Here is a 57,671-nt window from a genome sequence, read left to right as displayed (position 1 = left end):
AAAACCCAGAGCGATAACAGCGATTCCAATAGCCATCACGACATAGTTCTTCTTTCCAAAAACATAATCAGGTGTAAAAGGAGTGTTTTTAGTAGCTTGTTTTTTCATGTGTATCGTTATTAATTTCGTTAAATATCACTTCGTTATTAATCATTAACTTAGAAATATGTCCCATGTTGCTATCTCGGGTAAATATAGTCCATCTTTTAATACCAAACAAAGTAACTTTTTTATTTAGAATATTAGAACGCAATTGATCTAAATCAATATTGTATTGTAATCCTCTGTTAATATAATAGTGATGATGATCATTTTTAAGAGTAATAACGATATCAAAACCTGCGCCCTCTTTGAGATCGTCCACAATTCCTTCAATCTTCATAACATCATCAGGTTGAACATCACGTACAGGGCGGAATGTTTGAATCACTACTGCCATAAATCCAATAAATATTATCAAAACAATCGAAAACCATATTTTAGCAATTTTTTTCATTGTTTAGAATATTGGAGGTTTGTTTTTCATTCTGCTCATCACTATTAGAGCGATTCCTATCCCTATAAATGGAATACTTAATAATTGCCCCATATTTAACATCATTTCATCCTCGAATGCAACTTGATTTTCTTTAAAAACTTCTAGTAGCAATCTTGCCGAAAATAAGGTGGCCATTAATAGACCTAGAATAAATCCTTTATGTTGTATTAGATCAGTTTTTTTGTAGCAGTACCACAATATCCCAAAAATAATAAGATAAGAAAAGGCTTCATACAATTGGGTAGGATGTCTTGGGATCATATCGTCTCTCATAAATATAACACCATAGTTACTTTCTGTTGGCTTTCCGTAGATTTCAGAATTCATAAAATTTCCAAACCGTATAAATGCTGCAGTAATAGGAGCGCCAATAGCTACTCTATCCATAACCCAGAGTAAAGATGTTTTACTCTTATAACAATACAATAGAATTGCTAGAATTGCACCAATAGTACCTCCATGACTGGCTAATCCAGTAAAACCAGTAAAATGCCAGTTGTCATCTGTAATTTTAAATGGAAGAAAGATTTCTAGTGGATGCTGAGAGAAATAGGCAAAGTCATAAAATAGACAGTGCCCGAGCCTTGCTCCTACTAATACACCAATAAAAAGAAAGGTAGATAGTTTTTCAAGATTTTCTGTAGGGACACCCTCAGATTTATATATTCTTTTCACAAGACCATAGCCTAGTAATAAACCAGTGACGAATAAAAGACCATAATAACGTAAAGGAAAAACACCAAACAACGTTACAATTTCAGGATCAACATTCCATTCTATTGGGCTCATTAGTATCTGGTATTAATAATATAATTCGTCAGTTCTTAGGTTTAAAAATCGTTGTGTAGCAAAGAAAGTACTGATCCATGTGATAAGTATTCCAATTCCAAAAACACCAGCAAACAAAATAACAAGTAGAATTTCATCATCCAGTAGTGCTAATTCGGGAAAGGTTTTGTTAAGATAATATAGAACAACACTAACTCCAACTAAGGCAACAAAAGCTCCTATCATGCCTAACCGAACACTTTTCCAGACAAAGGGTTTGCGAATGAATTTTTTTGTTGCTCCAACCATTTGCATAGTTTTAATGATGAATCTTTTGGAGTATACCGACAGACGAATAGAACTATTAATAAGTAGAACCGCAATAAATGTAAAAATACCGCTAATGAGTAATACCCAGAAACTGATTCGTTTTATGTTGTCATTAAGTAGCGAAATCAAGGGTTTGTCATAAATTACTTCATCTACAAAATCTTTCTTGACAATAGATGCGTTGATTTCCTCAATTTTGGCCTGATCCACAAAATCAGCTTTTAGATATACGTCAATTGAATTCTGAAGTGGATTATATCCAAGAAAATCCATAAAATTTTCTCCAATATCCTTGCTATGCTCTTCTGCAGCTTCGTCTTTAGAAATAAACGTGGTGGATTTGGTATATTCTGCTAATGCTAGAGTCTTTTCAAGTTGTTTTATCTCAACATCTTTGGCAGTATCCTTTAGGTAAATTGTAAGTGCGATTTTCTCTTTAAAGTGATCAGCAACTTTTTTTGTATTTAAAACCAATAGTCCTAATAAGCCCAATAAAAATAATACTAACGATATACTAATAACTACAGAAAAATAAGAAGAAATTAGTCGTCGTTTTTGGTATTTTTCAAAAGATGAACTCATAGATAATCTAATTTTCTGGTAAAAATAATAAAGTTAATGAGACTTCGTATTCTAAAATGCAGTACATTTTTAGAATACCTTAATCGAATTAATCCTGTTCCAGCACGGGATCTATAATTTTTTATTATAAAATGAGGCACATTTTAAAATAAATTAATCGAATTAATCCTGTTGTAGAATGGGAGTCTTTATTCTGTTTTGTATTTTAATTAACTTTGGTTTATATAAGAATAACGTATACTTGAATACAATCTTATTTATATAATTGATTTTAAATATGCATATAGTAGTTATAGGAGTTGGCGGTGTTGGTGGATATTTTGGAGGTAAAATAGCCAATTCAGGTCAAAAAGTAACATTAATAGCCAGAGGGAAGCATCTTGATGCTATTCGCAAAAATGGTTTACAAGTAAAGAGTATCGATGGTAATTTTGTAACTCATCCGTTCCTGGTAACCGATAATATTGATACTTTGGAAAAAGCAGATTTGGTATTGATTTGTACCAAGTCCTGGCAAGTAGCCGAAGCAGCAAAATTGATAATGCCTATTCTAAAAGAGAATACGGTGGTGATACCATTACAAAATGGAGCTGATAATGCAGAAAAAGTATGTGCTGTATTGGATAAAAAATATGTTCTGGGAGGATTGTGCAGGATTTACAGTAAAATAGAAGCTCCAGGTGTTATTTCTCATTTTGGTCATTCTCCAGAAGTTGTTTTTGGAGAATTAGATAAAAGCAAAACAGATCGTCTTCAAAACATAAAAGAAATACTTGATAAAGCTGGTTTTAAGAATACAATATCAGAAGATATTGAAGTAGATATATGGAGCAAATTTATGTTTATTGCTACGGTTAGCGGACTGGGAGCGTTAACTAGGGCTACAATTGGAGAAATGTATGAAAACCCAGATGTCAAAGAGCTTTTAGAGCAAACGGCAACCGAAATTTATAAAATTGGTACCGGCAAAAACGTAAACTTACCAAAAGACCTTGTAGACCGAATAATGGTTTTTATTAGCAAGCAACCTTATGATTCTACAGCCTCTACACAACGAGATATTATAGAAGGTAGACCATCAGAATTAGATAATTTTAATGGTTTTATAGTAAAAGAAGGGATAAAATTAGATATATCCACACCTATAAATGGATTTACCTACAGATGTTTACAGCCTATGGAGGTAAAGGCGAGAAGTGCTAAAAACTAAAACAAAAAAGAGTAGTAAACTCACATAAAATTGTAAATTTGCGGTCTTAATTTTAGAGGAATGAGCTACGATTTTAATACTATTGAAGCCAATTGGCAGAAATATTGGGCAGAGAAAGGAACGTTTAACGCAGAAAATAACAGCGAAAAGCCCAAATATTATGTTTTGGACATGTTTCCTTACCCATCAGGAGCAGGATTGCATGTTGGTCATCCACTAGGATATATAGCAAGTGATATCTATGCGAGATATAAGCGTCATAAAGGATTTAATGTATTGCATCCGCAAGGATATGATTCTTTTGGGTTGCCAGCAGAACAATATGCCATTCAAACGGGTCAGCATCCGGCGATTACAACCAGAGAAAATATAGCACGTTATCGTGAGCAATTAGATAAAATTGGGTTTTCTTTTGATTGGAGTAGAGAAGTTAAAACCAGTGACCCAAAGTTTTATAAATGGACCCAGTGGATCTTTATAGAACTTTTCAATTCCTGGTATGATAAGGATGCGGATAAAGCGAGAGTAATTACTGATCTCGAAGCTATTTTTACTAAAGAAGGGAATGCAAACGTAAATGCAGTTTGTGATGAAGATGTAGAACCATTTACAGCAGAAGGTTGGAATGGTTTTTCATCAAGAGAAAAACAAGAGGTATTGTTAAAATATAGGTTGACCTATTTAGCAGAAACCGAAGTAAATTGGTGTCCGCAATTAGGAACTGTTTTGGCAAATGATGAAATTGTAAACGGAGTTTCAGAACGTGGTGGGTATCCTGTGGTTCGTAAAAAAATGACGCAATGGAGTATGCGAATCTCTGCGTATGCACAACGATTGTTAGATGGATTAGATACGATTGATTGGCCACAACCGCTAAAGGATTCTCAGACGAATTGGATAGGACGATCTCAAGGTGCAAGTGTAACTTTTAATGTAAAGGATCATGAGGCTACTATCGAAGTATTTACAACACGGCCAGATACTATTTTTGGAGTTAGTTTTATGACTTTGGCTCCAGAGCATGAATTGGTTCAAAAGATAACTACTTCTGAGCAGAAAGAAGAAGTACAAGCTTATGTAGAAGCCACGGCAAAACGTAGCGAACGTGAACGTATGGCTGATGTAAAAACCATTAGTGGAGTGTTTACCGGTGCATATGCCGAACATCCTTTTACCAAAGAGCCTGTGCCGATTTGGATAGGAGACTATGTATTGGCGGGGTATGGTACAGGAGCTGTAATGGCTGTGCCATGTGGGGATCAGCGTGATTATGATTTTGCGAAATATTTTGAAATCGATATCCCTAATATTTTTGAAGGAGTTGATATTTCTGAAGAAGCTTTTGTCGATAAAGAAAATACCATCATTGCTAATTCTGATTTCTTAAATGGTTTAAGCTATAAGAAAGCAACAAAAACTGCTATTTATGAGTTAGAAAAGATTGGTCAAGGAGAAGGAAAAATTAATTACCGACTACGTGATGCAGTATTTAGTCGTCAACGGTATTGGGGAGAGCCATTCCCGGTATATTATGTAGATGGCATGCCACAAATGATTGATGCAGCGCATTTGCCGATCGCATTACCCGAAGTAGAAAAATATTTACCTACCGAAACTGGTGAACCTCCATTAGGTCGCGCTACAGTTTGGGCTTGGGACGCTAAGAATAATAAAGTTGTGTCTAACGATTTAATCGATGATACTAATGTATTTCCTTTAGAATTAAATACAATGCCGGGTTGGGCAGGAAGTTCATACTATTTTAATAGATATATGGATCCTCATAATGTAGATGAGGTATTTTCTAAGGAAGCAATTAACTACTGGAAAGAGGTAGATTTATATATTGGCGGAAGCGAACATGCAACGGGTCATTTGTTATATGCTCGTTTCTGGCAAAAATTCTTGTTTGATAGAGGTGTTGTGCCAGTTGATGAATTTGCCAAAAAACTGATCAATCAGGGGATGATTTTAGGGACTAGTGCTATAGTATATAGGATTAGTGGTTCGAATACATATGTCTCTAAGGGAATAAAAGATGAGTATGAAACCGAAGAACTTCGGGTTGATGTTAATATGATTAATGCTTCAGATGAACTGATTCCAGAAGAATTAATGAGCTGGCAACCTCAATTTAAAGATGCAGAATTTATTCTGGAAGATGGTAAATTTATTGTTGGCCGTGAAGTTGAAAAAATGTCTAAACGATGGTATAATGTAGTCAATCCAGACGGTATTTGCGAGCAATATGGTGCGGATAGTTTACGATTATACGAGATGTTTTTAGGACCGCTAGAACAGGCTAAGCCCTGGAATACTGCAGGGATTACTGGAGTGCATTCTTTTTTAAAAAAATTGTGGAAATTATATCATAATGGAGATGTTTTTGATGTAACTGATGAAGCACCTACCAAAGACAGTCTTAAGACCTTACATAAAACCATTAAAAAAGTCGAAGAAGATATTGAGAATTTTAGTTTTAATACTTCGGTAAGTACCTTTATGATTGCAGTGAATGAATTAACTGCTCAGAAATGTAATTCGAGAGTGATATTAGAACCATTGACAATACTGGTTTCTCCTTATGCACCACATATTGCCGAGGAGTTATGGCAAAAACTAGGGCATAGTGAATCTATTGCTACTGCAGCGTTTCCAATATTCGAAGAAAAGCACTTAGTAGAAAGTACAAAGCAATATCCAATTTCATTTAATGGTAAGACACGTTTTACATTAGAATTGTCTTTAGATTTAAGTAAAGATGAGATCGAGGCCGAGGTGATGGGACATGAAAAAACGAAACAACAACTAGATGGACGAACACCTAAAAAGGTAATTGTTGTTCCTGGTAAGATTGTTAATGTGGTTGGATAAGTAACTTTAATAATAATTGACAAGAGTTTTAATCTACCTTTATTGTCGAATTCTAAGGCTCTTGAAGGGTGAGTATTGTTATGAGAATTTGTAGAATCGTACACTGAGCCTGTCGAAGTGTACTCTTTTTTTTAGATTATGATAAATCCAATAGAAATCTTAGGATTAGTGGCAGCAATATTAACCACAACTGCTTTTTTACCACAGGTTTACAAAACTTGGAAAACAAAATCTACCGATAGTTTATCATTGTCAATGTTGTATATTTTTGTCACTGGAGTGCTTTGTTGGCTTATTTATGGTTTTTTAATCAATAGTGTACCCATCATTTTAGCGAATTTCATAACCGCGATATCAGGATTTCTATTACTTTATTTTAAGTATCGATATAAAAACTAATAGAAATTTTCAATTTTTCTTGTTTTTTAACAAATAAAGTGATAACCTAGTAAAATTATTGATAAAATATTTTTAGGGTATCTTTTATTGTTTTATTTCATAAAAACAGCTATTTTCGACCAAAAAATAAGAATATGATAATTGGTGTTCCTAAGGAAATCAAAAATAACGAGAACAGAGTAGGTCTTACACCTGCCGGGACTATGGAGCTTGTTAAACATGGTCATACCGTTTTCATTCAGCAAAATGCTGGTCTTCAAAGTGGTTTTGAGGACGAAGAATATACCAAAGCTGGAGGTAAAATATTGGCTACCATTGAAGAGGTGTATCAAACTGCTGAGATGATTATTAAAGTAAAGGAACCTATTGAGCAGGAATATATATTGATTAAAAAAGATCAATTAGTATTTACATATTTTCACTTTGCATCTAGTGAACCTCTTACTAAAGCTATGATTGATAGTGGATCGGTTTGTGTTTCTTATGAAACTGTTGAAGATCCTGATCGTAGTTTGCCGTTATTAACTCCGATGAGTGAAGTAGCTGGTCGTATGTCTATTCAGCAAGGAGCAAAATATCTTGAAAAACCGTTAAAAGGTATAGGGATTCTTTTAGGAGGAGTTCCAGGGGTGGCACCAGCAAAGGTGTTGGTACTTGGAGGCGGAGTTGTTGGGACACAGGCAGCAAAAATGGCAGCGGGAATGGGTGCAGATGTAACAATTTTGGATATTAGTATAAAGAGATTACGTTATCTTGATGATGTAATGTCTGCTAATGTGAATACAGAATTTTCTAACGAACATAATATTCGTAAACATATAAAAACTTCAGATTTAATTATTGGAGGAGTATTAATACCAGGAGCTAAGGCACCTAAATTAATTACCCGAGATATGCTGAAGGAGATGCGTCCGGGAACTGTATTAGTTGATGTGGCGGTTGATCAAGGAGGTTGTTTTGAAACAACAAAACCTACAACTCACCAGGATCCTGTGTATATTATTGACGATGTAGTGCATTATTCTGTGGCAAATATGCCAGGAGCTGTGCCATATACTTCAACTTTGGCATTAACTAATGTCACTTTGCCATATGCAATACAATTGGCAAATAAGGGTTGGAAAAAGGCTTGTGCAGAGAATGAACCACTTAAAAAAGGACTAAATGTTATTAACGGTGACGTAGTGTATCCTGCGATATCAGAAGCTTTTAACCTTCCTCTAGAGGATGTGAATGGATATTTAAAGTAGACTCGATTTATTGGCTAACTCAAGTTTATTTAAACAAAGACCTCGCTATTTTGGCGAGGTTTTTGTATTTTATGTACCCGTATTAATAAGTATAAAAAGTATTGAATTATGATGGGATATTATATCATTGCAGGGATTATATTTCTTGTGAGTTCATATGTAAGCAATAAACTTAAAAGTAAATTCAAGAAATATTCTAATGTTCATTTGCAAAATGGAATGAGCGGAGCAGAAATTGCGACAAAGATGTTACACGATAATGGGATACGAGATGTGAAAGTAATTTCGACACCAGGAATGTTAACGGATCATTATAATCCGTTGAATAAAACAGTGAATTTAAGTGAAGGAGTATACAATCAACGTAATGCCGCTGCTGCCGCTGTTGCTGCTCATGAATGTGGGCATGCTGTACAGCATGCTACTGCCTATAGTTGGTTAACCATGCGATCTAAAATAGTACCAGCAGTAGGGATTTCTAGTAAGCTCTCTAACTTGGTCATTATGGCAGGATTAGTTTTATCTGCTTCAGGGATGGTATTTGGAAATACTATTTTCTTAGTCGGTATTTTGCTCTTTGGAGTGACTACTTTATTTACATTTATAACATTACCTGTAGAGTATGATGCAAGTAATAGAGCGCTGGCTTGGTTAGAAAAGACAAATATGGTAACTAGAGAAGAGCATGCTGCTTCTAAAGATGCCTTAAAATGGGCAGCTAGAACATATTTGGTTGCTGCTTTAGGTTCGTTAGCCACATTACTCTATTTTATTTCCATTTTTTTAGGTAGAAGAGATTAAGTAATTTATGGATCAGATCTTATCTGTTTTCTGACAGGTAAGGTCTGATTATATTTTAATCTGCCGATCAATTTGCTGATCCAGTGATATGAAAGTTTCTGTTCTGGATACTCCTTCTATTGCCTGGATATCTTTGTTTAAAACAATCATTAAGTGCTCATTATCTTTGCATAAGATTTTAATAAAAATAGACCAATTTCCTGTGGTATAATGGCATTCAATTACTTCAGGAATTTCTTGCAGTTGTTTTACAGCTTTAGGATTGCTTACGGCTTTGTCCAGGTATACTCCAACGAAAGCCATGGTTTTGTATCCAAGTACTTTGGGGTCTATAACAAACTTTGACCCTGCGATAAGCCCTGAGGCTTCTAATTTGCGCAGTCTTTGATGAATAGCTGCTCCAGAAATACCAACTTTTCTTGCGATTTCAAGAATAGGCCTTCGTGCGTCTTCCATAAGATTACGTAGGATTTCTTTATCAATTCCATCAATTTTCAAAGTTGAATTTTGATTTTTCATAATATACAAAGTTACAGATATTAATTAAAAACGCAATTAATGCTTTTTAATTGAAATGCAAAAGCATGTATTTTTGTAAAATTGATGGATGTGTAAAGTTGAAATATATTTTATTGTAATATTTTGTTATGTAGATTTCCTTTCTATACTACTAATGTGATTTATCCTTTTACTCCATCAGGATTATAACCAAGATAGTCACGTTCTTTTTCTTTAAATATAATACCGTACTCTTCAAGCTCTTTAAGTATGGGAGCATATACTTCTTCATGGATAGGTATCTGAACCCCTGTAAGAGAAATTTGTTTGTTTAGTATGCGCAGGGTGGCCATTGCAACAGGGAGTCCCACAGTTCGAGCCATAGCAGTATATGTTTGATCTTCACCAGTGCTTACCATAGTTGCATCTATTTGTTTTTGTTGACCATTAAACTCATAACCAAATTTATGATACATGACAATCATATCCTTATCACCGTCATCCAGTGTCCATTTGTCCATCAAAATCTTTTGAAGTCCTTGTGCTGGTGTTGCATTTGGAATTCCAATTTTTTTATTAGGATTGAAAAGATCAAGCTCTAGAAGTTTATCCCACATGATGTCATCCTGATCTATTTTGAGGTAATGACGAAGTTTTAATTCTACCGAATCAGAAGGAGAGTAGGCTAAAAAAGAGTTCGTAAAATCTCGATAACTCATATGCTCAGAGTTCATAATAGTATAATCATCAGCAGTCATGCCTAATTGCACAAAGGTATTCCAGGCTCTGGAGAACCCTACTCTTCTTATGGTCCCTCGATAAAGGGTTAAGATATCTTCTAATCCATAGATGCTCTGGTATTTTAATGAATTTCGGTTTGCATATGCCTCAAAACGACCATAACCTTCAACCTCTAAAAATTCTGTTCTTCTAAATAATTTATGATATGGTATATATTTATATGTGCCTTCCTGAAGAAATTCTGCTGCTCCACCTTGCCCAGCTACTACTACATTACGGGGATTCCAGGTGAATTTATAATTCCAAAGATTAGTATCACTTTCGGGAGCTACTAACCCGCCTGTAAAGGATTCAAATAGAATTATTTTTCCTCCTTGGTTACGTATGCGATCTATAACTTGCATAGCACTCATATGGTCAATACCAGGATCTACCCCAATTTCATTCATGAAAATCAATCCCTTTTCTCGAACTTCAGTATCGAGTTCTTGCATCTCTTTACTTACATAGGAGGCAGTAACCATACATTTGTTAAACGTCAAACAATCTTTTGCAACTTCGATATGAAAACGTGCAGGAAGCATAGAAACTACAATGTCAGCATCTTGAATAGCGTTTTGACGAGAAGTTTGATCAAAAACATCCAAAAGAATTGCTTTGGTGTTTGGGTGATCATTTGCCAAGTTTTTGGCATTTTCAACAGAAATATCACCTATCGTTATAAATAAATTCTCAGTAATAGATTTATCCTGAAAATATTTAATTAATACCGCTGTAGATTTACCTGCACCAATAACTAAGATCTTTCGCATACCTGATGATATTTTAATAACTTTGATACGAATGTAGTAAATACCGTAAAAAGTAGGTTCTCAATTTTGACGGATTAATTATGTTTTTGATAAAAATGTGTCTAAATTTTAAAATTTAATAGCTAGTATAGTCAATTATGAATAAAATATCTACGAATAAAACAATTTTGATTACGGGGGGTGTGATGGGATTGCTTGCGGTGTTATTGGGAGCTTTTGGAGCTCATGGATTGGAGAAATTAGTGAACGCAGAAAGTATTGATTCTTTTACTACCGGAGTCAGATACCAAATGTATCATGCGATTGTGTGTTTGATTTTAGGAAATATGACTATTTTGAGTTCTACTTCCAAAAAGAGAATTTTTTATTTATTTCTGGGGGGAATAACCCTTTTTTCGGGGTCAATATACCTTTTGGTAATAGATGAAGTATTAGGAGTTTCTCTGTCAAGTATTGGTTTTATTACACCTTTAGGAGGTTTTTTGTTAATTCTTGGATGGATTTTCTTTATAATTTCGTTAGTTAAGATTAAATGATTTTTTATCGGTTGGTGTGATTATTATTTATAATTTTGCACGTACATAACAAAACACAACATATTTTTATGGAACCACTGTATCCAATTACGAAAACGTTTTCGTTAAAGCATTACGGTATTGAAAATGCTACAATGCGCTACCAATTATCACCTCAAGATCTTGAGGATGAAGTAGTGCAAAAAGGTCAGGGAAAGATTACGTCATCAGGCGCACTGGCAATTAACACCGGTGAATTTACTGGTCGTTCTCCTATGGATCGTTTTATTGTTAAAGATCAGATCACACAAGACAAAGTGTGGTGGGGAGATATCAACATTCCTTTTGATCCAGATGCATTTGATGCACTGTACGATAAGGTAACAAACTACCTTTCTGGAAAAGAGGTTTTTGTACGTGATAGCTATGCTTGTGCGGATCCCGAGTATAAATTAAATATACGTGTGATTAACGAGTATCCTTGGTCAAATATGTTTGCGTATAATATGTTTTTGAGGCCAACAGATGAGGAGTTAAAAGATTTTGATCCAGAATGGTTAATTGTTAATGCACCAGGTTTTATGGCAGATGCTGCTGTAGATGGTACGCGCCAACACAATTTTGCGATATTAAATTTTGAAAAAAAGATTGCATTAATAGGAGGTACAGGATATACTGGAGAAATTAAAAAAGGTATTTTTTCTGCGTTGAATTTTATTTTACCTGTGTATAAGGAATCGCTTCCTATGCATTGTTCTGCTAACGTAGGAGAAGATGGAGATACTGCTATATTTTTTGGTCTTTCTGGTACTGGTAAAACTACATTATCTACAGACCCTAACCGTAAATTGATAGGAGATGATGAACATGGGTGGACTAAAGAAAATACCATATTCAATTTTGAAGGAGGGTGTTATGCAAAAGTTATTGACCTTGCCGAAGAGAAAGAGCCTGAAATATATAGAGCAATTAAAAAAGGAGCAATTCTTGAGAATGTAATCATTGGCGATAACGGTGTTGTAGATTTTGCTGATACGTCAATTACTCAAAATACCAGAGTTAGCTATCCAATTCATCATATTGAAAATATACAGAAACCTTCTATTGGTAAAAACCCAAAGAATATATTCTTTTTGACTGCTGATGCTTTTGGAGTAATTCCTCCGATTTCTAAGCTAACACCTAGTCAGGCAGCATATCATTTTATGTCTGGATATACTGCAAAAGTAGCAGGTACAGAAGCAGGGATTGTAGAGCCTACACCTTCGTTTTCTGCATGTTTTGGAGCACCATTTATGCCGTTGCATCCTGCTAAATATGCAGAGATGTTAATTAAGAAAATGAATGATACTGGTGTAAATGTATGGCTTGTAAATACAGGTTGGACTGGAGGGTCTTATGGTGTAGGAACCCGAATGAAACTGAAGTATACTCGAGCTATGATAAACGCAGTGTTAAACGGAGATTTAGGAACATATTCATACGACAAATATCACATTCACTCGGTATTTGGAGTAGCGCAACCAAGAGAGTGTCCTGGTGTTCCTACAAGTGTGTTGAGTCCGAGAACTACTTGGAATGATGATGAAGCGTATTACACAACTGCATTTAAGTTAACAAATGCTTTTAGAGAGAATTTCAAAAAATTCGAAGCTTATGCTAACGAAGAAATTAGACGAGGAGGTCCACAGCGTTACTCTTTTTAAAGGAAAAGAATGCTAATATTAAAATAAAAAGGTCTGAAAATTAATTTTCAGACCTTTTTATTTATATGAATAACTTTATCTTAACCTAGAGATATGTGCCTTTAAGATTAAAACTCTAGTTATTTTTTATTTGCTTCTTTGATATATTTCTGAAGCGCCATTGTCATTGACGGAGTCTCTGGTGTAGGAGCTTGAATATTAACAATCAAATTATGCTCTTCTGCAGCTTTTACCGTCGAGTTACCAAAAACAGCAATTCGAGTATCGTTTTGTTTAAAATCTGGAAAATTCTCAAATAATGACTGTATTCCAGAAGGACTAAAGAAAACCAAAATGTCATAAAATACATCTCTTAGATCAGAAAGATCGCTTACCACAGTTTTGTAAAAAATCCCCTGTTTCCAGTCTACTTTTAGATTATTTAAAGTATCTGGAATTAAGGGCTTTAACTTATCAGAAGAAGGTAATAAGAACTTTTCGTTTTTATACTTCTTGATTAGTGGGGATAATTCCTGAAAAGTACGTTTTCCCACGTAAATCTTTCTTTTGCGGTATACCACATATTTCTGAAGATAATAGGCTACAGCCTCACTTTGACAGAAATACTTAAGTGTATCAGGAACCTTAAAGCGCATTTCTTCAGCTATTCTAAAGAAATGATCAACAGAGTTACGGCTAGTAAGAATAATAGCAGTGTATTGTGATAAATCTACTTTTTGCAATCTTACTTCCTTTGCATCAACTCCCTCTACATGAATGAAGGGGATAAAGTCAATTTTTACCTTTTCCTTTTCTTCTAAATCAAAATAAGGTGAATTTTCCACTTTAGGCTCCGGCTGTGAGACCAAAATTGTTTTCACTTTCATATATATTCTTTCTTTTTGTAAAGGTCCTACTAATTACTAATAAGCTTATATAGTATAAAATAGGGTGCGATTTCAAGTGCGCAAAGATACAAAATAAAATAAAACAAGTAGTTTAAAATAACATTTTCGTTTTTCTTATAAAAGGAAACGAGCACAATTATGTTTAGAATAGACAGTGAAATCAATAGTATTATAAAAGCAATTTTAGAAGGATGTACAGCATATATAAATATGATATTGACAGGTAATAGGATGACACCCATAAAATTGCGATAGGATACTTTGTAAAATAAATATTCATCAATTATAGAATCAATAGAAAAAATAGCGGCAATAATTTTTTCTATTAATAACTTACAAACAACGATAACCGTATATAAGATTGCAATTTTAAAATATAATGTAATTTCATTGGGAGCTACATTCCATTTAAAGACATCAAAACATAAATATATAAACAATGATACCGAAACTACCTGAAATAAAAGCAAGATTGCGTTAAATAAGGATGAAAGTTTATTTTGTTTTTGATTAGATATAATATATTTATTATTGCCTAGTAACATGATAAAATCAGAAAACCGTAGGGTATTCACACCCTTGGCTGTCACTAGGAGCATTAGGCACGCCATAATTAAAATGGTAAGCCAGTTGGTAGGTGTTATTTCGCGTAAAATATATTCCATATTGTATTCAGGGGTAAAATTACGATCAATTAACTTATAAAAACAAGAAAATATCTAGTAATTATTTAGTTATATTTGCCTGAAAAATAGCCTAGATGGTGGACGCATTAGTCATAATCCCTACCTATAATGAAATTGAGAATGTGGAGCGAATCATTAGAAATGTATTTTCGCTTCAGCGTGATTTTCACATTTTGATCGTAGATGATAATTCTCCAGATGGAACTGCTGCCAAGATAAAAGAACTACAATTAGAATATCCAGAATCTCTTTTTTTACTAGAACGAGAAGTAAAATCTGGACTGGGAACTGCATATATAGCAGGTTTTGAGTGGGCATTAGAACGATCTTATGTTTATGTTTTTGAAATGGATGCCGATTTTTCTCATAATCCTAATGACCTCATACGGTTATATAATGCTTGTGCAAAAGGATCTTCTGATATTGCCATAGGATCTAGGTATGTTACTGGAGTCAATGTAGTAAATTGGCCAATGAGTAGAGTTTTATTGTCTTGGGGAGCCTCAAAATACGTTCGATTTATAACAGGAATGGATATTCATGACACAACTGCCGGATTTATCTGTTATAAAAGAGAGGTATTGGAGAAAATAAATCTTAAAAAAATTCGATTTGTGGGATATGCTTTTCAGATAGAAATGAAATTTAAAGCACACTTATTAAAATTTAAAATAAAAGAAGTTCCTGTAATTTTTACAGATAGAACACGTGGGGCTTCAAAAATGAGTAAAGGAATTATTTCTGAAGCAGTTTTTGGAGTTATAAAAATGAAATTTAACAGCTTATTTAATCGTTACGAAATATGATCATGGAGAATGTACTTATTAAAAATGCCAACATTGTTAATGAAGGAAATGTTTTTAATGGAGATGTATATATAGAAAATGGTGTCTTTAAGGAAATTGCACCACAGATAAGTGCAAAATCACCTGATGTGCATATTTTTGATGCCGAAGGAAAATATCTATTACCAGGGGTAATAGATGATCAGGTGCATTTTAGAGAACCTGGATTGACACATAAGGCAAATATAGAAACAGAATCCAGAGCAGCTATTGCCGGAGGGATTACTTCTTTTATAGAAATGCCTAATACCAATCCTCAGACCACTACCATAGAAAAACTCGAAGAAAAATTTGAAATCGCTGCAAAAACAAGTTACGCAAATTATTCTTTTATGTTTGGAGGGACTAATGATAACTTAGAAGAAATTCTAAAGGTCGATCCTAAAAAAGTAGCAGCACTTAAATTGTTCTTGGGGTCTTCTACAGGAAATATGTTAGTAGATAATCCAGAAGTATTAGAAAAAATATTTTCATCTACAGATTTATTGATCGCAGTGCATTGTGAAGACGAAGAAACAATTAGAAAAAATACGGCAGAATATAAAGAAAAATACGGGGATGATATTCCTATTGAACTTCATCCAACTATCAGAAGTGAAGAAGCATGTTACTTGTCATCATCTCAAGCTATAGCATTAGCAAAAAAAACTGGAGCAAGATTACATGTTTTTCATCTTTCTACAGCAAAAGAATTAGCGTTATTTACCAATAAAATTCCGCTAAAGGAAAAGAAAATTACTGCCGAGGTTTGTATTCATCATTTATGGTTTTCTGATGCTGATTATAAAGAAAAGGGGACATTAATTAAATGGAATCCAGCTGTAAAGACATCAAAAGATAGAGATGCTTTATTAAAAGCACTATTGAAAGATAAAATTGATGTCATTGCTACAGATCACGCTCCACATACTATAGAAGAGAAAGATAATGTGTATACCAAAGCCCCTTCAGGAGGTCCTTTGGTGCAGCACGCACTTCCAGCAATGTTAGAATTTTATCATCAAGGTAAAATAACTTTAGAAAAAATTGTGGAGAAAATGTGTCACAATCCCGCAATATTATTCCAGATTGAGAAACGTGGATATATTAAAGAAGGATATTATGCAGATGCAGTCTTAGTAGATCTAAACGCTCCCTGGACTGTAAACAAGGATAATATTGCTTATAAATGTGGATGGTCTCCTTTTGAAGGAACTACGTTTAAATCAAGAATCACGCATACTTTTGTAAACGGAAGTCTAGTATACAAAAATTTTAAATTTTATGAGGTGCGACATGCACAACGATTAACTTTTGATAGATGATTAGAAACCTAATATATGCTATAGTTTTTCTAACATGTTGTATTGCATGTCAGAGTTTGGATAAAGCTGAAAAGCCAAAAATAATAATAGATGAAGATCGTATGGTTGACATCCTATCGGATATCGCTTTTATAAAAGCAGCAAAATCATCAAATAGAAAAACATTTGTAGAGGACAGTATTAATCCCGAAGCTTTTATTCTTAGGAAATATGATATTGATAGTATTGTTTTTGCAGAAAACAACACTTGGTATACCAGTGATATGGAAAGATATAAAGCTCTTTTTGAAAGAGTGAAAACAAAACTTGAAAAAGAAAGAACTAAGTTTGAAGCATTAAAAAAGGAGGAAGACTCTATTAAAAAAATAGAAGATTCTATACAGAAGAGTTTAGATACGTTGAAAATCGAAGATGAATTGATCAATACTAAAGATCTTCTTATCGAAGATGAAATCGAAATGGCTAAGAAAAAGCGAGTTACTCCTACTCCTGATTTAGAAAATAAGTAGCTGTTTTTTGTATGCTTTTTTCCATCGTGATAAAATCATAGTCTAATGTTGTCCTAATCTTATCATTGTTATAGTAGCTATTAGAGAATGCACTGCGTATTGACGATAGAAATACAGATCGTTTTGTTCTAAAGAAAAAATGACTGATACGCTGTGCGTGATATGCTATTTTCATTAAGAAAGGAGTAGCTTTTTTGCTAGGGATAGGCTTCTGTAATCCTTTAGCAATCATAGAAAAGGCACTTTTGTAGCTTATGTTTTCGCTAACAAGAATATAACGTTGATTTGTAAATGTACTATTCATAAGTCGAGTCATGATATTGATCACATCTTCAATATCTACATATCCTGTTATTCCTGTGGTATAATATTTCATCCCGGCATGGATTCTTTTGAATAGAAATCCGCTACCACTATTAAAAAAACCTGGTCCGATAATAATTCCTGGATTTACGACCACAGCATCCAGTCCTTCCTGTACGCCTCTCCAGACTTCCATTTCTGCACCGTATTTGGTAATTGCATATACCGAATTAGGAACTTCGGGGTTCCATTCTGCATTTTCATTAATAGCAGCACCTGATATATTTTCTCCCAGGGTTGCGATCGAACTCACATAGCATAATTTCTTTACGTTTTGTATTAGGCAAAGATTTACAATATTAGCAGTACCTTCAATATTGGCTTTTCGTAATTTTTTATAGTGAGAAGGATTAAAACTAATTTTGGCAGCACAATGATACACATGAGTGACATCTTCAAAAGCCTCGGTAAGTGTTGGGATATCACTTATATCAGTTTGTACCCATTGGATGGTTTCGAATAAGTGTTCTTCTTCCTCAGAGAAATATGAGGAAAACACTTTTTTAGCATGCTCTTTTTTGGCTTCGGTTCTGTATAGTGCACGTACAGACTGTTTGTCCTTTATTAATCTAACCAATAGATGAGTTCCTACTAAACCTGTGGCACCTGTAACTAATATCATAGCATATATTCTGCGGGTACTAAAATAAGTAATTAATGACTGTTTTTTGTACTCTTTCTTATAGAAGAAAATATTTTGTCGGGGAAATATGTTTCTGCATGATGCAATAGTTTTTTTAAATATAGATTTTGTTCCTACTTGAAGTAGAAAGTATTTCTTGTCATCCCAGACTTGATCTGGGATCTACTTAGGAATATTTAATAATAGATTCCAGCCTTTAGTTTATCCTGAGCTAGGTCGAAGGACTGGAATGACAGGGTTAAGGGTAAATGCATTCAACAATGGGTTTACATGTCATTCCGGACTTGATCCGGAATCTGATTTTGTATAATGGACCTGACAGGTCTGAAAATACTAGTTAAACTTTATTCCTCCTTCTATACCAAAACCCTACAAGAATTATTATTCCTAAAACACCTAATCCCATAGCCCAATATACAAGTGTGTTGTTTTCAAAATGCATAGGAGCAGCATCTCCAACTAAATAAAACGCTCCCCAATAAAAAGGAGCTGTTCGATTAATATCTGCCTTGGCTAGGTATTCTAGTTTGGCTTGTTGTAGGGCTTTACCTTTATTCATGCCAGCTTTTAGGTTGATGTAGAAATATTTCATCACATCAGGTGTGGTTTTATCAGACACCTCCCAATTCGTCAATAACAAACTCTTGGTTCCTGCATATTGAAAAGCATTACCCAAACTCATAATTCCTTCTCCTTTGGCAATTTTACCTGCACCCGTATTGCACGCACTTAATACTGTGAGTTCTGCAGGGATGTCCAAAGCAAATAATTCATGGCTATACAATAGGTTATCTTCTATGGTGTCTTTACTTTTGGTAAAATAGAGTTTTGAGTTCTCTGGTCTTTCGTTGTCTACCTCTCCATGTAATGCCAGATGTAGTATGTTATATCGACTTGCATTGCTTTTAAAATTAGCTTCTACCGCCTGCGAACCATAATAATATTGTCCATCGATAATATCAGCAATTGCTCTGATTTCTTCACGAGTTCCTGGTAAATCACCTCCGGCATCTCTTAGCGTCGCTAATCGCACTGTATTGGTTGCTGTGGTTTGTGTGCTATCTGAAAAGGAAAATGCAAGACACTCCTGTAGGGTTTCTGAGTGCTGACTGTTTTTAAAAGGGGCAAATAATAGATTTGCAGAATTAGCATAAGTGATGGCGTAATCATTTAGGAGATAAGATAAGAGTGCGGGATTATTAGAATCATCTTTTTGAGTTAATAGTAAATCAAAATTAAGATGCCATAAAGGACCATCGGGAACGATTATCAGTTCATCACCTATCAATTCATCTACTATTGGAGCGATAAGTTTTTGGTATAATATATTTGCTTGTTTTTTATAAGATCGAACATCCTGATCTATGATGCTTTTACGGAATGCTTCGACCTGTTCTGTGAGTTTTGGAGTAGAAAGCTCTTTTACCTTGATATCATGTTTAGAAATAGTAAATGCATAAGAGATACTATCTCCTGTAAAAAATTCTAATACTGTAGTTTTATCATCTAATTGCTGTTGGATATCGGTAACAGAAACGATATCATTTTGGTACTTAAGTTGATGATATTTAGGATAGTTTTTTTCTAAGACTTGGGTTAGTGAGTCTTGTTTTCTGTTGATGTCGAATAGTTTGTTTTCATAGGTAGTCATTCTTGATAACCTTTCGACAGAGTCCGAACTCACTTTATTGAAGGATTCTGTAGCTTTGGATTGATAAAACGCTTTATCAATTCGTAATTCTTTTTCTAAGGTTAACACATCGTTTGGTAAGCCTGTAAAATTCTTTGCATTTGCTTCGCTAAGTAACTCTTTAAGGGTATTAGCTTTGCTTTTCTCCGCATAGTAAAAAGCACGCTCCAAAGTACTTTGCTCTTTTTGTATCGCATATAATAACAATTGTGTTTGTATCGCGCCTTGATAGACATCTTTTGCTTTTTGGGCAAAGGCTACTTTGTCTTGATAGGTCGTAAACGTTTGTCTGATATCATTGATTAACGTATCTTCTTTTTTATAGGTAGCTATAGCTTGATTAAGGTCGTCACTATTATTACTTTCTTTATACAAACCAATATAGGTTTTGGCTTTGCCTGATAAAGTGGTCAATAGAACATTTGAATCTAAGTATTGATTCCCCTTTATATTAGCATTAATTGCTTTTTTGTAGTATAACAGACTATTTTTATAATCTTTTTGTAGTGTATATACATTTGCGATATCGTTATTGGATACTGCAACTTTGGGGTGATGTACTCCAAATACTTTTTGTCGTATTCTTAGTGCTTTTTGATCGTTTTCTAAAGCAAGTTTATATTGTTTTTTATTCTTATAAATATTTCCAAGACTTACATAAGAATCCGCTATCTCAGGATGGTATTCTCCAAATACTTTTTGTCGTATCTCTAATGCTTTTTTTGTATTAAACAAAGCTTTATTATACTTCTTTTTTATAGTATATAACTCTCCAATATCATGATAAGAATATGCTATATCAGAGTTATTTTCATCAAATGTCTTAGTTCGTATACTTAATGCTTTTTTATAGTAATCCAGAGCTTCGTCATAATCTTCTTTTAATCTGTATATTTTTCCAATATTGTTATAATTAAGAGCAATATGTTTATTATTACTCCCTCTTTTTAAATTGGTATGAAGTGCCTTTATATAATATTTCAAGGCTTTTTCATATTGTCCTTTATATTTATAAATAACTCCAACATTATTATAAACTGAAAAATGATAATTCTTTTTATTCTGTTCAGACTGATTATTTTCAATATCAATTGCCTGATTATAATAAGTCAATGCCTTGTTATAATCTCCTTTCTGTTTGTGACAAATCCCTATAGTATTAAAAGCATCAATAAGAGTATGATGTTTTTTTCCATAAATATGAATTAAAATAGACAAGTTCTTTTCTAAATAAGGAATCGCTTTATCATAAGTTCCTTTTTTTTGATATAGCCATCCAATAACTCGATTACATAAAGCGACATCTTTATGATTTTCTCCTAACTTTTTTATTCTTATTGCTAATACATGATTAAAATAGAGTAATGCTTTATTATATTCTTCTTTTCTATCATAGGTCAAACCAAGATTAAAATAGGACATTCCGGTATCTATATGATCAGGCCCTAATTTATCTTCCCTAATAACTATAGCCTTTTTATAATATTCTAATGCTTTATTATATTTTCGTTGCAGAAGAAGGGTATTTCCAATACTTTGATAAGAGTCAGCAACATATAAATGATTTTTAGAAAAAATAGTTAATTTAATTTTTAAAGCTTTTTGATAATATGCCAAAGCTTTATCTAAATCTAATTTCTTTCTTCGGTAATAATCTCCAATATTATCAAATCCATATGCCTTCTCTCTATTGTTTTCTTGTAAATATTGATCGCTAACCGCTAAGGCTTGTTTTGCACTAGATAATGATTCTTCATATTTCTCATTTCTCCATTGACTCTCAGAAATTTTGTTATAACATCGTGCAACACGTTCCCAGGTTTTAGCTTTGGTATAAATAGGTAATCCTTTTTTAAAATAGACTACTGCACTGTCTAATTTTCTATACGTTAATAAGGTATCCGCAGTTGCAAAATATTGAGAAGCCAATAGTGTGTCTTTTTCTACTTGTGCATGTATAGTATGGCATGTGATTATGAAAAAGCTAATGAATACAAAAGGAACCAAGGAAATAGGAGGAGATGTTTTCATACGTGATAAAGTGCGTTGTTCTCTATAGTTAATAGCAAAGAAACTAAAAATGTTACCTTGATATTGAGGCATGTGAGTTAAAATTTGATATGTAATTGTCATCCCGACCTTTGAGAATGCTTGCACTGAGCGTAGTCGAAGTGCTTAGGATAAACTAAAGGCTAGGATCTGTAATTATGGATTCCAAAATGGATCCCAGCCTACGCTGGGATGACAAGGCTAATAATAAAAACAATATCATGCTGATTTCTTACATATTCATAGCTGGATATTGTCCATATTTTTATCTTTGTCGCTTCGAATCGAATTATCATAAAAATGGCTAAGAATTTTATAGAAGAATTACGTTGGAGAGGGATGTTACATGATGCAATGCCCAACACCGAAGAATACCTAATGGAACAAATGAGATCGGCTTATGTGGGGTTTGACCCTACCGCAGATTCGTTGCATATTGGTAATCTGGTTCCGATTATGTTATTAGCACATTACCAGAGAGCGGGTCATAGGCCATTTGCCTTGGTAGGAGGTGCTACAGGTATGATTGGTGATCCTTCTGGGAAATCAGCAGAGCGTAATCTACTTGATGAAAAAACATTACGTCATAATCAAGAAGCTATAAAATCTCAATTAAGCAGATTCCTGGATTTTGAAAGTGAAACGCCTAACGCTGCAGTATTAGTGAATAACTATGATTGGATGAAGGATTTTTCATTTCTTGAGTTTATTAGAGATGTCGGTAAGCACATCACCGTAAACTATATGATGGCCAAGGACTCTGTGAAGAACCGTATTTCATCAGAATCTTCAGAAGGAATGTCATTTACAGAATTCACTTACCAATTAGTACAAGGATATGATTTTTTACACTTGTATAGATCACATGAATGTACGTTGCAAATGGGGGGTAGTGACCAGTGGGGTAATATCACTACAGGAACTGAGTTGATCAGAAGAATTGCTGGCGGTAAAGGATATGCTTTGACCTGCCCATTGATTACCAAATCAGATGGGTCTAAATTCGGAAAATCTGAAGGAGGAAATGTATGGTTAGATGCTAAACGAACATCTCCTTATAAGTTTTACCAGTACTGGTTAAATACCAGTGATGAAGACGCTGAAAAATATATTAAGATTTTTACCTTTTTGACAGAAGAAGAGATAAATACTTTGGTTGATGAACATAAAGAAGCTCCACATCTTCGTGTATTACAAAAGAGATTGGCAGATGAGGTTACAGTGATTGTGCACTCTAAAGAAGATCTCGATAATGCAATTAAAGCTTCTGCTATTTTGTTTGGAAAATCTACATCAGCAGATCTTAAAGATTTGGATGAAGCTACTTTTTTAGATGTTTTTGATGGTGTTCCTCAGGCAGAAGTAGGAAAAGAAGAGATAAGCAATGGTTTGGATATTATCGGAGCGTTAGCAGAAAAAACAGGTTTCCTAAAATCAAACGGAGAAGCAAGGAGAGCATTGAAAGAAAATTCTATTTCGGTAAATAAAGAAAAAGTTGCCGAAGGATATTCGATATCAGAAAATGATTTGATTAATGATCAGTTTGTATTGTTACAACGTGGTAAAAAGAATTATTTTGTGATTAGAGTAGTTTAAAAAGATAATATAGACCTCACTGGTTTTCAAAATCTATGAGGTCTGATTTATTATAAAAACTTCATAAAAAAACAACGCCTGCATGAATCTACTCTAGCAGGCGTTGTCAACTAACCAATCAATTATTGAAAAAACTTAGCATTACATACAGCTTCAATAAGGCTGCATTACTTTTTTGTCTTTATGTTTTGCCAATTCGTATCAGCTTTTGCTTGTAACGTATTAGCATCTTCATTTTTCCATTTTTCTAGCGTATTTATTCCCCAGGAATTATAAAATAAGTATAATTTGTTATCTCTTATTTCAAATGTCTTTGGGTTTATATCCACTTTTTCACTATTTACTGCGACTGCATAGGCGCAATATCCTCCGTACTGTGGTATATACTTATCAGGATTCTTTTTGAACTTTTCTAAGTTCTGCTGACTTGCGAATTTATATTTTACAGTATCGTGAGTGAATACAAATTTGTTGTCTCCTTTTACCGCTTTATTGTTAAAATATTCTGTAACATCATAGCCTTCTGCGATATAATTTTTATCGGTATTATAATCTATCTTTTGGGCGCTTATGACCGTCACAAAAGCAATAAAAAATAAGGTGACATATAGTTTCATAATTCTCTGTACTTATCGTCTCGTTAATTCAGTCGTAAAAAAATCCAATCATTACATTTTTAACATAATTATAAGTGTTTTTTAGTACTTAAATTTAATTCATGTTTGATGAAGTAGTGTTTTGTATAATTTTGGTAATCATTGGGTTAAGGGTTTAATAATAAAGCCTGCATAGATATTGCTCTAGCAGACTTTATGAACTAACCAATCAATTAAAACTTAACACTCTTTATGATCATTGATCACATTGATTTTTTTACTCTATAGAATTATCACAATGTGGGAGTTTAAATAATTCTTTATTTTGAGTACATGTATTAGGTCGTAAAAAAAACCAATCATTACAGATTGAATATGATAATACTCAAATTGTTGATCAACTTCCCGGTTTTAGTAGGAATGAAAGCGATATAATTTTGAAGTTTGAGACTCTAGAGTAAGAAATTACTAGTTTCGGGATATGGGATCAGTGCACTAATGAGTAAGCTAATACTATCTTTTGCAATTAAAGTAATAGATAATAGAGTTGCGGTAACCACTATTGCAGTCGAGATATTATTTTGCTGAATATCTTTAAATTCATTTACACCTTTGGTTAACACCGAAAAAAGTAAGAATACAGAGGTATTGATTATGACCGCAAATGCAAATCCTATGAATAAGTATAATCCCGAATATTGAGCGATCTTGCCAAAAGAGATCTCATCCCCATTAGACATAGATAGTCGTATTATATTAGTAATAGAAGGAATAATTTCTGCTAGTATGACACCAATTGATAAGATAATACCTGCAGTAAAAATCGAAAACGCAATATTGTCTTCTCTAAGAGAAATGTTTTTAAAAAATACTCTTTGTAATATTTTAAAAGAAATGAATAATATAAGTACAGAAACCACAATAGCAAGAGCTATTTCTATGAAAGCGAGAGTTAATAATTTGGTTTGCATGATTTTTTAAGTGTTAGTAAGTACAATGTACCATTGATTTATATTGTCAAAATTTTTGGGAAGTGTTCCGATGGTAAAATATTTATTGGTGGTTTCCCAAACATAATATCGTTTCCCGTTCTTGATTTTAAATTTTCCTTTTGCAGGAATATGTAATCCAAGGATAGAGTGTTTGTAATAATCACTATTAAGTATGGCGACATCATATCCAAAATGGCTAAGAATAGCATAAATAATAACGGTTCTGGTGTCGCAATCTCCTTTTAGATTTCCCATAAAACCCACAGGGTTTTGTATTCCGAAAGGAATGTGGCCAATACAACAATCCTTGCACTTTTCTAATAGTACACGAATTGAATCTTCGTATTTGTCTGGAGATTCACATGCCGTATCAAAAACAAAAGCATATGGGATATCCTGTATGAAGGTAACTACCATTTCTGCAAATTCGAATTGATTGAGTTTGTTTGTGGTTTTAATTTTCTCGAGTTCCTTCAGAATTAAATCAAGTTTTGGAGTATCAGAAGTCGCTAAATGTTGATATAGTTTTCCCCAGGTCTGTTGTCTGTATTTTTGTGAGTTATTTGCGTATTCTGTTTTAGATGTAATATATTCTTTTTCCCGAACTGAAAATTCTCCTTTAAATGAATTTCCATAATTATCCGTCCATACTCTTTTTTGACGCAATAGTATAATAGAGTCTCCTTTCTCTAAAACCTTTTCGCGATAAATATCTTCTGAAATTACAGGTTGCTCAGTTTCTTGAATTATTGGAATGGTGCTAATAGCATATCTAATTCCTAAAACAAATACGATAACGAGTCCGCTATATATCATATAACGCCAGTGTGACTTTTTTTGATCAGCATCTTGTATTTTTCCAAGTATCCATGAAAAAACAAGTAAAACTATTACAAAAGAAGTGAATGAGGAAATGGGTAAAAAAGTCTGTACAAAACTACTTCCAATTATTGCTAATATAATAATCGCAGGAAAGGAAAAACAGCCTAATTTGTTTTGTGCCATAGTTTATAATGCCATTAGATTACAGCCTCTAATATCGCTATGATCAAATCTACCTAAAATTTCTAAACTTCCATCATTATAAATTTTACCAAGATCCTGAGTTGCTATAAATGAACAAGAATTAATGTTGGCAAGATCGATGATATTTATCCCTCCGGTTTTGTTAATGTCTAGTATGGTTAAGGGGTCTTCGGGATCTCTTATAGAGACTTTCATCCAGGGAGGACAATAAAAAATACCATGACCCTTAGAATAAGCCTGAGATAATAACTCGGTCATTCCGTATTCACTATGGATTTGAGAAATGCCAAATCCGTCTTTAAGAGTTTGATGTAATTCTTGTCGTATCATTTCTTTTCTACGACCTTTCATACCTCCTGTTTCCATTACGACAACAGAATCATTTAGCTTGATATGAAAATTTTCAACAAGATCTAATAATGCAAAAGAAACCCCAAGAAGTAAAACTTTTTTTCCTTTTGCTACGAGTTCTTGAAGGGTTTTTACTAGTTTTTGAGTTTCATGCAAATAAAATCCACTTTCGGTTTGATTGCTGTCTTCAATCAATTTTTCTGCCATATAGATAAGAGAAGAACCTTCTCTTTCTAGATATGAAGGTAATAATGCTAATACTATAAATTCGGTAATATCTCCATAGAAATGCTGAAATCCTCTTCTAAAACTTTTTTCATAAATATTGAGATCACTGACATAATGTTTACTCGTTACACTGCCAGTAGTGCCACTACTAGTAAAGATTTTGGATATTGAGGACTGAGTACTTACTATTTTTTCCTGTTTAAAAAATTGAATAGGTAAAAAAGGAATGTCATCAATTTGTTTTACAGAAGATTTTGTAACTCCAAGAAGATTACAGAATCTTTGATAAGTTAGAGTATTATTGTATTGGTGATTAAAAACGCGTAATGCTGACCGCTCAAAATCTGTATTATTTTGAATAGAAAAAATGGTATCAGTCAACATAAAATTTGTTCAGGAATTTTGTAGAACAAATGTATAAAAAAGACTGTCCTTTTTATAAATGTTTGTTTATTAAGATAAAAAAATGATGTATTAATGTTTAAAAATAAATGTAAGAATCCTGTAAATTTTTTTTAAGTTTTTACAAATTTTACAGTAGATGTTCTGTCTTCCTCTTTAATTCGTATGATATAGATAGCAGGAGGTAAAGATGAGATGTCTAATTCTTTACCAATTAAAACTTTAAACATTACTTTTTGACTTAAGGCCGTAAAAATAGTGACGGTTTTAGTAAGGTTTTTTTCTGAAGTAATATAAAGTGTGTTTCCACTGGCAGGATTAGGGGAAATTCGTAATCCTTTGATCTTTGTGTCATTGGATTGTTGTCTGTCAAAATTGCCAGACTGTGCTTGTATTCCTGGAGCAAAGGAAAAGCATATAAGACCAATAAATATGAATAGCAAGTAGATTTTTTTCATACAAAAAATTATTTTGGGGCAATAAATATACAACATTAAAATTAAAAATATAATAAAAAAGCGGCTTACTTCCCTTTAATTATGGATTAGACGGTTGTCCTCTACATGAATTACGGTTTTTAACTCAATTTTAATTTTTTATTCAAAAATAATGCCGCATATTTGTATCATCATGAAGTTATAAAAGAATTATGTACATAATTGTGCACATAGAGACCCCGCGATTTAGAAGCTAAGATTTTCTTCTTAGTCTTTTCTTACTCTAATTTTATTTATTTCTAATATTTCATAATTATAACTCATCATGACTGAAAATAAACTCACGTTTACTCGTCTATTTACATATTTTAAAATCGCATTAACCGGTAAGGAACAAGAATTCACTTCGGGAAGCATTCGCAAAGCTGTTTTTATGTTATCTGTACCTATGATTCTAGAGATGATGATGGAGTCTATCTTTGCTTTGGTAGATGCCTATTTTGTTTCTAGTCTTGGTGCAAATGCTATAGCCACAGTTGGTTTAACCGAATCTGTACTCACCTTAATTTATGCGGTAGCCATAGGATTAAGCATGGGGGCAACTGCAATTGTGGCACGACGAGTGGGCGAAAAAGATATTAATGGCGCCTCGCAAGCGGCAGTACAATCGATACTTTTAGGTACTATAATAGCGGTGATAATTAGCATATTCGGGATTCTTTTTCCTAAAGAAATTCTTGGGCTAATGGGTGCAGAACCTGACCTTATAGCAAGTGGTTATGGATATACTCAGGTGCTACTAGGAGGAAACATCACCATTATGTTATTGTTTCTGATTAATGCTGTATTTAGGGGAGCAGGGGATGCTTCAGTAGCGATGCGGGTGTTGATATTTTCGAATCTACTCAATATTATTCTGGATCCTATTTTTATTTTTGGATTTGGCCCTATCCCTTCATTCGGAGTTCAGGGAGCAGCAATTGCTACTACAATAGGTAGAGGTAGTGCTGTCATATTCCAATTATTGATCCTTTTCTATGGATGGAGTAAAATTAAAATTGCTTTTAAAGACATTGTTTTTAGAGCAGAGATTATGTTAAATCTGGTAAAAGTATCTCTTGGAGGGATTGGACAATTTATCATAGGGACTTCTAGTTGGGTATTCCTGATGCGAATTATGGCTGAATTTGGGAGTGAAGTATTGGCAGGATATACTATTGCAATTAGGGTATTAATGTTTACCCTTATGCCGTCATGGGGAATGAGTAATGCTGCAGCAACATTGGTAGGTCAAAATCTAGGGGCAGCAAAACCAGAACGCGCAGAACAATCAGTTTGGAAAACTGGAAAATACAATGCTTATTTTATGCTTGTTGTATCTGTAGTCTATCTCATCTTTGCCGAAGTCATTATAAAAATATTTAGTACTGAAGCATTAGTTGTAGAATATGGAGCATTAAGCTTACGGGTGATTGCCGCAGGATATGTATTCTATGCCTATGGAATGGTCATTATACAATCGTTTAACGGAGCAGGAGATACAAAAACACCTACTATTATTAATTTCTTTTGTTTTTGGGTGTTTCAATTACCATTTGCATACTTCGCTGCTTTAGTATTGAATTGGGGAGCTATGGGCGTATTTCTGGCTATTACTTTTGCTGAAGTGCTTATTGCTGTAATTGGTATTATTTGGTTTAGAAAAGGAAAATGGAAAGAGGTTCGAGTATAAACTATTAGATAACAAAAAAACGGAAACGAGTTGCAATACTTCGTTTCCGTTACTATGATAAAATAGATTTATTTTAGTTTTTCAAAATTTACTCCTTAACCACTTTATAAGTGTCAGTGCCGTTTTTGATAATATAGAATCCTTTAGGTAATTGATTTGTGATTTCTTTTTCTTCTACTTTATTATTTACAGTATAACTTGCTTGAATAAGACCGGTAATAGTATAAACACTAATCTTATATGGGCTATTGGTATTAACTTTTAATGAAGAGGCAGATCTAGAACATGCAATACATCTTACATATGTGGGTATATTTACAAAGTTATTACTTCTGTTTGTATCTTTACTGCCTGGTTCCACATCGATTACGATATAGTAAGGGCCTTGAGCAGCTCTAAAATCATCATAATCAACATTTGCCTGCACAACATAAGTATAATTTGCAGGAATACTAGGAATAGTCACTGTTTTGTCATTTGCTTTTACCCCTTGTATGCTATTATAATCTTGAGACAAATAAAAGTTTACATCTACAGGTTCTGATGGACCATCTCCTATATTTTCTATGGTAAAAATCATATTTACAGAACTTCCAGCACCTGCTGGAGTGAAATCTATGAAATGTTTTCTTACAGGAAAGGTTCCTCCAGCAAATTGTGGGTTTAATAGATTTAATTGAGAGGGACAACTACCACAAGTACTATTTACCGTAACCTTAGATTCTCTAAGTTGTAAATCATATTTAGCGTTATTGTCGATAGGATCACAAACATCGCCAATACCATCACTATCTGTATCTGACTGACTTGGGTTAGATTTATCAGGACAATTATCATTACTATTAGAAATACCATCTCCATCTCGATCATTATCGCATACATCCCCTATACCATCTCCATCAAGATCTGCCTGGTTATTATTACTGTTGTCAGGGCAATTATCACATACATTTCCTTTACTATCACCATCATTATTAGCTTGATCAGGGTTATATGTAGATGGGCAGTTGTCCAATTCGTCTGCAATACCATCCTTATCTTCATCGCAAAAAATATTAATCGAATTGGTGCTTAAGGAATTTCTAGAATATATATCTCTATCCGAAAAGGGGTTAGAAGATCCATTTATTATATAAACATAATCAATACCTCCGTCTTCTAAAGTTCTTTTGTATATTTTTTTAGTATTCAGAAAATTAAAATTTGATTCATAATCAATATTAAATTTAAACACAGGTAGGTTTTCTAATGTACAAATTTTTTCATTTGCTTCAGCAAGTGTTCTTCCTAAGCGTTTATATGTGTATCCTTGATCATATTGACCAATACATATAGTGATTCGCTCATCACTGAAATTTGAACGATTATAAACATCTCGATCACTTACTTCTTCGTTTTTTGTTCCAGTAATAAGTAAGTAAGAAGTTTGTCCGTCATAATTTCTTGTGTAAACTGTATTTAGGGGTAATGTGCCAGCCATATTAATGTTCGTTGACTGAATAGGTAGATTTTGATAATTGTTAGAATTACAGAGATTCTGAAATGCTTGATCAAATGTGCTTCCTAAATTCTTAAATTGATGCTCTTTCACGTATGGGTTATCACATATATTATCAATTAGGGTAAAGCTACCTTCAATATCATCTCTATCTGTAATAGGAGGTGTTATTTCGTCAACATAGTAATAGCTAATTCTACCATCATTATTTCTTTTGTATACTTTTTGTGTTTGTAAAATGGAAGAAGAAAAAATGTTAACATGCGATGTGGATAAATTAGCTATGTTGTTATTGTCAGGACAAACTTTATTTGTAGCTGCTAAAAGAGTGGATCCCAAATATTTTAGCTTGTAACCTTTTGCAATTCCAACATCAGCATGTGTAATAAATGCAGATAATGCAAACATAATTGATAAAAAGCACTTTAAGTTTTTCATAATAAATAGGTTTTAAAAGTTATATTAAAACTACTACAAAATTGAGTTGATTGTGCTTTGGTTTCCAGTACTTGGTTGTTAATTTACTATTGTTTAACAGTGATAAGATTTTAGTAACATTGTGAGATATGTAGTATTGATTTTATAAGAGTATTGTAAGTAATGATTGTGTTTAATATATAGATGAGCAATTGTTAGAAATAATACCTTTAGAAAAATTAGTTTAAAAAGAAAAAGCTGCTCAATCGAGCAGCTTTTTAGATATATTGGCTAAAACTTTTATATCGTGTTAAAAGAGTATTAATTAGTTGCCCAAGCAAAGTCAGATGCTTCAGTTGTTGAAGTATTATAAGTTGTAGCTTCATTTGCGTCAGCACTATCCGCTTGTACGTTAGAAGCAGGAGCACTATCTCTAAAATCAAATTGAGTATCAAACCCAGTTAAAGTAAGTCCATTAATGGTGCAACCAGAATCATTTTTAATTTGAATTCCAGTTCCTCCCATAGTTGATACTGCTGTAAAATTAACAAGAGTAGGATTGTTATTTACACCATCAGCTTCAATAGCTGTAGAGAAATTATTTATAGTAAGATTTACATAGGCGTTAGTAAGAGTTCCATTCCATCCTTCAGTCCAATCTACAGAATCATCTTCAAGGTTTTCAGCATAAAAATTAGTTAGATTTACAGTACCTCCAAAGAATTCAACACCATCGTCAGAACCTCCAATAACTGCTACATTGGTGATAGTTGTTCCATTACCCACAGCATAAAGAGTCAGACCATTAAATTGCGAATCTGCATTGATTTGTGCTCCGGTATTTTTTAGGATAAGATAGTTAATAGTACCAGAATTATCAGTATTATTATTTCCTCCATATACAAGACCACCTACTTCTGCGATAGCATCAACACCTTCGGTCGTTGTAGCATCACCACAAATAAGTAATCCACCCCAAGCTTGACCATCATTTGACTCCATTACCACTGGATCTGCCATAGTTCCCTGAATATCAATAGAAGCTCCTTTTAATACAGCTAGGTAATTTGCAGTTCCAGATTCAGATACAATTTTTGTACCTGCAGGTATTGTTAATTTAGCATCGTTACTAACTAAAACAGGTCCGTTAATTGAATATTCTATAGAAGCATCAAGAGTAAGATCACTAGAAATAGTTGCCGGGAGTACTGAATCAGAACCAGAACCTGCATTTGTTACCCAGGCGAAAAGACTAGCATTTGTCGAAGATGTGCTAAATACGGCATCAGTAGCAGTATCTGCATCAGCACTATCAATTTGTAGATTAGATGCAGGAGCACTATCTCTGAAGTCAAAAGAAGTAGTGAAACCAGTTAATGTTAAACCATTAATTGTAGCTCCCGAGTCATTTTTAATTTGGATAGCAGTACCTCCTGTTGAAGAGATTGCTGTAAAATTAACAAGAGTTGGATTGTTGTTAACACCATCAGCTTCTATAGCTGTAGAGAAATTTGCAATTGTATTTGTTACATAAGCATTTGTAAGTGTCCCATTCCAACCTTCTGTCCAATCAACAGCATCGTCCTCGTTATTTTCAAGATACATATTTGTTGCAGATACAGTTCCACCAAAGAACTCAACACCGTCATCAGTACCATTAATTATAGCTACGTTCTCGATAGTAGTTCCAGAACCAACCGCATATAGCGTAAGACCATTAAATTGTGAATCTGCATTAATTTGTGCACCAGCATCCCTGATAATTAGGTAATCAATACTACCTGAGTTATCTGTATCATTGGTTCCTCCATATATAAGGCCACCAACTTCTGCTGTTGCGTCTACTCCTTCTGTAGTGGTTGCATCTCCACAGATTACTAAACCACCCCAAGCACCTGCTTGTCCGTTAGCTCTCATAATTACAGGATTAGAAGCTGTTCCTTGTATGTTAATATCTGCGCCTTTCAAAATAGCAAGATAGTTTTCTGTTCCTGCATCTGATACGATCTCAGTACCTGCAGGTATAGTAAGTGTAACTCCTTCGGCAACAGTTACGGTTCCCTTAATTTTATATTCAACTGAAGCATCTAAAGTAAGATTCTCACTGATAATTCCAGAAAGTTCACTTGGATCAGACCCTGGGCCTGGTGCTGGGCTGTCGTCATCATCACTACAGGATACAACACATAGTCCTGTAATTAATAAAAGGCTTAATAATTTACTTAACGTTTTCATCATTGTTTTAATTTAAAATTTAAAATTTATAGTTAAGGCTTAAAGACACCTCTACTCCTGTGGAATAAGATAATATGGTACTGTCAAAAGAATTCCCCGATACAACTTCTTGTACAAATTGCGTTCTCTCTATAGTTGGGTTCAACAAGTTTTTAGCGGTTAATCCTAAGGTCCAATGTTCATTAATTTCTTTATTTGCAATAAAGTCTAAGGTTACAAAACCTTTCTCTACAATTTCACCATTAAAGAAGACATCTGGTTGTTGCTGATTTCGAGGAGCTCCTAATGCGAAAATCTTGTCAGAAGCATAATTACCGGTAAGCGTAAATTCATATGGAGATTCATCACCAGAGTTAAATGTTAGTGATACGTTGGTAATCCAGTCAGATGCTCCTTCTAATCCAATTTCGGTTTTATCACCATATTTAAAAGTTTGTTCGAGAGTTCCATCGGCTCTAAAAACATCTTTTAAGTCTTGTTCATGGTCTAGATAAGCAATATTACCGCTAACACGTAAGTTAGGATATGACTCTCTCTTTTTTATAATGTATACTCTTCCTTCAAGTTCAAGACCTATAACACGCGCTCGATCACCTGTGTTGAAATATGAAAAGATATCTTCTCCTCCTCTTTGTAAACCTCTGTTGATAGGATCGTTAATTCTTTTGTAGAATGTGCTAAGAGATAATAACTCATCACTCTGTGGAAAAAACTCTACCTTGAAATCTATGTTGTAGTTTTCAGATCTTTCCACATCAGGATTTCCCTGAAATACTTGTCCAACTTGAGAAACATATTGGAATGGAGCAATTTCTTTGAATTCTGGTAATGTTTGACCTAAACTTCCGGAAAGACGTAAGGCTAACTTGTCATTTATTGCATACTTTAAATTTAAATATGGATAAAGATTGTCATAGTTTTTGTTAGAAGTTCCGATTCTTGCTTGACCAGTTTCACGGTTAACAAAATTTCCTACATCAAAGTTAACATCAATCTCATCTTTTTGATAGCGAATACCAACTTGAGCGGTAAATTTATTAAACTTCCCTGTAAAGTTAGCAAACCCTGCATAAGAAAGAAGTTCGGCATCATACATGTCTACAGGTTGTGTATTAAGTTGTAACAAGCCATTATCAAAATTTTGCTGTGTAAAAATATCCCCTATTGCATCAATTGAAGTAGGATTAATACCTGCGCCACTTTCTTCTACACCGAAGAATTGAGATGAAAAATCTCTAGTTTTATTTCTAAAATTTCCTCCGACGTTTACAATAAAAATATCTTCTTCGTTTTCGTTACGTTTAAGAATCCACTTGTCAGATATACGTCCATTAAATTCTTCGTCTGTAATTTCTTGTACCGATTTTCTTTGTTGAAAACCACCTGTAAAACCAAGTTCGATAACTCCTTCTTCGTTTTCAGTGGTGTTTGGATTATCATTAAGAATGTTTACCTCATTTCTAATTCTGTTAGGCTCGTTAGCAACTAGATAGTTAAATCCTGCAGCCCATTCTAATGTGTTTTTATCGGATATATTATGTTCTCCAAGAAGTTGAGTTGCCGATAAAAGCGTGTTTTTAATATTTTGATCTCTAATAAACTGAGACCCTTCTTCGATGTTGTCTAATTCTTCGAATATTTCTGTGGTACCTTGCCTACCAGCTTCTAAAGTTTCTTGAAAAACTTTGTTAATGATAAAACTATTAAAAGACAAATTGTTATTGTCATTAACTTTATACTGACTATGTAACATAGCAGTAGTATTAATAGTTCTTAACCAACGTCTTAAGTCATCTGCTGGTACAAAATCTCGTAGATTTCCTTGGTCATATTCTCTAAACAGCCCTTCTCTATATTCATTATCTACAGATTGACCACCACTAAAATAGAGCTTAAGTTTTCTTTCTTCTCCTAATATTCCTCCTATGTTGAAACCAAATCCATAGTTTATAGGTGTAGAAATCTCTGAAGGAGTCCATGATTGTTCTGTTAAGGCATTAACTAGATTTCCTGACTCATAAGCACGACTATACACTCCTAATGAAACATCTCTGTTATTTGCAGTAGTCTTAAAACTGCTAAAGATATCGCTATCGCTTACATTAGAATTTACACCGCTGGATACACTAAAAGCTATATCTTTCCTTTTAGAAACTTCTTTAGAGACAATATCTATATTTCCTGAAGCCAAGTCAGCCGAATTAACAGGAGAAAACGTTTTGCTTATCGAAACGTTTTGTATAAACCTTGACGGAAATAACTCTAAATCGATATTTTTCTTATCAATGTTGTCAGATGGTATTGGTAGTCCATTAAGCGTTGTGCTTAAGTAACGATCGCCTAAACCACGCACATATATTTGACCAGAACCTTCGGCCTTAGAAACACCTGATATTTTAGTGGTTGCAGCAGCAGCATTTGAAACACCAAGTCGAGCTAATTGTTCTGCACCAATACTTTCTTTTATTTGTATAGCTTCCTTCTGTTCTAATAATAAAGCTTCTTCACGCTCTCTATTGGTTACTACTTTGATTACAACCTCTTCTAATGCTGCTGCGGTAGCACCCATAGTGGCATCTACGACAGCTACTTTATCTGCTTCTACTACTACATTAGGTATCTCTACAGTTTGGTATCCAGTAAAACTAAATTCAATAGTATACGTACCAGCAGGAATATCTGTGATCTCGAATAATCCATCAAAATCTGTAGAAGATCCCTTTGAAGTACCTTGGACAACTACATTAGCAAAAGGAAGTGGTTGATTGTTTGACTCTTTGTCTAATAGTTTACCGGCAATTGTCCCGGTTTCTTGTGCAAAAACAGCACCTAAACAAAGTAGAGCTGCTATCGTAAATAATTTTCTCATTTTGTGTTTTAAATCTGTTACAAATAAATACGGTTTTACAGTAATAGATTTTATCCCACTATTATGGTTAGTTTAAGGGATTGTGATGTAGGAAAAATGAAGAAAAGGTGAGATTTGTAGGATTTTTTAGTGTGATTTTTAGTTAGGATTTGAAATCAATAGATTAGTGCTAACCTTTTGTATAACAGGATTTTTGAGGAAATGAAAAAGTGTAATAGACGATAAAGATTTAGTTGCCTTTTATGGTGCTGTTAAGTGAAATTCTATTTGCTGTAATGTATTAGAAAATTGTTATGTAAGTGTTAATCCTAATAAAATTGTAGAAATGGACTTAACAATGTGGTAAAACAGAATCGACAAAATAAGAATTTTTTTGGCAAGTTTTTTTATGTGATTCTTTCCTTTGTGTTGATTGTTAGGGATTTGTGGTTTTGTGTACTGAAGAACGTAAAAAATAAGCCTGGCATTTGCCAGGCTTATTAAAGAGTAAAAATAGTTACTATATGTTTTATAAACGAGTCCAATCTGATGTCCAGGTATCTCCTTCTTGTAATGCTCCTACATAGTTAGCGGCATCAAAAAATGTTCCTAGAGTTGAAGGATCAAAATTATCTACACCATCTACAGCAACGGTAAACTGATATGTGCCTCTAAAACCACTGATTACAAATTCATCATTATCAGGATCAACATCAGGAATAGAAGTTCCAGCAGTATTGAAAGGAGCTCCAGAACCATCTGTAGAATAGTTGTTAAACGTTGCGAAATCTGCGAGATCTACTGTTGCGCCACCATGATCTAAGTCAAATGAATTCTCATTATCAATGATTGAATTTCTAACAATAACTTCATTATTGTTTAGATTAATCAGTGTTTGATCATCATCTACTTCAATACCTTTGTCAGAAAATGCTTTGATGATGGTATTGTATATAGTTACTTTAGTTCCCGCTCTGAATTCGATACCTTTATTTTCACCATCTCCATCTTCTGCACCAATTAAAGTGATGTTAGATAATGTAGGGTTTGAAAATGGAGCAGCGTTAGGAGTACTTTCTAAATTGTCTGCTTCAATACCTTTATCTCCAGCGGCAGAAGTTTGTTGCGCAATCCAAAATTGTCCGTTTCCTACCCAACCATCAGTCCAGTCAAAAGAATCATCACCTGCACCAGTTACAATAGCATATTTCAGATTTACCGTTCCTCCAAAAAATTCGATACCATCATCATTACCATTAAAAGCCTGAATGTATTCTAAAGTAGTTCCGTTACCTACACCATATAATGACAATCCATTATACTCTGCTTTCTCATTAATTTTTCCTCCCGTATATTCTAAACGTACATAACGTAAAACCCCTGAGTTATCTGCAGGATCGGTTCCTCCATAAGTAAGATTTGCAACTTCTGTAGTAGCGGTAGTTCCTCTGTTGATGGGGGCTTTACCAGCTAATAATAAACCTCCCCAATCACCAGGGTTAGGAGTTGATTTGTTAGAAGTAAATACGATTGGTTGACTGGCAGTACCTTCTGCGATGATTTTTGCTCCTTGCTCTATCGCTAAGTATGCAAATACACCACCAGTATTTCCAGCGATAATTCTTGTACCTGCTTCTATAGTTAATGTTACTCCGTCGACAACAGAAACTCCACCTCTTAATTCGTATACTTCACTAGAAGTTAATGTGCGGTTTTCGGTAATTTGACCTTCTAATATTACTGCTCCAGATGTAGTACCAGTTCCTCCTCCTTCATTGATGGTGATATCACCAATATTATCTTCCTGAATTGTACATGCACCAAATACAAGTGTAATGCCCAATATGATTCCTGTAAATAGATTTCTTGTTTTCATCTTTATAAATGCTTAATTGTGTTGTTGTTAAATTTTCTTATAATTTAAATGTTACGCCAAGGCTTATATTGATTCCGTTATCAAACTTATAAGTAGTAAATTCCTGACCGATATCTTCTTGATCTTGGTATCTTTCTATAGATGGGTTTAACAAATTCCTTGCCTTGAAACTTAATACGATATGATCGCCAATTTCATCTTTAAAATTAAAGTTTAGTAAGCCAAATCCTTTTTCAAAAATGTCTCCTACGCCATTACCACCTGCAGAATATACTCGGTCTCCAAAAATGTTGAAATCTAATCCTGAAGTTATTTTATGAGTATTAAAAGTTTTAGAATACGATAGATCCGTATTGATTAAGTAAGGTGATGCACCTTGCAATTGTCTGTCTAGATTTGTAGGAGCGATATTAGAACCATTAAATGTAGTTACTGAAGGATCGATTTCTACCTTGGTGTACATTAAAGTGGCATTGATTCCAAAACTTAGGTTGTTCCAAACTGTTTCTTCTACTTTAAATAAATTTCCAAGATTCTTTTTGTATTCTAATTCTGCTCCAAAGATGATAGCATTATCAGAATTGATAAATGTATTAACATTTGAAGCCGAGGCTACAAATACTTTTTCAATAGGATTGTCGATATATTTACCAAATAATGTAGCGGCAACTAATTCTCCGGACTGTTCAGGAAAATGTTCCCATTTAAGATCAACATTATAGTTATCAGAATTTTCAAGAATAGGATTTCCTAATGTTGCTTCTGTAACATCTTCATCTAAAAAAGGAGCAACTTCTGTAAATTTAGGTAATGTTACTGTTTTACTAGCTGCAAAACGTAGATTAGATTGCTCATTGATTTCATATTTGAAACTAATACTAGGTAAAATAAAAGTTTCGTCAATTGTTTGCTTTCTAAAAGGAGAAGTTTCCAAATCCTGTTGTTCTCTATAAAACACATTTTGCTCAAATAGCTCTGTTCTTATTCCTCCATTAAAAGTCAATTTAGAAGATAGTGCATATTGCAGATTAGCAAAACCAGCCAAAGTCAATAGGTCAGCTTCATAAATTCGGGTTGTATTTAAGTTTTCCTGAACTACATATGTTCCATTTAAGAAATTCGTTTCATTTAATAATGCATCGGGATTATTGAAATCCACACTTGTAGTTCTAAAGTTATTGAGGTTGTAATTTAATTGATTGGCTTCAAAGTCTCTATCTTTTGATCTGGCCGCTAATCCAACAGTCAATTTGTTTTTAAAGTTATCATCCTCATCTTTTCCGAAGTTAATGTCGAAATCCAGTTTTCCAGAATAGTCGTTTTCGTCTAATTCCTGATAAAAACGTTGGTTGTTAGCCAAATCAGGACTTGTTCTATCGCCAAGAACAAGAAGGCCACCGTCAAGTTCGGTAAATACTAATTGACGTCTATCTGGTATTAATCCTTGTGCTTTATTGTAGGCACCTCCCCAAGCTAATTTATACTTATCTTCAGCAAACTTGTGCTCACCAGTTAATTGTTGTGTAAACAAAGTATTTTGTTCATATGTTCCTCTTCTTGCAAATATTCTAACCTCTGTTGTTTCACTACCAAAACCTATGAACTCTCTTAACTCATCTTGAGTGTCATTTACAAATAAAGTAGTTGCTAATATTTTGTTATTAGAATTCCAACGATATCCTAAGCTTCCTAATACGGTAGTATTGGTACTGTATTGATATCGATCTGTGTTTTCAAAACTTGTGATAATACCTCCCAAAGAATTAAAAGAAGATTCAATACCATTTAATGCAGTTTTATGATCTTGACTAAACGATGCGGTAACTAATACATCAAGTTTTTGCTCATCATTAATAGTAAAGCTTTTTCCTCCAGTAATGTTAGCACCACCATCAGGAGCATTAAATCTTTTTCTAGGATTAAAAGAAGTGTCAAATGGGAAATAATCGATTTGAGTACTTACATAGTTGTAATTAGGAATATCCAAAAATATAGGAACTCTTCTTGATCCATCATCTAATCCCCACTCATCGTATTGTCCGCCATCAAGTAAGAAAAAATCATTACCAACTGCATTAGTGTTAACTCCCGAAGTAAATCCGACTTCTAAAAAGCCTTTGCCAGGACGATCTTTGGTGTCTATGTTTACACTGGCTCCTGCAAAATCTCCGTAGATGTTAGGAGAATAGGTTTTATAGATTCCTAGATTTTCTACAATACCTGTTGGGAATATTCCTAGATCAATAAGTTTTAATTTTGGATTTAATGAAGGAATTGGTAATCCATTTAAATATGCATTATTGTATCGATCACCTAAACCACGTACATATAATTTGTCACTTTGTCTGGAGATACCAGTAGCCTTTGTTAATCCAGTAGCGACATCGCTTACTCCTTTTTTAGAAAGTTCTTGTGCACCTATCTTTTGCTGAATCGTAACTGCATTTTTTTGTTCTAATAAGATAGCAGCTTCAGATTCTTTTTTAGTAGTTGTTTTAATAATTACTTCATCAAGTGCAGCAGCACTCGCCCCAATAGAGGCATTTACTGTTGTTGCTTCATTAGCTTTTACTACAACCTCCTTAATGTCTAATGTTTCGTATCCAACAAAACTAAATTCTACGGTATATGTACCAGGTTCTAGATTGTCAATAGTGTATAGACCATCAAAATCTGTAGTCGTTCCTTTTGTCGTTCCTTTTATCAATACATTAGCAAAAGGTAAAGGTTGGTTGTTAGATTCTTTGTCTAACAATGTACCAGTTATAGAACCGGTTTCTTGCGCGAAGAGTATTCCTACAAAAAATAGCGCAAGGAGCGTAACAATTTTTTTCATTTAACTTGTTCTGAAATTCCCGGCAAAGAACGATAGGAAGTGTTAAATGTGTGTTATTCAAAAATTAATTGTGTATCATTTTAATGTTAGATAATTGTTATGCAAATGCACATGAGACGTGTTTTCTTAACATTAAGAATGTGTTAGTGGTATTTTAAATTGCTTGAAAATAAATACCTGAAATGATGCTTAGCGCAGTGCCTAGTATTGTTAAGGAAATGTTTTTGCGATTTGTAATGTGAAAAAAATATTAAAAACCCTTTTTGTAGAAAAGTCAAGTAAAGGAAAAATGAGAGTCATTTTTTTTCATTTTATGTCATAAAAAAACGCCTCACTTAATGAGGCGTTTTTTTACATTTTTTAGACAATTTTTAATTGTTATAATTAACAACTACATTATCTTTATTAGACCAAGTAGTTACATCTGCAATTTGATTATCACTATAATTTACTTCTGATAATTTATCAGCACTCCAGAAAAACCATTTTCCGGTTTTCACTCCTTGACTATATTGCCCCATGGCAATTTTCTTTCCTGTAGCATCATATGATTTCCATTCTCCATGAAGCTTACCTTCTTTATTATAAAAACCTTGTTGTCTTACTGAACCATCCTGATAAAAGAATGTACCTTTAATAAGATCTCCCTGCTTTTCAAATGTAGGTTTTACTTCCTGAGCAAAAATAGTTGCGGAAAACATCAATGCAATTGCTATTACTAAATTTCTCATATATTAACTTTTTGTTTGGGGGTTCTTAATATTTATATTACAAACATAACATTAATTTTACTTTTAAACAACTTTTACATAACATTAAATTAACAATAAGCTTGTAACTAGCTAATAATGAGTATTTTGTATAATTTATTTTTTAGTAACATTGAGTTTTAAATTTTTGGATTTTGTACTTAATGATAGCTTAGCTTAGAAGTTAAGAGCAGGTTATAACTATTGCATTGTATATTTTTAGCCCTTTAGTAATAGTGTTAAGTATTTGTTTATAAGTGTTTTACTGATTGATTTGGAGTCCTTTTTAGTTTTAGGTACTCTATTTTTATATAGGTGTAAATAACAGTAATTAATCGATATTAATTTATACATTTGAAAGTTGTAATACCACATAAATAGAGGTGAAAAGGCTTTGAAAAGATAACATTTCAATAACATATGACTTGAATTTTAATAACATTTTTGTGGTCAATAAGTACATGCAAAGTATATGAGTGATATTTACATATTGATGATTGTTGCATTAGCGGCTTTAGCTGTAGCCGACCTTATAGTTGGTGTAAGTAATGATGCTGTTAATTTTTTAAATTCTGCAATAGGTTCTAAAGCAATTTCTTTTAGAACAATTATGATTGTAGCAAGTATAGGTATAGCTGCAGGAGCTATTTTTTCTAGTGGACTAATGGAAGTAGCTCGTAAAGGTATTTTTGTCCCTGGAGAGTTTTATTTTGATGAGATCATGATCATCTTTATGGCGGTTATGATTACTGATATATTGCTCCTTGACTTTTTTAATACCTTAGGAATGCCTACATCGACCACGGTATCTATCGTTTTTGAATTATTAGGAGCGGCAGTGTGTGTAGCGTTACTTAAAATTTCTGCCGATTCATCACTTTCTATTGCAGATTTGGGTAACTATATTAATACAAAGAAAGCAGGCGAAATTATAACCGGGATTTTATTATCTGTTGTGGTTGCGTTTTCTGTTGGAGCGATTGTTCAATATATATCTCGTTTGTTATTGTCTTTTAATTTCGAAAAGAAGGCGAAATGGGTTGGAGCATTATTTGGAGGAATTGCCCTTACAGCAATACTCTATTTTATATTTATAAAAGGTATTAAGGGAACAAATTATGCTAAGTCTATTGTTGACATTATATATAATGGAGGAGCAGAAGGATTGCTGGATTGGGCAAATGCATATTTTAATAGTTCATATGAGACCGTTAAAGAATTAGTAGCGGCCAAAAAAGATTTATTTAAAATTGATACTGAAGCAGGAACCATAGCATTAACATTGAGAGGTTTCTTAGAAACTAATGTTCCGCTAATTGTGTCAGCGGGTTTTGTATTGCTATCCATAATTTCATATTTAATAATAGTATTATTTAAAACTAATATCTATAAGTTGATTATTGTGGTAGGAACTTTTGCATTAGCATTGGCTTTTGCTGGAAATGACCTTGTAAACTTTATAGGTGTCCCTATCGCTGCTTTGAAAGCTTATGAAGCATGGAGCGCATCCGGACAGTTACCAGGTGAATTCTCGATGGCAGTTTTGGGAGGGAAAGCAGAAACTCCTACCTTATTGTTATTGGCTGCAGGTATTATAATGGTCTTAACTTTATGGTTTTCTTCTAAGGCAAGGAATGTTGTTAAGACTTCTATTGATTTATCAAGACAAGGCGAAGGAGATGAGAAGTTTCGTCCAAATTTTTTATCCAGAGGCATTGTTAGAGGAACGGTGTTTATTTCTGATGTAATTACTTCTATTACTCCAAAATCATTTAAAGGAGTTACAGAAAGACAATTCGATCAAGAATCTATTGATTCTACAAATACCTTAACAGCCAAAAAGGAGGACCTTCCTGCTTTTGATATGGTAAGAGCAGCAGTAAACCTTATGGTAGCTGGGGTGTTAATTTCTATTGCAACTTCTATGAAATTACCTCTTTCTACAACATATGTAACTTTTATGGTTGCAATGGGTACTTCATTAGCAGATAGAGCTTGGGGAACAGAGAGTGCTGTGTATCGTGTAGCTGGAGTATTAAATGTGATCGGTGGATGGTTTTTTACGGCAATAAGTGCATTTATTGCTGCGGCTACAATTGCTTTTTTATTGAATATTCATCTACCTGCAATGTTAGCTGTATTGCTTTCTTTGGCAGTATTTCTTTTGGTTAGAAATACGATTAAATATCGTAATAAAACCAGAGCAGAAAGAGCTGAAGATAGACTTAAAAAATCTGAAAGTAGTTCTATACAAGGAGTTATAGAAGAGAGTGCAGATAATATTAAGTCTTTTGTAAATAGAGGAAATAAGATCTATGGACAGACTATTGATAGTTTGGCAAAATATGATTTAGCTGCATTAAAGAAAAGTAGAAAAGGAATTGCAAAATTAGAAACTGAGGTCGAAGAATTAAGAGATAGTATCTTTTATTTTATCAAAAACCTTGATGAATCCAGTGTAGGAGCCAGTAATTTTTATATTTCAATTTTGGGATATCTAGAGGATATTACTCAATCTCTGGAGTATGTGGCCAAGGTAAGTCATAAACATGTAAATAATAATCATAAGAAACTTAGGTTTAACCAAATTAAAGACCTAAAAGAAATAGAAGATCATCTTAATGACTTCTTCAGTAATATCAAAACTGTTTTTGATAGCAGAGAGTTTAATACACTTAATGGTATTATAAATGAAAAACAAGAGTTGTTTACAATTGTTAATGATAAAATCAATAAACAAGTTGCGAGAACAAGAACCGAAGAAAGCAGTCCTAAAAATACTACATTGTACTTTGGTTTGTTAATGGAGACAAAAGACTTGATTACAGCCACGATGAATCTATTAACCACTTATAGAGATCATCAGGATTAATTATTTTAGGATAATTGTGACGTTAAGTAAATGTTATCCTTATGAAATTTTTACGTTAGTTTATTGTTTCCTAGTGTAATAGTTGTGAAAACTTTCATTGTAACATAGTATATTTACCTCAATCAAGTGATATAATTCTATAAAAAATGAATAAAAAAGATATTACAATTCTGTTAGTAGATGATGAGCCGGATATTTTAGAAATTGTTGGGTATAATCTTACTGCGGAAGGATATAGTGTTGTTACTGCAGAAAACGGAGTTGAAGCTGTAAAAGTTGCTAAAAAGAAAAAACCACAATTAATTATTTTGGATGTGATGATGCCAGAAATGGATGGCATTGAAGCTTGTGAACATATTCGCAAACTACCAGATTTACAAAATACAATCATCACTTTTCTTACTGCAAGGGGAGAAGATTATTCTCAGGTAGCAGGATTTGATGCAGGAGCAGATGATTATATTACTAAACCGATTCGTCCAAAAGTTTTAGTGAGTAAAGTAAAAGCCTTATTACGTAGACTTAAAGAAGACGAATCTTCTGATAATGTGGTTAAGATAGGTAATCTCGTTATTAATAGAGATGAGTATAAGATTGTAAAAGATAAAAAAGAGATTGTTTTACCTAGAAAAGAATTTGAATTATTATCTTTATTAGCCTCTAAGCCTGGAAAGGTATTTAAACGAGAAGATATTCTTGATAAGGTATGGGGTAATGAGGTGATCGTAGGAGGTCGTACTATAGATGTTCACATCAGAAAATTAAGAGAAAAGATCGGCGATGATAGTTTTAAAACGATTAAAGGAGTAGGATATAAGTTCGTAGTTTAAATGGCAGAGAATTTTAAGAAGTCGTATAGGTTTGCATACCTTTCGTCTTTATACATTACTATATTATTAACGCTCGTAATGAGCGTTTTTTTGTATGCGCAATCCCAGTTTAACCTATTATTTATATTAGGTTTTGTAATGGTATGCTATGCGATTTGCTTTCTAATCATTCAATATCGTGTTGAGAAGTTTATTTATAGAAGAGTTCGTAAAATATATGATGATATCGAAATGTTGGAAGTAGATGATGTTATTAGTGATACTCCTGTTACAACAGATATGAGAACTCTTATTAAAGAAGTTGAAAAATTTGCACAACAGCGTAAAACAGAGATTGAAAAGTTAAAAATCAGAGAAGCGTATCGTAAAGAATTTATGGGGAATGTTTCGCATGAGTTAAAAACACCATTATTTACTGTTCAGGGGTATATATTAACCCTTTTGGATGGAGCGATGGATGATCCTGCAATTCTTGATAAATACTTAAATCGTGCTAGTAAGGGAGTAGAGCGTTTAATTTATATCGTGAACGATCTGGATATGATCACCAAATTAGAAGCAGGTGATCTTAATCTTAGCTATACTAATTTTGATATTGTAGAATTGGTACAAAGTGTATTTGATCTGTATGAAATGAAAGCTGCAAAAAAGAATATTGCACTTACATTTGATATGAATTATAGTAACCCTATTCTGGTTCATGCCGATAAAGAACGTATACAACAAGTTCTTTCTAATCTTATTGTAAACTCAATAAAGTATGGAAAAGAAGATGGTACGACCGAGGTAAGTATCGAAGATTTGATCCGTAATAAAACTATTGTTAGAGTTACAGATAATGGAGAAGGGATCGCACAAGCCCATATCCCAAGATTATTTGAACGCTTTTATCGAGTAAATAAAAGTGGCTCGCGTAAAGAAGGAGGCTCTGGTCTTGGGTTAGCTATCGTAAAACATATTATCGAAGCGCACCACGAACGAATTTATGTAGAAAGCGATTATCGAGTAGGAAGTGAATTTTCATTTACTTTGGAAAAAGTGAAAAAGTTCCCCGTAGTCGATGTCAGTACTAAAACTACTTAATCCTCGATACGCATTCAAATCTCTTAACTTAGTTAATGTAAAATCATTCTGAGTACAACTAGGAACTAATTTATTAATTGTTAAACGCTCTGCTAAGTATTCTTGTTCAAACTGACCTGGCGTAGGGATAAAAAATGCTTTTTTCTTCAATTTGGCAAGATCCATTACTGTAGTGTACCCTGATCTCGAAATGATCAAATTACTGCTGTTTATAGTGTCTTCCAGATCTTTCCCGGTAAGGTAATTATGTATTGTGATATTATTCTTTATATACGTCTGTTGTATATCTTCAATAAGTCCACGTACAAATACAATTCTTTTATCACTTTGTTCAAATTCCTGAAATAACTTTTGTTCTAATAAAGTGCGTTGAGGTTCTGGGCCAGAAAGTAATACCATAATATCATATTTCTTGGGTACAACCTGATATTCAAACCTACTTAAAGGACCAAGATACGTAACAGGAATAGTATTCTTTTTTGGGTGACCTAATTCACCACTAAGATTTGGATCATCAGCCATATCAGGAACCCAGCACACATCGAATTTTTTAATGTACTTATTGTGAAGTTTTGTGCTTATTGATGTTGTTTTTCCGCTTAGTACGGTAAGTTGATGAGTTATAAAAACTGAAGGAATACTTTTGTGTCGTACTCCCATTCTGTTGTCAGAAATAATACCGCAAAAATCCTCTTCCTGCATAAGCTTTTTAATGACTTTTTTTTCGGCACTTATTGCATGAGCAATTTTAGGACTGTTAAGTAACATTTTCAACTTAAAATTATTTCCCTTTTTAGAATATTCTATATTGTAGGAAGGAAGGAGTTTTGTTTGTAACTTAGGAAATTCCTTTTTTAATAATGATAAAGCAATACCATCAGAGGCAATAACAGGCTCCAGACCTTCTTCTATTAACGCATTGATAATAGGGATACAACGTGTTGCATGACCTAGTCCCCAATTTAGAGGAGCTACAAGTACTTTTTTTTTCAAATGTTCTAGTTTTTAATTGGTTATAACGACTGACCATTTAATTCTTAATAATAAAAGTAATCCTATTTCCTTATGCGTATATTTCCTTAATTTTACCAAAAAATTATCTTTAGTGAAACTCAACATCATGAAAATTATATTGAACATATTGATTTTTCCTTTTTAAGAAGAGATTCAAATCATATTTTGTTGATAGAAATATTTGAATTGGTGTATTTTTTGATATGTTACTATATATCGAACTCTTTTTACTAAAGAGATTAGTGTTTCTTAATACCAAAAATCATAGGTTTAATGTAACACAAAAAGGATTCGAGAGTCGAATAAGAAAAGAAATTAGAGAATTAGTGGGAAGTAAGAATAAATTAAAACGATTTAACGAGAACAAAACCTTTCATAATGTAGTAGAACCTACACGAGATGAAGTGCTTAATAATACACTTGGATATAAAGGGAAATGGAATGAGAAATTCTTTAAAAATCAAAACCCTATTGTTCTTGAGTTAGGATGTGGTAAAGGAGAATATACGGTAGGACTTGCAGAACAATATCCAGATAAAAATTTTATTGGTATTGATATTAAAGGAGCCCGTTTTTGGCGTGGTGCTAAAACTGCGATAGAAGATGAAATGAATAATGTGGGCTTTATTAGAACACAAATTGAACTAATCGATCATATTTTTGCCGAAGGAGAGGTTGATGAGATTTGGATTACTTTTCCAGATCCACAAATCAAATATAAACGCACAAAGCATCGATTAACAAATCATGATTTTTTACAACGGTATAAGAAAATATTAAAACCAACAGGGCTCATGCATCTGAAAACAGATAGTGAATTTATGCATGGATACACCTTAGGATTGTTGCATGGAGAAGGGCATGAAGTGCTGTACGCAAATCATAATGTTTACCATAATGAAGGTGCACCAAAGATTGTAACTTCAATTCAAACTTTTTATGAAAAACAATATTTAGAACAAAATAAACCTATAACTTACATCCAGTTTAGGATCACGTAATTGGCATAATAATTTTGGAAACTACTAGACTATTTTTAGTTACATTTTTTGCATCACTGGTTGGAGTTATTCCTCCTGGATTGGTAAATATGACCGTTGCACGCACATGCCTTGAAAGAGGAAAGAACAATGGTATTTTAGTGGCAATTGGAGCTTCTGTAGTGGTCTTGTTTCAGGCCTTGATTGCTATTCTTTTGGCCAAATATATTTTTTTCAACCCTTTTGTTAGAAATATTTTACTGCGTACAGGAGCAGTAATCTTTTTTTTGATGGCGATTTACTTTTTCGCAAAAGCAAAACAAAGAAGAACAAAAATCAGAGTATATCGCAAAAATGAAAAGAGAAGTTTTTTCAAAGGTGTTATGATGTCAGCGATTAATGTATTACCGATACCTTATTTCTGTGCTATTGCTGCTGGAATGAGCGTTAGTGGAAAAATGGAATACGATACTTTACGTATTATAGCATTTACTGTCGCGGCAGGAACAGGAACTTTTGTAACTCTTTATTTTTATGTATTGTCTTTTTTAAAGATTGAAAAGAAAACAGCGTCTATCACTAAATATTCTAATTATTTTATGGGAATATTGATGTTGATTTTAGTAATTATAACCTTAGCAAGAATTGTATACACGTGGGAGTAAAAGAAAACGATAATTTTTTTGAAAGAGTATATGAAGTGGCCAAACTAATACCTTATGGAAGAATAACTTCTTATGGAGCAATTGCCAAATGTCTTGGTGCGGCAAGAAGTGCACGAATGGTTGGTTGGGCAATGAATGCATGTGGTGGAAGAGATGATGTGCCTGCGCATCGTGTGGTAAACAGAAAGGGTATACTCACCGGGAAACACCATTTTGATGGAACAAACTTAATGCAACAATTATTAGAAAGTGAAGGAGTAGAAGTAATCGATAATCAGATTATAGATTTTGAAAAACTATTCTGGGATCCTATGACCGAGTTATAATTTTAAAATCACTTAAAAAGAAACCCCGACTCCGGCAGAAAAGGTGGAAAAATCTACGCTACCCAATTTAAGATGCTCATACCCTCCAGAAAATGTATAACGTTTATAGTGATAGTTGAGTAACGTATTAAATTTGTTTACGGTAGTATCATTGATAAAAGCTTGATTAAAATTAGCCTCCAAACTTAACGGTTTTGCAAAGAAAAGCTCAGCCCCAAGACCATAAGTAAATCCTAATTCATCTACTTCACCATCAACATAGGTGGCACCTAATCCCCAATACATGTCAAATCTTTCAGTACGAATTCGATGATACTTTGCGAGAAAAGTATATACGGCTAATGAATTATCTCCAAAAAAAGTATTGTCTTCCCATAATTGTAGATAATCTGCTTCAAAACCAATTCTTTTAAAAAATCTAAAATCGGCATTGAGATGATTTCCATACAATTTTGCATTTTCGACAACGGTTCGGGTAGAAAGTGTAGTCCTAAATAAAGCGGCATCTTCTCCCCAATCATAAGAATAGTTTCCTTTTTTTGAATGAAGATATGGGTATTTGGTAATAGAAGCAGTACTAGCAGCATATTCAGCTTCTCCGGGGGCTTCAAAGATAATTCCGTAGGTTATAATAGCTCCTATTTCTATAAGTAAGTCACCAAAAAGATAAGTGTCGTCATAATTATTTGAAGCTCTTGATCTTGACCTAGAATTATTATAACTTCTATTGCTCTCTTCTTTTTTACTTAAACTTTTTTCGGCTTTCTCTAATTTACCTTGACTAAATCCATGATTAGATACCATAAAGTACGCTAGTAGAAGAAGAGTAATTGGTTTCATAATGGTTATTTTGTATTTTTTTAATTCGCTATTCACATTAATCATACCACTTTATAAAAATCATCTTATTGTGAAATACGATACCACTATAAATCATTTCAATTTGGAGGCTTTATAATCTTAACTTTTCAACCTATCTTTGCACTTAGAATCAATCTAGATAGATGAATTAGTCAGCAAAAGAAAAATACTCATGAAGTTAGAGAAATCAGATATATTAAAGGCATTAGAGACTATAACTGTTGCAGGAGAAGGTCAGAATATGGTAGAGAGCGGTTCGGTTAAAAATGTAATTACTTTTGGCGACGAAGTAGTTGTAGATTTGGTATTGACTACCCCTGCACTACATATTCGTAAACGTGCTGAGGTAGATGTCATGAAAGTAATTCATGAGAAAGTTTATGAAAAGGCAAAAATAACGGTAAATATAAAAGTCGAAGCGCCTGCCGCTAATACGCAGTCTCAAACTAATGAGATCAAAGGAAAATCTATTCCTGGAATTACCAATATTATTGCAGTGGCTTCTGGTAAAGGTGGTGTAGGTAAATCTACGGTAACTTCAAATCTGGCAGTGACTTTGGCAAAAATGGGTTTTAAAGTAGGATTGTTAGATGCAGACATTTATGGCCCTTCTGCACCTATTATGTTTGATGTAGAAAGAGAACGACCCCTCTCTGTAAAAGAAGGTGGTAAATCTAAGATGAAACCCATAGAGAATTATGGAGTAAAGATTTTATCTATAGGGTTTTTTACACAACCTAATCAAGCAGTAGTTTGGAGAGGTCCAATGGCTGCAAAAGCACTAAATCAGATGATTTTTGATGCAGCTTGGGGAGAACTGGATTTCATGTTGATCGATTTGCCACCAGGAACAGGAGATATTCATTTGTCTATTATGCAATCTCTTCCTATAACCGGAGCCGTGGTAGTGAGCACTCCGCAGAATGTTGCTTTGGCAGATGCTCGTAAAGGTGTAGCTATGTTCCAGCAAGAGAGTATCAATGTGCCAGTCTTGGGAATCATAGAGAATATGGCATATTTTACACCAGAAGAGCTTCCTAACAATAAATATTATATCTTTGGAAAAGAAGGGGCAAAACACCTGGCAGAGGATATGGATATTCCTTTCTTAGGAGAAATTCCGTTAGTACAAAGTATTCGTGAAGCAGGAGATGTAGGGAGACCCGCAGCATTACAGACAGCTACACCAATAGAAAAAGCATTTGAGGAATTAACCAAAAGTGTAGTGCAAGAGGTAGTAGATAGAAACGATAACTTACCTCCAACAGAGGCAATTAAAATAACAACCATGGCAGGATGTTCTGCCGTAAAAAAATAAAAAATGACTTCTGAAGAATTAAGAATTAATGTAGAAAAGGCGCTGGATGAAATTAGACCATTTTTGGAGAGTGATGGAGGAAATATTTCTTTAGTTGCTATCGAAGATGATAAAACAGTAAAGGTTCAGTTAGAAGGTGCTTGTGTAGGATGTAGTGTGAATCAGATGACACTTAAATCTGGAGTGGAGATGACTATTAAAAAGTATGCTCCGCAGATAGAAGAAGTACTCAATATAGAATAATAATATCAAAATTATAGAGAAGCAGGTTAACCTGCTTCTCTATAAGACTTTTTAAGTCCAAATAATGGATGTAAAATAGGGATTCTGATGATGATCAAATGATAGATCATCCAACTTCCCAGAAAAGTACCAATAATCATTAAGATAAGTTTAGGTACAAGTCCCCAATCCAAATTCATAATATAATATCCGATTGCTATAGTGATCGTTTGGTGTAAAATATAAAAGGGATAGACAGCTCTATTACAATAGGCAAGCAGATTGCTTTTTCTATTTAGAAACTTTGCTCCATATCCAAATAATACCAATATCCAAGACCATAAGTTGACGACTTTGATTAAGGCTTCAGAGAAGTGTACATAGATGCTATCTTCTAACTGAAGCCAGATGATCAGTAACGTACAAAACGTAACACTTCCTATAATCAATGCTCGAGATTTTATTCGATCCACACTATTCCAAAATTCTTTACCTGATGCAATAAGAATAAAACCGAAGAAAAATAACACTAAACAGTTTATGAAATTGAACCAATCATCAATTAGTGCATGAGTGATAGGAAAAAATGGCTCTAAAAAAGCTTCTGTTAGATACAGTGGAAATATAAAAAGATATAAACCATATGTTTTTTGAATCTTTTTCCTGATCCAGGATATAAGTTTTGAAGGCTTCTTTTTTAAACGGACAAAGATGGGTGAAAGAAATATAGAAAAAAGCAATAAATAAGGTAAAAACCAAAGGTGATGCCAACTAATATTTCCTTCTGGATATACTCCAATAAAGGCCTTTGTTGTAAAGAATTCAATATAAGATCCAAAATATTCATTGTTAGTTAAACGTTCATAATATACCTGAGGAGGAACAATAAAAAGCATACCAAAAAGTAATGGAATAGCTAATCTTTTACAACGTTCGATATTAAATTGCCAAAGATTTCTTGATGAAAGCGCATAATATGTTCCCATACCTGATATGACAAATAGAATAGGTAATCTCCATTGATTTAAAAATAACATAGGCCATCTTATCCAATCATAAATGATGTTGTTTTTAATATGAAAACCCCAGGGAACAAAGAACATTCCTACATGATAAAAAATGAGTAACCCAAATACAATGACACGTAACCAGTCGAGATCATAACGGCGAATTTTTTGTTGCATAATACTAAAAATTTATTTTTCCAAAAATGACGTATTTTGCTTGTAATCAGGTTTTAAAAAATAAGTATTGCGTCTAGAATTATAATTTTAGACGTTTTAATTTTTAAGTATTTGATTTTTGAAGTGTTATAAATGCCTTTGGAGAAAGCTGTACATGTTTTTTAAAAGCGTTATAGAAAGTGGCTTTTGATTTGAAGCCGACAGAATTTCCTATGGCCTCTATAGTGAGATGATCATAAGAGTCATCTAAAAGTCTTTTTTTTGATTCTTCAATTCTGTATTGATTTATAAAATCATTAAAATTTAAATTAGTACTTACATTAATGATTTGAGAAATGTAATTAGGATTAGATCCAAGAGCTTTTGCCAGATCCTTTAAAGATGCAGATTTTGATAAATAATACTCCTCATTTCTGATATATTGCTCTATTTTTTGAATAGAAAAAGAGTCACTATTAATTTTTGAGGTTTCGTATTTATCTGCCAACCATGAATTTTCGAAAAATCGAGACTCTGATAGTAATACAAAACCAGTGATACATACTGTTATAGTATGAAATATAAATATATAATGATCTCCACCATCATCATCAAAATTCAAATACACCAAAAAAATAAGAATAAAAAAAGCTAATAAAGCAAGAATGGTATTTCGAGAGAAATCATATTTATTAACTTTAATATTGCTTGCGTTTTTTGTGTTACCATTGTAGAAATTCTTTAACACCAGTCGTATCGATAGTACAATATACACTATTAAGCTAAAGAGGATAAGCCATCGAAATTCATCTTTGATGATCTGGTAACTATAATCTGTATTCTCAAGAACGATTGCTCTTTCCATATTTGGGAAATATGCACCCAAATATGCATTGATTTTGATCGATGTAGGTTGAAAGTAATATTTAATCTGAGATATAAGATATAATACAGATGGTAAGAGATGTATCCAATGTTTTTTTAAAGTAATTGATTTTCGTTCTAGAAGAGCATATATAAATATGTAAATTGAAGGTGCCAGAAGTAAGACTAATGGTTCTGTACTATCATTTAAATGTGGAGTATATTTCATAAGCCCTGTATAGCATAGAAAAGTATCTGCTGCTATAATTGATTGTATAAGTAAGGACCAGCCGTATATCCTAAAAGCAATATTTTTTTTGGAAGCTCTAAAAAGAATTACAGCACTTAGTAGTAATCCAAAAAAGATTCCAATAGATATAAAATAAGACACTAGATTATGTCTAATAGGGATACTGTCAATTATGTATTGGGTGTTTTGCATCTAAAGGTATACGATCGGTAACAAAATCAGTTAATTTTTGAGGGCCTTCCAGAGGGATTCTAATAATTTTCAAGATACCATCTTCAGTAGTAGAAATTTGCCATTTAATTAAGGTAATAGCTCCATTTTCAATTTCCATTCCAGTAATTGATCTTGGATGAACACAACTACCATCATTAAAAAGTGGTAATTCTCCAGCTTCAGGAAATCGCGGACGATGAGTATGACCAATAATGGTAAATAAATTTTTGTTGTTAGCAATCCATTTTTTAATTCTGCGCTCTATTCTAATAGTTTCTTTATAATTTTTAGCAGGGCTGGTAGGATCAGAAATTCCTATTACCTGTAAAGGTTTCCATAATACACGAACCAAAAATCTATTGATTTTCCATCCTGTATAATTCATAAAATCTGCTTGATGACCATGAAGCATAAAAATTTCCTGCTTCGTATTTTTATGTTTGAGTACAATCGCTTCTTCATATTTTATATTGGGAAAAAGAGCAATTTCCCTATCAGTTTTACGATCAAAATAATAAGATAAATGTTTTTTTACATATTTAGGATTCCTATATACCATATCATGGTTACCCCAAATCATTTCTAATCGATTTTCACTATAAAGAAGAGAAAGTAATTCATATACATTTTTATGAGCTCTAAATATCATGTCAAAATTTCGATTTTCCCATAACTCATCTCCATCACCTAATTCGCAATATGTGAACCCTTTATTGTAGTAATATTTAAGAGCATGAAAATAAATATTCCTATTATTAGCAAACTCATCTGCAAAACTATTATCTCCTCGGTGGCAGTCGCTAAACAATATAAATTTAGAAGTATCATCAAAAGGAATGACTTTGGCATTTTTGTATGCACGGTTTAATCGGGATTCTGATGACATAGGAATCAAATTTATAAGTAAATATAAGTAATGCTTTTGTTTTTAGAATATGTTTTTTTATTACTGAAGTAATGGTATTTGTGAATACAATGTAGTATAGAGGTGTTTTTTAAAACGGGATAATGAAACCTTGTTCTTCCGCTTATATGCGGAAACAATAAAGAGGAGTAAACCTAAAAGCCTTTAAAAAACTTAGCGCTCTTAAAACATTTTATAATAAAAGGAATATAGAAATTCTGTGAGGATATAAAAATTCACTGAAAACGGGGTACTCTATACAATGTTAAATATTCATTTTTGACTAACTATTTTTAACGATGTAAAATTCGTTTTAAAAATAAATTGATAGTTGTTTTCTTGTGCTACTTTTTTTAAGTGTGTATTTAATTAAGGAATAAAATTAAATACAAATAAAAGATGAAGTATCTCGAATATCAATTAAAAGAAATCGTATATATATTTGGTTTTAATTTGTTTAAGTGTACAGATTACTTTTGTTGTATATGCGGGATTAAAAAAACAGAGTGTTGTTAAAAACATCGAATATTTTCTGTGAAATAGCTTTTTGTCGTTAAAAAACGTTTTTTATCGATGAATAAATGTTAACAAAAATTAAGTTAATTAACATTTTTTATTTAATTTCGCTGTTTTTGCGCCTAGAAATGAGGTACATATTAGCATTTAGTAAGGGATAAATGCTATTAAAATCTAACTATCAATTTTAACTAATTTAACCTATGAAAAAAGTAATACTATATTTATTAGTAGCTGTAAGTACGTTTGGGGTCTATGGTCAGGAAAAACCAACTGACGTCGTTTACAGGAGAAGTTCGTTATTTACACTTATGGTAACGGATAAAGAAAGAGAATACGCAGATGTCATTGAAGAGGCATTTACATCAGCCGAGATTCCTGAAAAATTTAATAATCATAACATTGAGCTAAGAACAATAGCCAAAGTTTATGATGAATCATTATCGAAAGAAGAGATAAAAGAAGCGCAGAAAGTAGCTATTCAAGAATACTTTTCTACTAACAAAATTGCAAAAGCAGTAGTTGCAAAATGGTTTAATAGAAGTGAACAAGGAGGCTTTAATATGGATCTTATCTCAGAGAGAGGGTCATATAACGCTACAGAGTTAGATGTGAAAATTGCTAAAAATAGCGAAAGAGGACTTGCTTTGCTAGCAGATGCTGGAGAAGAACTTATCAAGAACACATTTATTGTTGTTAATGATTTTAAGTATATCAGTAAAGAAGAAGTTGCCGAAAAAGCCAAAGCAGGATTAGGGTTTGCTGCAAGTCTTGCAGGAAACGGTGGTGGACTTGGATCCAAGTTAGCAGGTAAGGCTCTTGATGTTGCAGGAAAAGGATATGTGATTAAAACAACTTCAAACCTTTATAAATTGGTATGGAATGAAGAAACTGCTGCTATCTTCTATAATGATTATTGGACAGATGATGCTAATCTTGATGAAGCCAAGAAGAAGGCTTTTGATGAGTCTGATATTTTTAAAGTAGAATTAATAGGTACAGAAGTTGCATGGGCCGATCTGCAAAGTAGCTCATTTACTAGAAAAAGTGAAGAACAACTAGTATCCATTGCTACTGTAAAAGCAGTTGATGCTGTAATTGCAAAATTGCAAAGAAAATACGAAGTATTTAGAACAAAAACTCCTTTAATAAGTGGAGATCCATTATCTGCAAAAATTGGATTGAAAGAAGGATTAGAAGGAGGAGATAAATATGAAGTATTAGAGCAAACCATTGATAAAAATGGGAAAACAGTTTATAAAAGACAAGGTGTTATCAAAGTAAACAAAAAACAAATATGGGATAACCGTTTTATGGCTGGAGAAGAGCACGAATCTACAGAAGAGATTAAAGAATATACACTATTTAAAGGGGGTAAAAACTTTTACTCCGGGATGTTAATCAGACAAATTAATTAAGAAAGAAAACTTTATATTATGAATAAGTTTATCACAAAGATTGGCTTGGTAGTATTACTATTGTTATGTTTTAGTTTTAATGCTAATGCCCAACGAAAAAAGAAATTGGCTAATAAGGATACCCAAGAATGGAGGTATGATGTAGAATGTGAAGGTATTGCTAAACAAGGTTCTAAACTTGTAAAAGTATGGTCATATTCCAAAAACCCAAAGTTTGCAGTTGCTCAGGCAATGAAAAATGCCGTACATGGTATGGTGTTTAAAGGATATGCAGGAGGAGGAAATGGTTGTACACCATTTAAACCTTTGGTAAGTAATCCAAGTGCTGAGGAGGATCATGCAGAATTCTTTAA

The 57,671-nt window shown here is 33.2% G+C and carries 48 protein-coding genes (2 of these 48 cut by a window edge); 22 read left to right on the top strand and 26 right to left on the bottom strand.

Annotated elements, in window-relative coordinates; genetic code table 11:
• The 4 genes in view from DK442_RS03235 to DK442_RS03220 are tightly spaced (at most 12 nt apart) and all read right to left on the bottom strand, a layout consistent with a single transcriptional unit that may run on beyond the window.
• Positions 1 to 108 carry the 5' portion of a DUF3098 domain-containing protein gene (locus tag DK442_RS03235; protein WP_109434389.1) on the bottom strand. It extends 156 nt beyond the left edge of the window, so only the first 108 of its 264 coding nucleotides appear in the window; the start codon lies at positions 106 to 108; its stop codon lies off the left edge, out of view.
• Complete coding sequence (locus DK442_RS03230) at positions 89 to 496, bottom strand: hypothetical protein (protein ID WP_109434388.1); 408 nt, start codon at positions 494 to 496, stop codon at positions 89 to 91. The genes DK442_RS03235 and DK442_RS03230 overlap by 20 nt, the downstream gene beginning before the upstream one ends.
• Before the next feature lie 3 nt (positions 497 to 499).
• Positions 500 to 1,327, bottom strand: a complete 828-nt coding sequence (gene lgt / locus DK442_RS03225; RefSeq protein ID WP_109434387.1) for a prolipoprotein diacylglyceryl transferase — start codon at positions 1,325 to 1,327, stop codon at positions 500 to 502.
• A gap of 12 nt (positions 1,328 to 1,339) precedes the next feature.
• Positions 1,340 to 2,218 carry an ABC transporter permease gene (locus tag DK442_RS03220; protein WP_109434386.1) on the bottom strand — a complete coding sequence of 293 codons (879 nt, stop codon included), beginning with the start codon at positions 2,216 to 2,218 and terminating at the stop codon, positions 1,340 to 1,342.
• A gap of 277 nt (positions 2,219 to 2,495) precedes the next feature.
• On the opposite strand from DK442_RS03220, the gene DK442_RS03215 reads away from it, so the two are divergent.
• From DK442_RS03215 to DK442_RS03195, 5 genes are all read left to right on the top strand, one after another.
• Positions 2,496 to 3,428 (top strand): ketopantoate reductase family protein, encoded by a 933-nt coding sequence (locus tag DK442_RS03215; protein WP_109434385.1) that lies wholly within the window; start codon positions 2,496 to 2,498, stop codon positions 3,426 to 3,428.
• 60 nt (positions 3,429 to 3,488) lie between these two features.
• Positions 3,489 to 6,302 carry a leucine--tRNA ligase gene (gene leuS, locus DK442_RS03210; RefSeq protein WP_109434384.1) on the top strand — a complete coding sequence of 938 codons (2,814 nt, stop codon included), beginning with the start codon at positions 3,489 to 3,491 and terminating at the stop codon, positions 6,300 to 6,302.
• Between the two features lie 138 nt (positions 6,303 to 6,440).
• The gene (locus DK442_RS03205) at positions 6,441 to 6,701 is read left to right on the top strand and encodes a SemiSWEET transporter (protein WP_200825074.1); all 261 of its coding nucleotides are present in this window, start codon (positions 6,441 to 6,443) and stop codon (positions 6,699 to 6,701) included.
• A gap of 134 nt (positions 6,702 to 6,835) precedes the next feature.
• Entirely contained in the window at positions 6,836 to 7,951 is a 1,116-nt protein-coding gene (ald, locus tag DK442_RS03200; protein WP_109434383.1) for an alanine dehydrogenase, read from the top strand.
• A 108-nt stretch (positions 7,952 to 8,059) separates the two neighbouring features.
• Positions 8,060 to 8,752, top strand: coding sequence for a zinc metallopeptidase (locus tag DK442_RS03195; protein ID WP_109434382.1), 693 nt, complete (start codon positions 8,060 to 8,062; stop codon positions 8,750 to 8,752).
• 48 nt (positions 8,753 to 8,800) lie between these two features.
• Here DK442_RS03195 and DK442_RS03190 read toward each other — a convergent pair whose 3' ends face one another.
• Positions 8,801 to 9,271, bottom strand: a complete 471-nt coding sequence (locus DK442_RS03190) for an Lrp/AsnC ligand binding domain-containing protein (protein WP_109434381.1) — start codon at positions 9,269 to 9,271, stop codon at positions 8,801 to 8,803.
• A gap of 161 nt (positions 9,272 to 9,432) precedes the next feature.
• Complete coding sequence (locus tag DK442_RS03185) at positions 9,433 to 10,803, bottom strand: saccharopine dehydrogenase family protein (RefSeq protein ID WP_109434380.1); 1,371 nt, start codon at positions 10,801 to 10,803, stop codon at positions 9,433 to 9,435.
• A 137-nt stretch (positions 10,804 to 10,940) separates the two neighbouring features.
• On the opposite strand from DK442_RS03185, the gene DK442_RS03180 reads away from it, so the two are divergent.
• Positions 10,941 to 11,339: a DUF423 domain-containing protein gene (locus DK442_RS03180; RefSeq protein WP_109434379.1), complete on the top strand. Its 399-nt coding sequence runs from the start codon at positions 10,941 to 10,943 to the stop codon at positions 11,337 to 11,339.
• A 68-nt stretch (positions 11,340 to 11,407) separates the two neighbouring features.
• Positions 11,408 to 13,024 (top strand): phosphoenolpyruvate carboxykinase (ATP), encoded by a 1,617-nt coding sequence (gene pckA / locus DK442_RS03175; protein ID WP_109434378.1) that lies wholly within the window; start codon positions 11,408 to 11,410, stop codon positions 13,022 to 13,024.
• A gap of 119 nt (positions 13,025 to 13,143) precedes the next feature.
• On the opposite strand, the gene DK442_RS03170 is transcribed toward pckA, so the two are convergent.
• Together DK442_RS03170 and DK442_RS28845 are read right to left on the bottom strand one after the other, a co-directional pair.
• Positions 13,144 to 13,890, bottom strand: a complete 747-nt coding sequence (locus DK442_RS03170; protein ID WP_109434377.1) for a uroporphyrinogen-III synthase — start codon at positions 13,888 to 13,890, stop codon at positions 13,144 to 13,146.
• Positions 13,891 to 13,919: 29 nt separating this feature from the next.
• Positions 13,920 to 14,576: a DUF4271 domain-containing protein gene (locus tag DK442_RS28845; protein ID WP_109434376.1), complete on the bottom strand. Its 657-nt coding sequence runs from the start codon at positions 14,574 to 14,576 to the stop codon at positions 13,920 to 13,922.
• Positions 14,577 to 14,671: 95 nt separating this feature from the next.
• On the opposite strand from DK442_RS28845, the gene DK442_RS03160 reads away from it, so the two are divergent.
• From DK442_RS03160 to DK442_RS03150, 3 genes are read left to right on the top strand one after another with little or no spacing between them, the layout of a single operon-like run.
• A complete protein-coding gene (locus DK442_RS03160) occupies positions 14,672 to 15,403 on the top strand; it encodes a polyprenol monophosphomannose synthase (RefSeq protein ID WP_109434375.1) in 732 nt (243 codons plus the stop codon).
• 2 nt (positions 15,404 to 15,405) lie between these two features.
• Positions 15,406 to 16,746 (top strand): dihydroorotase, encoded by a 1,341-nt coding sequence (locus tag DK442_RS03155; RefSeq protein WP_109434374.1) that lies wholly within the window; start codon positions 15,406 to 15,408, stop codon positions 16,744 to 16,746.
• On the top strand, positions 16,743 to 17,255 hold the full coding sequence (locus tag DK442_RS03150; protein WP_109434373.1) for a DUF4296 domain-containing protein: 513 nt from the start codon (positions 16,743 to 16,745) through the stop codon (positions 17,253 to 17,255). Before DK442_RS03155 ends, DK442_RS03150 begins: the two co-directional genes overlap by 4 nt.
• On the opposite strand, the gene DK442_RS03145 is transcribed toward DK442_RS03150, so the two are convergent.
• Positions 17,230 to 18,240 carry an NAD-dependent epimerase/dehydratase family protein gene (locus DK442_RS03145; RefSeq protein WP_109434372.1) on the bottom strand — a complete coding sequence of 337 codons (1,011 nt, stop codon included), beginning with the start codon at positions 18,238 to 18,240 and terminating at the stop codon, positions 17,230 to 17,232. The genes DK442_RS03150 and DK442_RS03145 overlap by 26 nt on opposite strands.
• Positions 18,241 to 18,598: 358 nt before the next feature.
• Entirely contained in the window at positions 18,599 to 22,054 is a 3,456-nt protein-coding gene (locus DK442_RS03140; RefSeq protein WP_160114028.1) for a tetratricopeptide repeat protein, read from the bottom strand.
• 246 nt (positions 22,055 to 22,300) lie between these two features.
• Here DK442_RS03140 and tyrS point away from each other — a divergent pair, with 246 nt between their 5' ends.
• The gene (gene tyrS / locus DK442_RS03135; RefSeq protein ID WP_109434370.1) at positions 22,301 to 23,596 is read left to right on the top strand and encodes a tyrosine--tRNA ligase; all 1,296 of its coding nucleotides are present in this window, start codon (positions 22,301 to 22,303) and stop codon (positions 23,594 to 23,596) included.
• 167 nt (positions 23,597 to 23,763) lie between these two features.
• Here the strand turns inward: tyrS and DK442_RS03130 are convergent, their stop codons facing one another.
• The 5 genes from DK442_RS03130 to DK442_RS03110 form a co-directional block, all read right to left on the bottom strand.
• Positions 23,764 to 24,213: a YHS domain-containing (seleno)protein gene (locus tag DK442_RS03130; RefSeq protein WP_109434369.1), complete on the bottom strand. Its 450-nt coding sequence runs from the start codon at positions 24,211 to 24,213 to the stop codon at positions 23,764 to 23,766.
• A gap of 431 nt (positions 24,214 to 24,644) precedes the next feature.
• A complete protein-coding gene (locus tag DK442_RS03125; RefSeq protein WP_109434368.1) occupies positions 24,645 to 25,163 on the bottom strand; it encodes a DUF350 domain-containing protein in 519 nt (172 codons plus the stop codon).
• Between the two features lie 6 nt (positions 25,164 to 25,169).
• Positions 25,170 to 26,189, bottom strand: coding sequence for a hypothetical protein (locus DK442_RS03120; protein WP_109434367.1), 1,020 nt, complete (start codon positions 26,187 to 26,189; stop codon positions 25,170 to 25,172).
• A 3-nt stretch (positions 26,190 to 26,192) separates the two neighbouring features.
• The gene (locus DK442_RS03115) at positions 26,193 to 27,173 is read right to left on the bottom strand and encodes an acyl transferase (protein WP_109434366.1); all 981 of its coding nucleotides are present in this window, start codon (positions 27,171 to 27,173) and stop codon (positions 26,193 to 26,195) included.
• Positions 27,174 to 27,304: 131 nt separating this feature from the next.
• Positions 27,305 to 27,649 carry a T9SS type A sorting domain-containing protein gene (locus tag DK442_RS03110; RefSeq protein WP_160114027.1) on the bottom strand — a complete coding sequence of 115 codons (345 nt, stop codon included), beginning with the start codon at positions 27,647 to 27,649 and terminating at the stop codon, positions 27,305 to 27,307.
• A gap of 304 nt (positions 27,650 to 27,953) precedes the next feature.
• On the opposite strand from DK442_RS03110, the gene DK442_RS03105 reads away from it, so the two are divergent.
• Positions 27,954 to 29,360, top strand: a complete 1,407-nt coding sequence (locus DK442_RS03105; protein ID WP_109434364.1) for an MATE family efflux transporter — start codon at positions 27,954 to 27,956, stop codon at positions 29,358 to 29,360.
• Positions 29,361 to 29,448: 88 nt separating this feature from the next.
• Here DK442_RS03105 and DK442_RS28840 read toward each other — a convergent pair whose 3' ends face one another.
• The 6 genes from DK442_RS28840 to DK442_RS03075 all read right to left on the bottom strand — a co-directional run bounded on the left by DK442_RS28840 (position 29,449) and on the right by DK442_RS03075 (position 41,801).
• Complete coding sequence (locus tag DK442_RS28840) at positions 29,449 to 31,296, bottom strand: thrombospondin type 3 repeat-containing protein (RefSeq protein WP_109434363.1); 1,848 nt, start codon at positions 31,294 to 31,296, stop codon at positions 29,449 to 29,451.
• A gap of 300 nt (positions 31,297 to 31,596) precedes the next feature.
• On the bottom strand, positions 31,597 to 33,513 hold the full coding sequence (locus DK442_RS03095) for a hypothetical protein (RefSeq protein ID WP_235010893.1): 1,917 nt from the start codon (positions 33,511 to 33,513) through the stop codon (positions 31,597 to 31,599).
• A gap of 16 nt (positions 33,514 to 33,529) precedes the next feature.
• Positions 33,530 to 36,379, bottom strand: coding sequence for a TonB-dependent receptor (locus DK442_RS03090; protein ID WP_109434361.1), 2,850 nt, complete (start codon positions 36,377 to 36,379; stop codon positions 33,530 to 33,532).
• 508 nt (positions 36,380 to 36,887) lie between these two features.
• On the bottom strand, positions 36,888 to 38,234 hold the full coding sequence (locus tag DK442_RS03085) for a hypothetical protein (protein ID WP_109434360.1): 1,347 nt from the start codon (positions 38,232 to 38,234) through the stop codon (positions 36,888 to 36,890).
• A 37-nt stretch (positions 38,235 to 38,271) separates the two neighbouring features.
• Entirely contained in the window at positions 38,272 to 41,070 is a 2,799-nt protein-coding gene (locus DK442_RS03080) for a TonB-dependent receptor (protein ID WP_109434359.1), read from the bottom strand.
• A gap of 371 nt (positions 41,071 to 41,441) precedes the next feature.
• Complete coding sequence (locus DK442_RS03075; protein ID WP_109434358.1) at positions 41,442 to 41,801, bottom strand: toxin-antitoxin system YwqK family antitoxin; 360 nt, start codon at positions 41,799 to 41,801, stop codon at positions 41,442 to 41,444.
• A 490-nt stretch (positions 41,802 to 42,291) separates the two neighbouring features.
• On the opposite strand from DK442_RS03075, the gene DK442_RS03070 reads away from it, so the two are divergent.
• From DK442_RS03070 to DK442_RS03060, 3 genes are all read left to right on the top strand, one after another.
• Positions 42,292 to 44,691 carry an inorganic phosphate transporter gene (locus tag DK442_RS03070; protein WP_109434357.1) on the top strand — a complete coding sequence of 800 codons (2,400 nt, stop codon included), beginning with the start codon at positions 42,292 to 42,294 and terminating at the stop codon, positions 44,689 to 44,691.
• Between the two features lie 146 nt (positions 44,692 to 44,837).
• On the top strand, positions 44,838 to 45,521 hold the full coding sequence (locus tag DK442_RS03065; protein ID WP_109434356.1) for a response regulator transcription factor: 684 nt from the start codon (positions 44,838 to 44,840) through the stop codon (positions 45,519 to 45,521).
• Entirely contained in the window at positions 45,522 to 46,604 is a 1,083-nt protein-coding gene (locus DK442_RS03060) for a cell wall metabolism sensor histidine kinase WalK (RefSeq protein ID WP_109434355.1), read from the top strand.
• Here DK442_RS03060 and DK442_RS03055 read toward each other — a convergent pair.
• Positions 46,542 to 47,597 carry a glycosyltransferase gene (locus DK442_RS03055; protein WP_109434354.1) on the bottom strand — a complete coding sequence of 352 codons (1,056 nt, stop codon included), beginning with the start codon at positions 47,595 to 47,597 and terminating at the stop codon, positions 46,542 to 46,544. The two genes, DK442_RS03060 and DK442_RS03055, sit on opposite strands and share 63 nt — an antisense overlap.
• Positions 47,598 to 47,944: 347 nt before the next feature.
• On the opposite strand from DK442_RS03055, the gene trmB reads away from it, so the two are divergent.
• Genes trmB through DK442_RS03040 form a run of 3 tightly spaced genes read left to right on the top strand, consistent with a single transcriptional unit; the run spans position 47,945 to position 49,589 of the window.
• Positions 47,945 to 48,619 (top strand): tRNA (guanosine(46)-N7)-methyltransferase TrmB, encoded by a 675-nt coding sequence (gene trmB / locus DK442_RS03050; RefSeq protein ID WP_109434477.1) that lies wholly within the window; start codon positions 47,945 to 47,947, stop codon positions 48,617 to 48,619.
• Positions 48,620 to 48,633: 14 nt separating this feature from the next.
• A complete protein-coding gene (locus tag DK442_RS03045) occupies positions 48,634 to 49,263 on the top strand; it encodes a LysE family translocator (protein ID WP_109434353.1) in 630 nt (209 codons plus the stop codon).
• Positions 49,254 to 49,589: an MGMT family protein gene (locus tag DK442_RS03040; RefSeq protein WP_109434352.1), complete on the top strand. Its 336-nt coding sequence runs from the start codon at positions 49,254 to 49,256 to the stop codon at positions 49,587 to 49,589. Before DK442_RS03045 ends, DK442_RS03040 begins: the two co-directional genes overlap by 10 nt.
• Positions 49,590 to 49,601: 12 nt before the next feature.
• On the opposite strand, the gene DK442_RS03035 is transcribed toward DK442_RS03040, so the two are convergent.
• Positions 49,602 to 50,429 (bottom strand): hypothetical protein, encoded by an 828-nt coding sequence (locus DK442_RS03035; protein ID WP_160114026.1) that lies wholly within the window; start codon positions 50,427 to 50,429, stop codon positions 49,602 to 49,604.
• 193 nt (positions 50,430 to 50,622) lie between these two features.
• On the opposite strand from DK442_RS03035, the gene DK442_RS03030 reads away from it, so the two are divergent.
• Together DK442_RS03030 and DK442_RS03025 are read left to right on the top strand one after the other, a co-directional pair.
• A complete protein-coding gene (locus DK442_RS03030) occupies positions 50,623 to 51,768 on the top strand; it encodes an Mrp/NBP35 family ATP-binding protein (protein ID WP_109434350.1) in 1,146 nt (381 codons plus the stop codon).
• A 3-nt stretch (positions 51,769 to 51,771) separates the two neighbouring features.
• Entirely contained in the window at positions 51,772 to 52,011 is a 240-nt protein-coding gene (locus DK442_RS03025) for a NifU family protein (protein WP_109434349.1), read from the top strand.
• A gap of 26 nt (positions 52,012 to 52,037) precedes the next feature.
• On the opposite strand, the gene DK442_RS03020 is transcribed toward DK442_RS03025, so the two are convergent.
• From DK442_RS03020 to DK442_RS03010, 3 genes are all read right to left on the bottom strand, one after another.
• Positions 52,038 to 53,174 (bottom strand): acyltransferase family protein, encoded by a 1,137-nt coding sequence (locus tag DK442_RS03020; RefSeq protein ID WP_200825073.1) that lies wholly within the window; start codon positions 53,172 to 53,174, stop codon positions 52,038 to 52,040.
• A 103-nt stretch (positions 53,175 to 53,277) separates the two neighbouring features.
• Positions 53,278 to 54,459 (bottom strand): AraC family transcriptional regulator, encoded by a 1,182-nt coding sequence (locus DK442_RS03015; protein ID WP_109434348.1) that lies wholly within the window; start codon positions 54,457 to 54,459, stop codon positions 53,278 to 53,280.
• A complete protein-coding gene (locus DK442_RS03010; RefSeq protein ID WP_109434347.1) occupies positions 54,434 to 55,366 on the bottom strand; it encodes a metallophosphoesterase in 933 nt (310 codons plus the stop codon). Before DK442_RS03010 ends, DK442_RS03015 begins: the two co-directional genes overlap by 26 nt.
• 737 nt (positions 55,367 to 56,103) lie before the next feature.
• Between DK442_RS03010 and DK442_RS03005 the strand changes: the two genes are divergently transcribed.
• Together DK442_RS03005 and DK442_RS03000 are read left to right on the top strand one after the other, a co-directional pair.
• Positions 56,104 to 57,318 carry a hypothetical protein gene (locus DK442_RS03005; RefSeq protein ID WP_109434346.1) on the top strand — a complete coding sequence of 405 codons (1,215 nt, stop codon included), beginning with the start codon at positions 56,104 to 56,106 and terminating at the stop codon, positions 57,316 to 57,318.
• An 18-nt stretch (positions 57,319 to 57,336) separates the two neighbouring features.
• On the top strand, positions 57,337 to 57,671 hold the 5' portion of the coding sequence (locus tag DK442_RS03000; RefSeq protein ID WP_109434345.1) for a hypothetical protein. It continues 196 nt past the right edge of the window; the window shows 335 of its 531 coding nt (coding positions 1-335); it begins with the start codon at positions 57,337 to 57,339; the stop codon falls past the right edge of the window.

The organism is Aquimarina sp. AU119 (genome assembly GCF_900312735.1).
In the GTDB taxonomy this organism is placed as follows: domain Bacteria; phylum Bacteroidota; class Bacteroidia; order Flavobacteriales; family Flavobacteriaceae; genus Aquimarina; species Aquimarina algiphila.
Note: the sequence above shows the minus strand (reverse complement) of the source record. Positions and strands in the feature narration are given on the sequence as shown.

Coding starts and splice junctions, on each gene's coding strand:
- DK442_RS03230 (WP_109434388.1), bottom strand. CDS start 496: ATGAAAAAAATTGCTAAAATATGGTTTTCGATTGTTTTGATAATATTT.
- lgt (WP_109434387.1), bottom strand. CDS start 1,327: ATGAGCCCAATAGAATGGAATGTTGATCCTGAAATTGTAACGTTGTTT.
- DK442_RS03220 (WP_109434386.1), bottom strand. CDS start 2,218: ATGAGTTCATCTTTTGAAAAATACCAAAAACGACGACTAATTTCTTCT.
- DK442_RS03215 (WP_109434385.1), top strand. CDS start 2,496: ATGCATATAGTAGTTATAGGAGTTGGCGGTGTTGGTGGATATTTTGGA.
- leuS (WP_109434384.1), top strand. CDS start 3,489: ATGAGCTACGATTTTAATACTATTGAAGCCAATTGGCAGAAATATTGG.
- DK442_RS03205 (WP_200825074.1), top strand. CDS start 6,441: ATGATAAATCCAATAGAAATCTTAGGATTAGTGGCAGCAATATTAACC.
- ald (WP_109434383.1), top strand. CDS start 6,836: ATGATAATTGGTGTTCCTAAGGAAATCAAAAATAACGAGAACAGAGTA.
- DK442_RS03195 (WP_109434382.1), top strand. CDS start 8,060: ATGATGGGATATTATATCATTGCAGGGATTATATTTCTTGTGAGTTCA.
- DK442_RS03190 (WP_109434381.1), bottom strand. CDS start 9,271: ATGAAAAATCAAAATTCAACTTTGAAAATTGATGGAATTGATAAAGAA.
- DK442_RS03185 (WP_109434380.1), bottom strand. CDS start 10,803: ATGCGAAAGATCTTAGTTATTGGTGCAGGTAAATCTACAGCGGTATTA.
- DK442_RS03180 (WP_109434379.1), top strand. CDS start 10,941: ATGAATAAAATATCTACGAATAAAACAATTTTGATTACGGGGGGTGTG.
- pckA (WP_109434378.1), top strand. CDS start 11,408: ATGGAACCACTGTATCCAATTACGAAAACGTTTTCGTTAAAGCATTAC.
- DK442_RS03170 (WP_109434377.1), bottom strand. CDS start 13,890: ATGAAAGTGAAAACAATTTTGGTCTCACAGCCGGAGCCTAAAGTGGAA.
- DK442_RS28845 (WP_109434376.1), bottom strand. CDS start 14,576: ATGGAATATATTTTACGCGAAATAACACCTACCAACTGGCTTACCATT.
- DK442_RS03160 (WP_109434375.1), top strand. CDS start 14,672: ATGGTGGACGCATTAGTCATAATCCCTACCTATAATGAAATTGAGAAT.
- DK442_RS03155 (WP_109434374.1), top strand. CDS start 15,406: ATGGAGAATGTACTTATTAAAAATGCCAACATTGTTAATGAAGGAAAT.
- DK442_RS03150 (WP_109434373.1), top strand. CDS start 16,743: ATGATTAGAAACCTAATATATGCTATAGTTTTTCTAACATGTTGTATT.
- DK442_RS03145 (WP_109434372.1), bottom strand. CDS start 18,240: ATGATATTAGTTACAGGTGCCACAGGTTTAGTAGGAACTCATCTATTG.
- DK442_RS03140 (WP_160114028.1), bottom strand. CDS start 22,054: ATGCCTCAATATCAAGGTAACATTTTTAGTTTCTTTGCTATTAACTAT.
- tyrS (WP_109434370.1), top strand. CDS start 22,301: ATGGCTAAGAATTTTATAGAAGAATTACGTTGGAGAGGGATGTTACAT.
- DK442_RS03130 (WP_109434369.1), bottom strand. CDS start 24,213: ATGAAACTATATGTCACCTTATTTTTTATTGCTTTTGTGACGGTCATA.
- DK442_RS03125 (WP_109434368.1), bottom strand. CDS start 25,163: ATGCAAACCAAATTATTAACTCTCGCTTTCATAGAAATAGCTCTTGCT.
- DK442_RS03120 (WP_109434367.1), bottom strand. CDS start 26,189: ATGGCACAAAACAAATTAGGCTGTTTTTCCTTTCCTGCGATTATTATA.
- DK442_RS03115 (WP_109434366.1), bottom strand. CDS start 27,173: ATGTTGACTGATACCATTTTTTCTATTCAAAATAATACAGATTTTGAG.
- DK442_RS03110 (WP_160114027.1), bottom strand. CDS start 27,649: ATGAAAAAAATCTACTTGCTATTCATATTTATTGGTCTTATATGCTTT.
- DK442_RS03105 (WP_109434364.1), top strand. CDS start 27,954: ATGACTGAAAATAAACTCACGTTTACTCGTCTATTTACATATTTTAAA.
- DK442_RS28840 (WP_109434363.1), bottom strand. CDS start 31,296: ATGAAAAACTTAAAGTGCTTTTTATCAATTATGTTTGCATTATCTGCA.
- DK442_RS03095 (WP_235010893.1), bottom strand. CDS start 33,513: ATGATGAAAACGTTAAGTAAATTATTAAGCCTTTTATTAATTACAGGA.
- DK442_RS03090 (WP_109434361.1), bottom strand. CDS start 36,379: ATGAGAAAATTATTTACGATAGCAGCTCTACTTTGTTTAGGTGCTGTT.
- DK442_RS03085 (WP_109434360.1), bottom strand. CDS start 38,234: ATGAAAACAAGAAATCTATTTACAGGAATCATATTGGGCATTACACTT.
- DK442_RS03080 (WP_109434359.1), bottom strand. CDS start 41,070: ATGAAAAAAATTGTTACGCTCCTTGCGCTATTTTTTGTAGGAATACTC.
- DK442_RS03075 (WP_109434358.1), bottom strand. CDS start 41,801: ATGAGAAATTTAGTAATAGCAATTGCATTGATGTTTTCCGCAACTATT.
- DK442_RS03070 (WP_109434357.1), top strand. CDS start 42,292: ATGAGTGATATTTACATATTGATGATTGTTGCATTAGCGGCTTTAGCT.
- DK442_RS03065 (WP_109434356.1), top strand. CDS start 44,838: ATGAATAAAAAAGATATTACAATTCTGTTAGTAGATGATGAGCCGGAT.
- DK442_RS03060 (WP_109434355.1), top strand. CDS start 45,522: ATGGCAGAGAATTTTAAGAAGTCGTATAGGTTTGCATACCTTTCGTCT.
- DK442_RS03035 (WP_160114026.1), bottom strand. CDS start 50,429: ATGAAACCAATTACTCTTCTTCTACTAGCGTACTTTATGGTATCTAAT.
- DK442_RS03030 (WP_109434350.1), top strand. CDS start 50,623: ATGAAGTTAGAGAAATCAGATATATTAAAGGCATTAGAGACTATAACT.
- DK442_RS03025 (WP_109434349.1), top strand. CDS start 51,772: ATGACTTCTGAAGAATTAAGAATTAATGTAGAAAAGGCGCTGGATGAA.
- DK442_RS03020 (WP_200825073.1), bottom strand. CDS start 53,174: ATGCAACAAAAAATTCGCCGTTATGATCTCGACTGGTTACGTGTCATT.
- DK442_RS03015 (WP_109434348.1), bottom strand. CDS start 54,459: ATGCAAAACACCCAATACATAATTGACAGTATCCCTATTAGACATAAT.
- DK442_RS03010 (WP_109434347.1), bottom strand. CDS start 55,366: ATGTCATCAGAATCCCGATTAAACCGTGCATACAAAAATGCCAAAGTC.
- DK442_RS03005 (WP_109434346.1), top strand. CDS start 56,104: ATGAAAAAAGTAATACTATATTTATTAGTAGCTGTAAGTACGTTTGGG.